A 49,948-nucleotide genomic window follows, 5' to 3' on the forward strand; every position below is an offset into this window, starting at 1 on the left:
AGGTCGACGTGAGAGCGGGCGCCACCGGGGGTATGGCTCACTGCCGGGAGGGGATTCGTGACAGCTGGCGCAAGGAAGTCGGTCCGGGCCCTGGCCCTCCTCGGGTCCGCGGCGGTGCTCGCCCTCGCCGGGTGGCTGGTCTGGCTGCTCCCCGGACCGCAGCTGGTCGCCGTCCTCGGACTGCGGCCCGTGGACGGCACCCTGACCGTGTCCGCGTGCTACGAGGCCTCCGACGCGGAAGGCTATCCGGGCGGCACCGAGTGCGAGGGCGCCTACGTCCCGCGCCGCACCGGCGAGCCGCGCCGGGAGGTCCTGCTGGAGGGCGCCGCCGCCCGGTACGGGCCGGGCAGCGCCGTACCGGTCCGGATCGCCCGGGGGAAGGCGTACGAACTGTCCGGATCCGCGGTGGGGCACGTCGGCGCCGTCACCGGGTTCCTGCTGGTCCCCCTGCTCACCCTCGCCTCCTGGCTGCTCGTCTGGGCCCGGCGCGGGAAGGCGGGCAAGGCGGAGACCCATGTGATCGCCGCGCTCGCCGCACTGGCCGCCGTGGCGGTGCTCAGCGTGGCCGCCGGGCTCCTCGTCGCCCTCGCCACCGCCGTCCTCTGACCCCGGGCGGCCGGGCCCCCGTCACACCGCGACCGCCTCGATGACCGACGGCAGCGAAGGCGTCGGCAGGATCCGGTGCAGCCGGAACCCCGCGCGCGACAGCAGCTCCTCGAACTCGGCGGCGGTCCGCTCACGCCCCTCGACGACCATCAGCATCACGATGTCCAGTTCCACCGCCGGGTGCGGCACCCCGCCCCCGGGCAGCACGGCGTCGACGACCAGCAGCCGCGTCCCGGCCGCCGCCGCGCGGCGGACCGAGCCGAGGACGCGCAGGGCGTCCTCGTCGTCCCAGTCGTGCAGGATGTGCTTGAGCAGGTAGAAGTCCCCGCCGGGCGGCACCGCCTCGAAGAAGTCCCCGCCCTCGGTACGCCACCGGCCCGTCAGCGCGGGCTCGTCGAGCACGTGTCCGGAGACGGTGCCGGGCCGGTCGAAGAGCACGCCCTCCAGCGCAGGCCCCCTCCTCAGCACGGCCCGCAGCAGCCCGCCCCGGCCTCCACCGACATCGACCACCCGCCCCCGCTCGGGGAACGGGTAGGCCCGCGCGACGAGTTCGTCCTCCGGACCGGAGAACGCCGCCATCCCCGCGTCGAAGACGGCGCGGTCCTCGGGGGACTTGTGCAGGTGCTCGAAGAAGGGGCCTCCGTAGGCCAGCTCGAAGGAGGACCGCCCGCCGCGCAGGGTCGCCGGCAGCTCGGCGGCCGACCGCACGATCATCGGGTCGGTGATCATCAGCACACCGGCGTGCTGGGAGTGCGCCACATCGGTCCGCAGCGGCTGCCCCGCGGGCTCCAGCCGGAACCTGCCCCGCTCGTCCTCGTGGAAGAGGCCCCGGGCCGCGAGCAGCCGCAGGAGGCGGCGCAGCGCGGCGGCGTCCGTGCCGCTGAGAACGGCGAGTTCCCCGGGCGTGCGGGGGCCGTCGGCGAGGTGGTCGGGGATCCGGTGCACGGCCAGCGCCCGCAGGGCCGCCGCGTGGACGTGGCCGAACATCACGTCGTGCAGCACCGGGGGAGCGGAGGTGGCCAGGGGCCGGCCGGGGGCCGGGGGGTCGGGGGATTCGCCGGGGCCGGTCACGGGCGCGCTCCTGTCGTCTCGGGGAGTTCAGGGAGTACAGGGAGTACCGGACCGCCATGGTGACCCGTACGGACCGCCGCCCGGGGGGTTTCGGGCGGGGCCGCCCGCCGTCAAGTCGACTTCAGGGCAGACCCGGACGGGGAAGCGCCCCGAACGCACCTGCGAGCCCGTCGCACCTGGTCACGGCGGGTACGACGGCCGTAGCCGCAATCGGTTCCCTGTGCCACGGTGGACCCATGGAGGGCAACCCGAACACCCACGGCACCCACGGCCACGCCACCCCCCACCCCCACGACGACCGGGCGCACGACCACCCCGGTACCCCGGCGGCCCGCCTGCGCCACCGGCTCGCGCACCTGCTCACCCCCCACCGCCACGAGGCCGCCGACCGGGTCGACGCGGCGATGGAGACCTCCCGCGAGGGCATGCGCACCCTGTGGGCCTCCCTGGCCGTCCTGGGCGCGACCGCCGCCCTCCAGGCCCTGATCGCCGTCGCCTCCGGGTCCGTCGCCCTGCTCGGCGACACCGTCCACAACGCCGCCGACGCCCTGACCGCCGTACCGCTGGGCATCGCCCTCCTCCTCGGCCGGCGGGCCGCGAACCGCCGCTACACCTACGGCTACGGGCGCGCCGAGGACCTCGCGGGCGTCCTCGTCGTGGCGGTCATCGCCGCGTCCGCGGTCCTCACCGCCGGGGCGGCCGTCGACCGGCTCCTGGCCCCCCGCGAGGTCACCCACCTGTGGGCCGTCGCCGCGGCGGCCGTGACCGGTTTCGCCGGCAACGAGTGGGTCGCCCGCCTCCGCGTCCGCACCGGCCGCAGGATCGGCTCCGCCGCCCTGGTGGCCGACGGACTGCACGCCCGCACCGACGGGTTCGCCTCCCTGGCGGTCCTGGCGGGCGCCGCCGGCTCCGCGCTCGGGTGGCGGGCCGCCGACCCCGTCGTCGGCCTGCTGATCACCCTCCCCGTCCTGCTGGTCCTCGGGAACGCCGCCCGCGAGGTCTGCCGCCGCCTGATGGACTCCGTCGACCCCGGGCTCGTCGACACCGCCGAGGGCGCGCTGCGCGGGGTGGACGGCGTCCTGGACGTCGGACAGCTGCGCATGCGCTGGATCGGCCACGCCCTGCGCGCCGAGGCCGACATCGTGGTCGGCCCGCACCTCACCGTCGTCCAGGCGCACCGCCTCGCGGTGGCGGCGGAGGCCGCCCTGATCCGGGCGGTCCCGCGGATGACCGCCGCGACGGTGCACACCGACCACCTCCGCGCCCACCCCGGACCGGCCGGGGTCAGCGGCTGACCGGGGCCCGCTCGGCGCGCCGCACCAGGGCGGTGATCCGGGAGGCGATCTCCGGCCACAGCGCCTCGGGCAGGTCGTGGCCCATGCCGTCGAAGACGACGAGTTCGGCGCCCGGGACGGCCGCCGCCGTGGCCCGCCCGCCGCTGACGTCGCACACGGGGTCCTCGGCGCCGTGGACCACCAGCGTGGGCACCCGTACCGAGGCCAGCGCGGCCGTCCGGTCGCCCGAGACGAGAGCGGCCACGGCCTGGCGGGCGACACCGAGCGGATCGTAGTCCCGGTCGAAGGCGCGGGCGGCCCGCTCCCGCAGCGCGGTCTCGTCGGGGGCGTAGCCGGGCGAGCCCATCACCCGCACCGCCCGGACCGTCCGCTCGATGACCTCCTCGCGGTCCGTGGGCGGCGGTCCCGCCAGCACCCCCAGCACGGCGGGGTCCGGCTGCCCGACGCCGGGGGCGCCCGTCGTGGACATCAGGGAGGTCAGCGACCGCACCCGGCCGGGATGCCCGATCGCCATCGTCTGGGCGATCGCCCCGCCCAGCGACAGGCCGACGACGTGCGCGCCGGCCAGCCCCAGCGCGTCCAGCAGGCCCACCGAGTCGGCCGCCATGTCCGACACGTCGTAGGACGCGGACGACGGGTCGCCGCGCCGGACCGCGGCCAGGTCGGGCACCGGCGCGTCGTGGAAGTGCGTCGACAGGCCGCAGTCACGGTTGTCGAACCGGATCACCTGCAGCCCGCGCCCGGTCAGTTCCGCGCAGAACCCGTCCGGCCAGCCGTGCATCTGGAGGGCGAGGCCCATCACCAGCAGCACGGGCGGCGCCTGCGGGTCGCCGAAGCGCTCGTAGGCGACCTCGATGCCCGACGGGCCCACGTCCACGGCCTTCTGCTCACTCACCGCTGTCATGCGTCGGTTCTACACGCCCGGGGCGCCCCCCGAGCCGCTCCGGCCGCCGCGTGTCCCGCGGCCGGGCCGGGGGCCACGGGAGGGCGAGGACCCCCGATCCTGCGCGACTCTGCGCGCAACGGTGGTGTTTCGAGCACCTCTTGACATGCGCGCGGTGTCACGCTGCACTGGTCCGCGCACCCCTGCCACCCCCCGCACCACCGCACCGCGTTCCGCTCCGCACCCCCGCCCCCGGCCGGCTGGAGCCGCCATGCGTCTGCTCAGGATCCTGATCGCCGCCGCCTGCGCGGTCCTCGCCCTCGCCCTCCCCGGCGTCGCGGCCCCTCCCGCCCGGGCGGCCGCCGCCACGGCGCCACAGACGGTCCCGGCACTGCGCCAGTGGACCCCCGGCACCGGCGCGTACGCCTTCACCACCGCCACCCGGATCGTCCTGGACGCCGCCTCCGCGGACCGGCTGGCCGAGGACGCCGCCACCTTCGCCCGGGACCTCGGCGCCCTGGCCGGCCGCGAGGTCGCCGTCACCACCGGGACCCCGGCCCCCGGCGACATCGCCCTCGCCCTCGGCGAGAGCGCCCTGCCCGCCGAGGGCTACCGGATGACCGCCGCGGACGCCCTCACCGTGCGCGCCGCCACGCCCGCCGGGGCCTTCTACGGCACGCGCACCGTCCTCCAGCTCCTGCACCGGTCCGCCACCGTGCCGGCCGGCACGGCCGTGGACTGGCCCGCCAAGGCCGAGCGCGGCCTCATGGTCGACCAGGGGCGGAAGTTCTTCACCGTCGACTGGCTCAAGCAGCACATCAAGGAGCTCGCCTACCTCAAGCTCAACTACTTCCACTTCCACCTCTCCGACACCTTCGGCTTCCGCCTGGAGAGCTCCACCCACCCCGAGATCGTCTCCGCCGAGCACTACTCCAAGCAGGACATCGCCGACCTCGTCGCCCTCGGCCGCGCCTACCACGTCACGATCGTCCCCGAGATCGACACCCCCGGCCACATGAACGCCGTCCTCGCCGCCCACCCCGAACTCCGGCTCAAGAGCAGCGGCGGCGCCGTCAGCCCCGACTTCATCGACCTCTCACTGCCGGCCTCCTACACCCTGGTCGAGGACCTGCTGAAGGAGTACCTGCCGCTCTTCCCCGCCCCGTACTGGCACATCGGCGCGGACGAGTACGTCACCGACTACGCCAAGTACCCGCAACTGCTGAGCTACGCCCGGGCCCACTACGGGGCGAACGCCACCGCCAAGGACACCTACTACGGGTTCGTCAACTGGTCGGACCGGCTGGTGCGGGCGGCCGGCAAGACCACCCGGATGTGGAACGACGGCATCAAGTCCGGCGACGGGACCCTGCGGCCGGACCCCGGCATCCTCGTCGAGTACTGGTACACCTACGGCCTCACCCCGCAGCAGCTCGCCGCCGCCGGGCACACGGTCGCCAACGCCTCCTGGACGCCCACCTACTACGTGCTCGGCGGCGCCAAGCCCGACACCCGGTGGATGTACGAGACCTGGACCCCGGACCGCTTCGAGGGCGGAGCCACCCTCTCCGACCCGTCGAAGAACCCCGGTTCGCTGCTCCACGTCTGGTGCGACAACCCCACCGCCGAGACCGAGGCGCAGATCGCGGCCGGCATCACGTACCCGCTGCGGGCCCTGGCCCAGCAGACCTGGGGTTCCCCGAAGCCGGCCGCCTCCTACGCCGACTTCGTCCCCCTCGCGGCGGGCGTCGGCCACAACCCCGCCTGGCCGGCCACGGGGCAGGAGGGCAACCTGGCGCAGGGCCGCCCGACCACCGCCTCCAGCACCGAGACCGCCGCCTTCCCGGCGGCCGCGGCCACCGACGGCGACCCCGGCACCCGCTGGTCCAGCGCCTACCGGGACCCGCAGTGGCTCCAGGTCGACCTCGGCGCCGTCCGCGACGTCGGCCGCGTGGTGCTGCGCTGGGAGGCGGCGTACGGGAAGTCCTTCCAGGTCCAGCTCTCCGACGACGGCGCCGGCTGGCGCACCGCCTACGCCACCACCACCGGCGGCGGTGGCGTCCAGGACCTCACCGGCCTCACCGGATCCGGCCGCTACGTCCGCGTGTACGCCACTCAGCGCGGGACCGGATACGGCTACTCCCTCTACGAGTTCGAGGTCTACGGTCCCCGGCCCGACGCCCCCCGCACCCTCACCGCGGCGGGCCGGGCCCTGGACGACCCGGCGAGCTCCACCACCCCCGGCACCGGACTGATCACCTGGACCCCGCACGGCGGCCCCAACCAGCTGTGGCGGCTCACCCCGGCCGCCGACGGCAGCCTCGCCCTGGTCAACGGCGCCTCGGGGCTGTGCGCGGCCGTCGCCGGCGGGTCCACGGCGGCCGGCGCGGCCGTCGTCCAGGAGGTCTGCGACGGGGGCGACGGCCAGCGCTGGCGCCCCACCGTCCTCGGCGACGGCGGGCGGACCCTGGCCAACGGGCACAGCGGCCTGCTGCTGACCACCGCCTCCGCCGCCGACGGAGCCCCCGTCACCCAGCAGCCGGCCGACGGCTCCCCGTACCAGGAGTGGCGGACCGGCTGAGCGCGGCCCCCTCCCGGAGCCGCGCCGGCCGGGGGCTGCCAGACTGCCCCTGGAACGACAGGGACTCGAAGGGCGGGCGGGAACATGCGGGTGGGGGCGGGGCGCCGGGCCCTGGCGGTGCTGGCGGTGGCGACGGCGACGGCCTGCGGGGGCCCCTTCCAGGACCTGGGCCCGCTGCCGGAGCGGTACGCGGGTCCGCCGCTTCCCGCCGACCGGGTGGTGGCCGACCTGACGGAGGCCATGGCCGAGGCGGGGGTGACCGTACGCCGGTCGCCCCCGGAGCTGAGCCCGATCGACTGCCACGAGGTCCTGACGGCCGAACCGCCCCCGGCGGGCGCGGACGCGGCGCTGCGGGCCGGGTTCGCCCGGGCCCGCGGCGGCCACGGCTGGCAGGACGCGCCCCGGCCGCCGGAGGGGACGCTCAGCCTCCGCAAGGCCGACTGGACCGCGACCACCCGGCTCGGCGGATCCGCCGCGGCGGGGCAGCCCACCGCGCCGGTCGTGATCACCCTGCTCTGCGACGGCGCCCACTCGAAGTCCGGGCCCCCGGGGTCCCCCTCGGCCGCCCCCTGAGCCCCCGTCCCCCCGTCGCTCAGCCGGAGCCGCGCGGGCGCAGGCCGTCGAAGGCCAGGTCGAGGAAGCGGCGCCAGTCGCCGCTGCCGGTCCGGATGATCCCGGACAGGCCGCCGACGAGCATGTAGACGTCCGCGACGCCGAGGTCCTCGCGGAGGGTGCCGGCGGCCCGCCCCTGTGCGATCAGCGCCGCGACGGCCTTCTCCAGACGCCCCAGCGTCTCCCCGCCCGGCGCGGTCGAGCCGGTGGCGGACAGGGCGGCGGCGGTCAGTCCCGGGCTCCCGGCGAGGGCCGCGCCGACGTGGTCCAGGTAGCGGGCCAGCCCCCGGCCGGCCTCGGGTTCGCGCAGGCAGTCCGTCAGGGCGTGCCGCAGGATCTCCGCGAACCGCTGTTCCGCCGCCGCCTCCACGAGGGCCTGCTTGGACGGGAAGTGCCGGTACAGGGTGCCGATGCCGACGCCCGCCGCCCGGGCCACCTCGGGCATCTGCACCTCCTCGCCGCGTTCCTCGAACAGGGCGCGGGCCGCGGCCAGGACGAGGGCGCGGTTGCGCTCCGCGTCGGCGCGCGGCCGGCGTCCGCCGCTCGGTGCCGGGGACGTTGACAAGGCGACCACTCCTCCGCCTACATTGGGCCTGGATACGAACCGGAATCGGATTCCGGTTCCTATGATGCCATGCGATGCCGTACGAGGCGAGGAAGGGGCCGCGTCATGACCACCGAAGAGGACCGATTCATCCTGCTGGAGCCCGGGGCGGCCCGGCCGGGCCGGATCCCGCTGCCGCCGGCGTTCGCCGTCAAGGCCTCCACGGCCGACACCGGGGGGCGGCTGTCCCTGCTGGAGGTCACCGTCGCGCAGGACGTCCCCCGCCACACCCACCACCTGGCCGACGAGTGCGTCTACGTCCTCGACGGGGTCCTCGGCATCGAGTTCGACGACCGGACCCACCGCGCCACGGCCGGAACCTTCGCACTGCTGCCCCGGGGCGTCCCACACGCCCTGCGCCGCGCCTCCGACCCGCCCCCGCGGGTCCTGCAGATCTCGGCGCCCGGAGGCTGGGAGTGCTACGTCGAGGACCTGATCGAAGCCGGGCCCGCCGTCCTCACCGACGGCGAACTGGACCCGGCGAAGATCAACCCCATCGCCGCCCGGCACCACGTCCGCTACGAGGAGGCCCACTGACAACGAGGGCGCCTAGGGGGTGTCCGCAAAGTAGCGTCGTCCGCCCGCAGGGCGGGCCCCGCGGCGTCCGGTGCACCGAGAGTGCGTGCCGGGCGTCGTGGGGCAGGCGGGACTTTGCGGACACCCCCTAGGCATCCGCCGGGTCCGCCCCGTACCTGAGGCGTCCGAGGGCCGTCATGGGGCGGTCGTGCGCGGCCACCGGCTCCGGCAGGACGGTGGAGCCGGTCAGGTAGCGGTCCACCGCCGAGGCCGCCGACCGGCCCTCGGCGATGGCCCACACCACCAGTGACTGGCCCCGCCCCGCGTCCCCGGCCACGAACACCCCCGGCGCCCGCCCGCCCGCGGCGGCGAAGTGCGCGTCCCGGGCGAAGTTGCCGCGCGCGTCGTACTCCAGCCCCAGCTGCCCGCACAGCCCGCCGGCCCGCTCGGGGCCGGAGAAGCCCAGCGCCAGCAGCACCAGCCCGGCCGGTATCACCCGCTCCGTCCCCGTCAGGGGCCGCCGCTCCCCGGGCTCGACCTCGGTCAGCCGCAGCGCCCGCACCCGGCCGGCGGCGTCCCCCTCGAACCGCAGGGTGGCGCTGGAGAACAGCCTCGGGTCCTGCCCCGCCCGCCCCCGGGCCTCCTCGTGGGCGTGGGAGATCCGGTACACCTTCGGGTGCACCGGCCAGGGCTCGCCCTCACGGCGGTCCGGTCCCGGCTCGGGGTTGATGTCCAGTTGGACCACCGACAGCGCGCCCTGCCGCAGGGCCGTACCGAGGCAGTCCGAGCCGGTGTCGCCGCCGCCGACGACCACCACGTGCACCCCGTCGGCGCTCACGGGCGACACCGCGAGATCGCCCTCACAGACACGGTTGGCGCAGGTCAGGTACTCCATGGCCTGATGGATCCCGCTCAGCGAGCGCCCCGGCACCGGCAGCTCGCGGCGCTCCCCGGCGCCGACCGCCACCACGAGGGCGTCGTAGCGGCCGCGCAGCCCGTCCGCCGGTTCGGCCCCGCCGACGTCCGAACGCGTCACGAAGTCGGTCCCCTCGGCGCGCATCTGCTCGATCCGGCGGTCGAGCAGGTCCTTCTCCATCTTGAACCCGGGGATGCCGTAGCGCAGCAGGCCCCCGAGCCGGTCGGCCCGCTCGTGGACGACGACGCGGTGCCCGGCCCGGGTCAGCTGCTGGGCCGCCGCGAGCCCGGCCGGGCCGGAGCCGATGACGCCCACGGAACGCGTCCCGCGCCGCTCGGGCGGGCGCGGGGTCATCCAGCCGCGCCGCAGCCCCTCGTCCGCGATGGTCTGCTCGACGTTCTTGATGGTCACCGGATCGGCGTTGATCGCGAGGACACAGGCGTCCTCGCAGGGTGCGGGGCAGAGCCGGCCGGTGAACTCGGGGAAGTTGTTCGTCGCGTGCAGCCGCTCGTACGCGGCGTGCCAGTCGGAGTGCGCGGCGTAGCCGTTCCATTCGGGGATCAGGTTCCCCAACGGGCAGCCCGCGTGGCAGAACGGGACCCCGCAGTCCATGCAGCGGCTCGCCTGTTCCCGGACGAGCGGCAGCAGCGCCTGCCCCGCGTACACCTCGCGCCAGTCGCCGAGCCGCTCCTCGACGGGGCGGGCCGGGACGGCCCTGCGGGGGATCCTGAGGAAGCCGAACGGATCGGTCACGCGCCGCCTCCCTGGACCGGGTCCCAGCGGGGTAGGAGGAGCGGTACGGCGCGCCCGAAGCGCGCCGTATGCCACCTTCCGACCAGATTACGCCGTCCGGGCGATCCGGCACCCCGCCCCGCGGGGCTCAGTAGCCCCAGCGCGGCTGCGACCCGTCCTGCCGGCAGGTGATCATGCGGCCGTTCCCGGCGTGGGTGGAACGGCCCACGTCGGCCTTGCGGCAGTACTGGCCGGCGTTGTAGCAGTTGCCCGCGTTGGAGGTGATCTCGCAGTCCGCCCGGGCGGGCTGTTCCGGCGTCTTCGCCTTCGCCGTCGGCTCCGGCGCCGGATCGGCGGCGGTCCGTGTGGCGGTGGGCGCCGCGGGGGCCTTGGCGTCGGGGGTGGTGGGGGAGGGACTCGGGAGGGCCGACGGGGTGGCGGACGGCGAGGGCGTCGGGGAGACGGCCGGTGCCGACGTCGCCGAGGCCGACGGCGGGGGCGGCACGGCCGGCCCGCCGCCGTCGGCGGGCCCGCAGGCGACGGCGACCCCCGCCGCCAGCAGGCCGACCAGGGCCAGCCGTATCCGCCCCGCCCGCCGTCCGCCCGTACGGCCGTGCCCGGTTCCTCTGTTCCCGCCCGCGCTTCGCATCCGTGCCCCCACCTTGAGTCGCCGCTCTGAAGTTGATCAAAGGAGCAACATCATAGGAACGGGTGTCCGGTTCGCCGGCGGCCTCCACCCAATCGTGACCACCGGGACCGGGACCGGGACCGGCGCCGGGACCGGGGCTGCGGGCTACCGGTCCGTCAGAAGCGCCTGCGCGGAGCCGTCGCGCTGGTGGGGGACCGGGGCGGAGACGACCGGGCCGTGCTCCTCCGGGCGGAAGGAGACCGTGCGCGTGGGGGCGGGAATGGAGATGCCCTCCTCCCGGTAGCGCCGGTGCAGGCGCTTGATGAACTCGTGCTTGATCCGGTACTGGTCGCTGAACTCGCCGACGCCCAGGATCACGGTGAAGTCGATCCGGGAGTCCCCGAAGGTGTGGAAGCGGACCTTCGCCTCGTGGTCGGGGACCCCGCCCTCGATGTCGGCCATCACGCCGTCCACCACGTCGAGGGTCACCCGCTCCACGTGCTCCAGGTCGCTGTCGTAGCCGACCCCCGCCTGGACCAGCAGCGACAGCTTCGCCTCCGGCTGGGTGAAGTTGGTCATGTTCGTCCGGGCGAGCCGTCCGTTGGGGATGATGACCAGGTTGTTCGACAGGTTGCGCACCACGCTGTTGCGCCAGTTGATGTCGACGACGTAGCCCTCCTCGCCGCTGCTCAGCCGGATGTAGTCACCCGGCTGCACCGTCTTCGACGCGAGGATGTGCACCCCCGCGAAGAGGTTGGCCAGGGTGTCCTGGAGGGCCAGCGCGACCGCCAGACCGCCGACGCCCAGGGCGGTGACCAGCGGGGCGATGGAGACCCCGACGGTCTCCAGGGCGACCAGCACGCCCATCGTCAGGACGACGATCCGCGTGATGTTGACGAAGATGGTGGCGGACGCCGCGACCCCGGTCCGGGACTGTGCCACGGACTGCACGAGCCCCGCGACCACCCGGGCCGCCGTGAAGGTGGCGAAGAGGATCAGCAGGGCGGTCAGGGACTGGCTGACGATGTTCCCGATCCGCGCCGTCAGCGGCAGCGCGGTCGCCGCCGCCGCCGCGCCCGCGATGACGGCCGCCCACGGGGCGAGCGTCCGCAGCGCGTCGACGATGACGTCGTCGCCGGTCCACTTGGTCCGCTCGGCGTGCTTGGCCAGCCACTTCAGCAGGGCCCGCAGCAGCAGCCCGGCCGCTCCGCCCGAGGCCAGCGCGATGGCGGCCACCACCCAGTCGTGCAGCACGAGGTCCCGGGTCACCGCACGCCCTCCGCTCGGGCGAGGTCCGGCCGCGGTATGTGTCGTGTCGTCACCATGTCACCTGTCAGGTCGCGTTGTGCGGGGCCCGTTCGAGCGGACGTACGCATTCCGAACGGACTGTCATCCTGCCGCATGCCCCGCCGCCCCCCACAGCGGGGCGCCGGAACGTCCGCCCTCCCCGGCCCCTGCCACCACGCCGCAGTTGCTCCGGCCCGGCGAACTCCTCACCTGCCCGGCCCACAGCCCCGGCCCCGCCGGACCACCGGGCCCGGCGGGGCCCGGTGGGATGTGCAGTCATGAACCTCCACGCGCACAAGGGGACCCGCCGCTCCCGGGCACGCACCCGGGTCCTGCTCGCCTCCCTCGCCGCCGCGGCGGCCCTGACCGGCCAGCTGGTCGCGACGGCACCGGCCGCGTCCGCGGCCGGCCCCAAGCCCTCGGACCCCGCCCCCGCCGCCCCCGGCAAGCAGCGGACCCCCGCCAAGCCCCCGTCACCGGCCCGGCAGCAGCCCCCGGCCGGGGGCCAGGTCCGCGACCCGGACCGGGACCGGGACGACGACCGGGACCGCGACCGGGAGCAGGACAAGGACGAACACCGGCAGAAGCAGAGGACGGCCCCGGTCGCGCACGGCCTGCGCCAGTTCACCTCCGACAACACCTTCACCCCGCCCGCGGGCGTCACCTCCGTCTTCGTCCAGGCCTGGGGTGGGGGCGGCGGTGGCGGCGGCGGGGGCGGCTCCAACGCACAGGGAGGCGCGGGCGGCGCCGGGGGCGGCGGGGGAGCCGGCGGCTTCACCTGGTGCGCCCTCAAGGTGACCCCGCTGACCGACTACGGGGTCGACGTCGGCGCGGCGGGCAGCGGTGGCGGCGGGGGCGCGTCGGGGGTCACCGGCGTCAACGGGACGGCCGGCACCGGCGGCGCGGCCAGTACGGTCACGGCGTCCGCGACCGGCACCACGCTGCTCACGGCCGGCGGCGGCGGAGGCGGCGGAGGCGGCGGCGGAGCCACCCCCACGGCCTCGGGCCCCGCCGGCGCCCCCGGCACGGGAGGCACCGGCGCCTGCTCCACGGGCGGCGTGAACCTGCCCGGCGGCAACGGCGGCCCGGGCCTCACGGGTGCCACCGCCGTACCCGACGGCATCGTCGGCCTCCCCCCGCTGACCGCCACCGGCGGCAACGGCGGCCCCGGCGGCGGAGGCAGCGCGGGCCCGGGCCCCGGCGGCCCGGGCCACGGCGGCGGGGACGGCTACGTCGTCATCTGGTGGTAGCGGCCTGAACCGCCCGCTCCCGGTGCCCCCGGGAGCGGGCGGCGCCCCGCGCAGCGGACCCGCCGACGGCCCGTCCTCCGGGAACGCACGGTCCCGGACGGCGGGGACCCGCGGCCGCCCCGCGCCCCTGCCGGGCAGCCGGGTGACGTACGGGCCGCCCCGCGCGCGGCCCCGGCCGGAGCGCACCGCCCGCCCGTACAGTCCGCTGGGGACCCCCGCCCCGGCGCCGGGGGCGAGCACCGGCAAGGGAGACAGCGTGACCTCGAACGACCAGGCCCACTTCCCCGCGGATCCGGCCCGCCCCCACGACGGGCACCCCTCCGCCCGCGCCTCGATGCACGTGTTCGTGCTCTCCGGGTCCTCCCGTACCGGCTCCGTCAACGCACGCCTGGCGGCACTCGTCGCGGGACTGGTCGTGCGCACCGGGGCCACCGCCGAGCCCGCGCTGCTCCGGGACTTCCCGATGCCGCTCTACGACGGGGACGCGGAGGCCGACGAGGGCGTGCCGGCCGGGGCGCTCGCGCTGCGCGAGCGGATCGACGCGGCGCAGGCCCTGGTCATCGCCTCGCCCGAGTACAACGCCTCCGTCCCCGGCCCGGTCAAGAACGCCGTCGACTGGGTCTCCCGCGTCCGCCCGCAGCCCTTCAAGGACAAGCAGGTCCTGCTGGTGTCGGCCTCCCCGTCGATGGTCGGCGGCAACCGGGGCCTGTGGGCGCTGCGCGTCCCGCTGGAGCACCTGGGCGCACGGGTCTACCCCGACATGTTCAGCCTGGCGGCCGCCCACCAGGAGTTCACCGAGGACGGCGCCCTCGCCGACGCCGGCCTCGGCGAGCGGCTGGCGTCGACCGTCGGCGCCTTCCTGGACCTCGCCGAGGCCGACACCCGCTACCTGTGCCTCCAGCGCCGCTGGTACGAGTTCCTCGGCGACCGGACCGACGCGCCCGTCACCGCCCGCGCCCAGGACTGACCCACCGGCCACCGCTGCCTCCCCGCCGTCGACGCACGCCCCGCTTCCCCCCGGAAGCGGGGCGTGCGCTGCTGTACGGGGGGCGCGCGCCACGGCGGATGCGACTCTTCCGGAAGATTTCCGGACCCGGCGTGCACGATCGGGCGCCTTTTCCGATGGGGTGGTGATGGGGGGAGCTTGTCGCTCCACGGCTGCCGGACACGGGGGCAGGCGGCCCGCTACTCACAAGCCACTCGGAAGGTTCCACGTCGACGTGAACGCTGCCCGGAACGGCACCCTCGTGCTGATAGACCTCACCCCAGCCCGTCAGGACCCGGAAGAACAACGGTGGGGGGACGCATGAACGAGGGCGAGTTCGACCCAGCCGGGGACCAGACGGTCTCCAGTGAACTGGCGGGCGTGCTCCCGGTGGAGTTCACCGCGTTCCACTCCCAGCAGCACCGCGCCTACCTGCGCTACGCCCACCTCCAGCTGGGCAACGCCAAGGACGCCGAAGAAGTCGTCGACGACGTCTTCACCTTCCTGCTGAAGGTGTGGCGCCAGGCGCTGAAGGAAGCGAGCCTCCACGGCTTCGCGTGGGCGGTGCTGCGCGAACACGTGGAACGGCGCCTGGGCGCCCTCGGCCGCCAGGTCGCCATGGTGGAAACGGCCTGGTTCTCGGCACTGCGCCGCTCCTCCAGGGAGCGGCTCGAACTGCTGGAGTCGAAGCTCGGCCTCTACGCCGCGATCGCCGAACTGTCCGAGCGGCAGTACGACGTGGTGCTGCTGGCCTTCCTGCTGGGCAACGACTCCGACACGGTCGCCCGGATGATGGGGATCTCCCCCGCGACCGTCCGGTCGCACGTCCGCGGCGCACGCCGAACCCTGTCCCGCAAGCTCGGGGTGGACTGGATCCCCGGAGAGGAGAAGGAGCAGTGAGCGACATGCCCGCTGACCGTGACATGCCGCTGCGCGCACTGGACGCGGCCCTGGACGACGCGGCGGTGCTCGCCGAGGAGTACGCCGGCTACGACGAGGGGGCCGCCCGGCGCCGGGTCGCCCGACGCATCGCCGCCGACCGCGCCCGCTCGGCGATCGGCACCGACACATCCGCCGAGACGGTCCGGGGCCGGGCCGCGTCGACCGCCTGGGACGACCTGGTGCTGGACGCCGCCTGCCACGTGCGGGCCGCGCGCTGCCTGGACGACCTGACCTGGTCCCTGGCCGAGAGCCGGGACTTCGCGGAGCTCGCCCTGCACGCCCGGTCCTGGCCCCACGGCGTGGACTCGGCCCTGCTGTTCGGCTGCCTGCTGCACCTGACGGACCGGCTGGAGGCCGCCCAGTTCTGGTTCCAGTACGCCGCCGGCGCGGGATCGCGGACCGCCGCCCAGTGCCTCTACCTCCACCACCTGGCCCGCGCCGAGGTCCGCACGGCCCGCCACTGGAAGCAGCAGGCCCGCCTCCTGCCCGCCGAGGAGCACCTGCCGCCCCTGCCCCAGATCCCGGACAACCTCGAAGAGACCCTGGGCGCCTCGGTCATCTGGACCTCCCCGCCCATCAGCACCCAGGACCTCACCACCCTCACCGCCGGCCCCGGCCGGGCCGAACGGCCCCCGTACCGGCTGCCGGCGCGCCTGCGCCAGGCCGTGGCGGCACGCCCCCGCAAGGAGCACCCCGAGCTGGGCGACATCGTCACTCCCAGCCCGCCCGTCGCCGTGGCCGTCGCCCGGCACGCCCGCCTCAACCCCGCGCACCTGACGCACGAGGCGAACGCCTGGGCCCTGGAGGCCCTCAAACAACCGCAGCTGACCCACGCCGCCCGCCGGACCACCGAAGGGCCGCAGGCCCCCGCCGCGCTGGCCTCCGTCCACCAGGCGCTGCGCGTCCTGGAGGTCGTCAACCGCTACTCGGGCGGCGTCAGCCTCACCCAGATCGCCCGCGAGACGAAACTCCCGCAACTGGTCCTCGCCCGGGCCACGGAACAGCTCGTCCGGGCCGGCCTCGCCACCCCCACCGGACCGGACGCCTACGTCGCCGGCCACGCCCTGCTGCTGGCCGACGCGGCCTGCGGGGAGGGCCGCGGGCACCTGCGCGAGACCCTGGCCTGGGTACGGGACGCCGTCGGCGCCGCCGTGTACGTCGCCCGCTACGCCGACGGCGAGGTCTCCATCACCCAGTACGCCGACGGCCCCGGCGCCCCCGCCGTCGACGAATGGGTCGACTTCCGCGCGGCCGCCCACGCCTCCGCGGTCGGCAAGGCCCTGCTGACCCAGCTGGACTACGACGACCGCAAGGACCACCTCGCCCGGCACGAGATGTCCCGCTTCACCTCCCACACCGTGACCAGCCAGGAGGCCCTCTTCCACCAGCTCGACACCCGCCGGCCCAACACCCCGCTCCTCGACTTCCAGGAGTACGCCGTCGGCACGGTCTGCGCGGCCGTACCGATCACCGCGGGCCCGAACGCCGAGTGCGTGGCCCTCTCCATCCCCGTCCCCGACCCGGCCCGGCTCAGGCAGGCGGCCCGGATCCTGCAGAGTGAGGCCGCCGCCGTCTTACTCGCACTGATCGTCGCGGGCAGCACCCGTCCCGGCCCGGCCCGGCCCGCGTTCGACCCCTGCGGGAGCCTGAGGTACCCGCCCGAACCGGACGCGGCGCCCGGACTGGTCGCGGCGCCCGGACGGGAGACCACGATCCTGTCCCCGACGGCCTAGGAGGCGGCCGCCCGGCCCGTACCCTCCGCACAGCCGAGCGGGCCCGGACCGGAGGTTCCGGACCGGGCCCCGCTCGTACGGCTCAGGCCCTGCGCCGGCCCAGGCCGGCCGCCACCAGCAGGGCCGCGCCGGTCACCAGGGCCGCGTCCACCGCCAGGACCGTGCGCACCCCGTCGAAGAGGGAGGCCTGCGTCGTGGCCAGGACGCCCAGCAGCGGGATCCCGATGGTGAGGCCCACCTGCTGGGTGGTGGTGACCAGGCCGGTGGCCAGGCCCTGCTCCCCGTCGGGCACCCCGCTCGTGGCGGTCAGCCCGTACGAGATGATCGCGCCCAGGTGGCACATGCTGCCCAGCGACACGGCGACGGTCGCCACCAGCGCGCCCGAGTCCGGGCCCACCAGCAGCAGCGCCGCGGTGAACAGCCCCTGCCCGGCCAGGGATCCGACCAGGGTGCGGCGGGCGCCGAAGCGGCCGACGACCCGGGGGACCAGTGAACCGGCGAGCGCCGAGGCGACGCCCTGGACGCCGAAGACCAGACCGGTCAGGAACGAGGACAGCCGCAGCGTCTCCTGGAGGTAGAGGGTCAGCACGAAGATGACCGTGGACATCATCGAGAAGGTCACCAGCCCGCCGACGTTGCCCCAGGCCACCGTGCGCCGCCCCAGCATCGGCAGCGACACCAGCGGCGCCGGGGACTTCGACTCCACCCACACGAACAGGGCCAGCAGCACCAGCCCCGCCACCAGCGTCGTCCGGACGTCCGCCCCGCCGAACCCGCGGTCGGCCGCCGTCGACAGGGCGTAGATCAGCGCGAGCAGACCCGCGGTCACCGTGACGGCGCCCGGCACGTCCAGGCGCGGCCGCTGCGGGGTGCGGGACTCGGCCAGCAGGGCCGGGGCGAGGACCAGGACCACCAGCGCGGCGAGGGCGAGCAGCCCCATCGTCGACCGCCAGCCCAGGGTGTCGGTCATGACGCCGCCGAGGACCATGCCGACCGTGAAGCCCAGCGACAGCAGCGTCCCGGAGATGCCGAGCGCCCGGTCGCGCTGCGGGCCCTCGGGGAAGGTGGTGGTCAGCAGGGACATACCGGCCGGCACGATCGCGGCCGCCCCGAGGCCCTGGAGGGCGCGCCCGGTCAGGAAGGCCGCCGGGTTCCAGGCGAGGGTGGCGAGCAGCGAGGCGGCGCCGAAGAGCGCGAGGCCGGCCAGGAAGAGCCTCTTGCGGCCGTACAGGTCGCCGATCCGGCTGAAGAGGAGCAGGAACCCGCCCGAGGGCAGGGTGAACGCGGTCACCGCCCACTGGAGGGCGGACGGAGACAGGCCCAGGTCCCTGCCCAGCGCCGGCAGGGCCACGTTGAGGACGGAGAAGTCGAGCGCCACCATGAACTGGGCGGCGCACAGCACGAAGAGGACCAGCCGGGCCCGTCCGGAGAGCCGGGCGTCCTCGGTGGCCGCCGGGTGCGGGCCGGTTGGGGCGGGGGTGCGGATGTCTGTGGTCATGCCCCCACCCTCGCGGCCCGGGAACGCCCGTGAAGAGTGGGAACTTATCCTGTTGGTGCCACCACCAGGCAGCCGAACAGGGGGATTCGTGGCCACACCGATCGACCGGAACCGCCGGAGGGAACTGCGCGAGTTCCTCATGAGCCGGCGTGCCAGGGTCTCCCCGGCGGAGGCCGGCCTGCCCGGCGGCGGAGCCCGCCGCCGCACCCCGGGACTGCGCCGCGAGGAGGTCGCCGTCCTCGCCGGAGTGGGCGTCTCCTGGTACCAGTGGCTGGAGCAGGGCCGCGACATCACGGTGTCCGGACAGGTCCTCGACGCGGTGAGCCGGGTCCTCGGACTGACCAGCGCCGAACGCCGGCACCTGTACGTGCTCGCCGGCCTGAACCCGCCCGCCCTCGAAGTAGCCCCCGGCGACCGGGACATGTGCCAGGGCCTGCAGCGCCTGATCGACGCCTGGATGCCCTTCCCCGCGCACATCATGGACGCCTACTGGAACACCGTGATGTACAACGACGCGGCCTCGCTGGTCCTCGGGATGCGCCCGGAGATCGTGCAGAACTGCCTGATCGCCTTCTTCACCGACCCCGTCTACATGGCACGCTCCCCGCACTGGGAGGAGATCGCCGTGGACGTCGTGGCCCAGTTCCGGGCCACCTGCTCCGAACACCCCGAGGACGAGGGCTTCCAGGCGGTCCTGGAGCAGGCGCGGGAACTCAGCCCCCGCTTCGCGGAGTTGTGGGAACGGCAGGAGGTCCGCCCCGGCGGCCAGCTCCGCAAACAGATGGAACACCCCGTCGTCGGCACCCTGTACGTGGAGTCCACCCAGCTGCGCGTACCGGCCCGCCCCGACCTGGCGATCGTGCTGCACACCCCGCTGCCGGGCACGGACACCGCCGAGAAGCTGGAGTGGTTGACCTCGCCGGAGGGCCGCCGCGGACTCATGTACCCCGTCGCCGGCTAGGGAGCCCGGCGTGCCGGGTCACCCGGTGCGGGTGCCGAGGGCCGCGACGGCGCCGACCATGCGGTCCCAGAACGCCTCGCGGTCCAGGGCGACGGCGACGCGCGCGTTCGCGGGCCGGCCCAGGTAGCCGTGCGGGTCCACGACCGTGGCCCCGCGCGTGTGCGTGCCCCGCAGCTCCACCGCGACGTACGCGTCCACGCACTCCACGATCGCCGGATCGATGACCCGCGCCACCGCCACGGGATCGTGCAGCGGAGGGTGGGGCATGCCCCACAGCCGCCGGTAGGCGGAGCCGAAGAAGGTCAGCAACTCGGCGCACACGCTGCCCAGTTCCGTGCCCAGTGCCTCGAAACGGGCCACCACCTCCGGGGTGGCCAGGGCCTGGTGGGTGACGTTGAGCCCGCACATGGTCACCGGTACGCCGCTGCGCAGGACGATGTCGGCGGCCTCCGGGTCGGTGTACACGTTGAACTCGGCCGCCGGCGTCCGGTTGCCCCGCTCCGTGGAGCCCCCCATCAGCACGATCTCGCGGATCCGGCCGGCGCACTCGGGGTAGCGGGTCAGCAGCAGGGCGATGTTGGTGAGCGGGGCCGTGGGCACCAGCGTGACCGGCTCCGGATGCGTCGTCAGGATCCGGTGGAGCAGCTCCACCGCGTGCCCGGGCACCACGTCGACCGAGGGGGCCGGGAACCGCGGCCCGTCCAGCCCGGACTCGCCGTGCACGTCCGCGGCGACCGCCAGCGGCTGGAGCAGCGGACGCGCGCACCCGGCGGCGATCGGCACGCCCGTGATCCCGGCGACCGTGCACACCCGGCGGGCGTTGAGGGTGGTCTTCTCCACCGTCTGGTTCCCGGCGACCGTGGTGACGGCGAGCAGGTCGACCGCGGGATCGGCGGCCGCCAGCATGAGGGCGAGGGCGTCGTCGTGTCCGGGGTCGCAGTCGAGGACGATCGGGACGGGCACGGGCAGTTCCTCCCGGTGGGGGACGCTGACCCGCCCAGTCTGCCGCCGCCCGCGCGCGCGGGCCGCCACTTGTGCGCCAAAACGCCGGAACCGCTGGCGGATACACGCGGTTTCGGGCGGGTCGTGCGGAAGATTCGCCCGGGCGGGTGGCCGCGCAGCGGACCCGCGGGGGGTGCCTGCCGCGCCTGCGCCGCCCGGCCCGGCCGGTGTGGAACGGTTCGAGCCGGTCACGCACAGCAGCGATCGGAAGGACCCCCCATGTTCAGAACGGTGTTCACCGCCGGCGCGGCCGTCGCCCTCGCCGCCGCGGCTCTCACGCCCCCGGCGGGCGCCGCCACCGGCGCGGGCCCGTCCTTCGCGCCCCCCGAGCAGATCACCATCGACGTGGTCCAGGTCAACGGTTCGGGCTGCCGCCCCGGCAGTGCCGCCGTGGCCGTCGCCCCCGACAACACGGCCTTCACCGTGACGTACAGCGAGTACCTCGCCCAGGTGGGCCCCGGCGCCAAACCGACCGACTTCCGCAAGAACTGCCAGCTGGGACTGAGCCTCAACGTCCCGCAGGGCTACACCTTCGCCATCACCCAGGCCGACTACCGCGGCTTCGCCAGCCTCCAGCAGGGCGCCGCCGCCACCCAGAAGGCCAGCTACTACTTCCAGGGCATGTCCCAGACCACCAGCCGCAGCCACACCCTGCGCGGCCCCTTGCGGGACGGCTGGCAGGTCTCCGACACCGTCCCCGTGGAAGCCCTCGTCTTCCATCCCTGCGGGGCGAAGCGGAACCTGAACATCAACACCGAACTGCTCACCGAGGCCGGCAGCTCCGACCCGGCCAGGGACACCAGCTTCCTCACCATGGACTCCACCGACGGCAGCATCAACACCAAGTACCACTTCTCCTGGAAGGCCTGCCCCCAGCGGCGCTGACCCGGGCCCCGCGGCGGACGGGTGCCGGCCGCGGGGGAGTTGTCGTACCCGCTGCCTAGCATGGCGTCCATGAGCAATTCGCAGAGCAGTTCGGTTTCCGGGATGGTGCGCGCCGCCCTGGCCTCCCCCCGCCGCGACGGCGAGGCCGTCGTCGCGGGCGCCGCCCTCCGGGTGGTGGAGTCCGCCCGGCCGGCGCGCACCGTCGCGGCGGGCGTGGCGGCCGCCGGAGGGCCGGCCGGCGAGGCCGCGGACCGGCTGCGCGGCTGGGCGGACGACCTGCTCGGCGACCGTCCCGACCGGTGGCTCGGCGTGCACGACGCGCTCGCCCGCCACCGCGGCACCCTGCCCGAACTGCTGGCCGACGTACCGCCGCCCGCGCCGCCGGCCGCCCCCGGCGAGGTCCGTCCGCCCGTTCCCCGCAGCGTCCACGCCACGCTGGTCCTGCTGCTGGAGCACGCCCGGCCCGAGCACGCCGCCGCGGCCCTGGCCGCCCTGCCGGCCCGTACCCGTGACGGACTGCTCGCGGGTGGCGCGCTCCCCGCCCCGTCGCTGCTCACCGCCGTCACCGAGTACGGGGACCGGACCGCCCGGGCCGCCCTCGCGCGGCACCCGCGGCTCGACGCCCGGGTCCTGGCCCGGCTGTCGGCCGTCGGGGACGCCGAGGTCGCCGCCGCCGTCTACCGCAACCCGCGCTGCACCCCGTCCCTGCGCCGCACCCTCGTGCGCGACCTCGCGCGGGTCCCGATGGACGGGGCGCTGCGCGCCGAACTGACCGACGCCACCCGTCCGGTCCCGAACACCTGGCTCATGCCCCTGCTCACCTCCGGGGACCCGGAGCTCACGGTCCGCGCGCTGAGGAGCCTGCGGACCCGGGGCGCCGTCCAGCGGCACGCGCTCGCGCGCATATGGGAGAGCGCCGGACCGGAGGCGGTCGAGGCCCTGCTCGACGGCCCGGACGTCCTGCGGCACCTGACCGTGCCCGTCTGCACGGCCGTCCGCGAGGCCCTGGCCGCGGAGGACGGTTCGGGCGAGGGGCTGCGCCGCCTGCGCGAGGGCGGCGAGCCGTACGAGGACCCGGCCCGGCTGCCCGCGCTGCTGGCCACCACCCGCGGCACGAGCAGCCTCGGCGCCCTGCTGTCGGAGCCGTACGCCCACGACATGGCGGCCCTCGCCGAGGCGCACGCGAAGACCCCGTTCATGCCCAGGGCCTGCGAGGAGCTCGCCCGGCACGAGGCGGCGGACGACGCGCAGCGCCTGGCGTTCCGGCTCAGCGTCCTCAACGAGCCCTGGCGGTCCGGGGGACGACGGGCCGGCAACGCGGAGCCGCCCGGGCGGCGCCTGGCCCGGGAGCGGCTCGACGGTTCGGCCGCGGACTGGGCGGAGGGCATGGCCGCGGCGGGCCTGCTGGACCCGGTCGACCTGGTCCGCACGGCACGCCCCGCGGTGCACGCGGTGGCCGCCCTGGCCCGGCTCACCGAACGGAACCTGCTCACCGGCACCGCCCTGGCCGAACTGCGCGCCCTCACCGACACCCACCTGGCCGGCCGCCCCGAGGCCTGGGCCGCCGTGGACACCGCACTGCCCACCCACGAGGGCACCCTGGCCGACCTCCTGACCCACCCGGCCCCCACCCCACCACCCCACCCCGAAGCGGCCCCCCACCCCGACACGGCCGCATCCCCCGCCCCGGCCCCCCAGCCCGCCACGCCGACCGGTTCCGGCACACCGACCGGTTCCGGCACACCGACCGGTTCCGGCACACCGACCGGTTCCGGCACACCGACCGGTTCCGGCACATCGGCCGGTCCTGGCACGTCGGCCGGGGGCGGGGTGTCCGCGGAGGCCGGGACGGGGCCGGAGACTCCGCGCACGGCCCACGAGCGGGCGGCGCTCGCCGCGTTGGACCTCCTGTACTCCCTCGCGCCCGCCGGCGCCCCGCTGCCCGCCGACCCCGGCACCCTGCGCTTCCTGGCCGGCCACCGCCAGGAGGACGCCCCCGGCCTCGCCACCCCCCGGTGGCTCGCCCGGGCCTGTGCGGACGCCGGTGTCGAACCGCCCGGCGGCGGCCCCTGGTACACCGCCCCCGCCCCCGACGAGGTCCGCGCCGAGCGCCCCCGGTCCTGGGGCAGCAGCGTCCGGCTCACCGAACAGGCCTACACCCAGGGCGTCCTCCCCGCCGAGGAGCTGCCCGCCCTGCTCCCGGCACACCACCTCCTGGTGCGGCCCCACGACTGGCGCCGCCTCGCCTTCGCGGGCGCGTGGCGGGCCGCCGTGGCCCGCCTGCTGCGCGCCGAACTGGGCACCGACCCTGACGCATGGCTCAGGCTGGCCGGGACGGCCTCGGCCGCCGCCCTTCCGGACAACCGGGCCGACGGGGACGGGCCCACCTGGACGGAGCTCCTGCGGCTGTCCCGCACCCCCGACGCCCCCGGGCCGCCCGCCGGCCACCCGCTGCCGGAGCACCGCCCGTGGGGCTCGGTGAGCAGCCCCCCGACGACCCCGGACGAGGCGCTCCGGCTCCTGGAGCGGGGCAACCGCCAGTGGATCTGGCCGGTGGGCACCCTGCTGTCCCTGGCCGACGCCGAAGCCGTCGACGCGGTCCTGCCCCGCCTCGGCCCCGACGGGCCCTGGCTGCTCGCCGCGTACCTGCTGCGCCACGACCGGACCCCGCGCGTCCTCGTCGACCGCCTGCTGGAGGGGCGCGACCCGCGGGCCCTGCGGCTGCTCGCCGCCGCGTCGCGCCGGCTCCCCGACGTCGCGAAGGAACGGCTGGCCGACCTCGACGACCCCGAGGTCGACCTCACCCTGCTGCGCTGCGGCACCACCGCCCGCCTGGCCCGCCGTATCGTCACCCGCCCCCACTCCCGCACCGCCGCGCGGGTCCTGGCGGAGCTGCGGGCCGACCCGTCCGCGCCCCTGCCCGGCGGCTCGCGCTGGCTGCACTCGCGCGAACCCGCCCTGATCGAGGAGGTGTTCGCCCGCCAGGGCGCCGACCTGGGCTTCGCCGAGCAGGCGGTCGGCTGCCTCGGCCTGGTGGAGCACGGCGGGCCGGCCCGGCTGGCCGCGCTCGCCGAGAAGGAGGTGCTCGGCCAGGCCGCCGCCAAGCTGTGCGCCAAGGCACTGGCGTCGCCCGACCCGGCCGCCGTGATCGGGGCCCGGGTGGCCCGGGAACTGGACCCCGCCCGACTCGTCGGCCGGCTGCGGCGCGCCCCGCTGCACTGGCGGACGACCGGCACCGTGCTGTCCGTCCCCGGCGAGGTCGACTGGGAGGCCCTGGCCGCCGCCCACGAGGAGGAGCCGCTGCCCAACTGGGAGTTCCTCGTCAACCTCCCGGGCGCGCCGGCCGCGATACGGCTCCGGTACGCCGCCCTGCTGCACGAGCCCGGCCCGGACGGCCTGCCCGACGGCCCCGCAGCCACCCGGGCCCGGGCCCGCCACGGGCTGGCCGGCCTCTACCACAGCCCGCCCGTCATCCAGTTCGACGGCCTGCTGGCCTCGGGCCACCTGACGGCGGACGACCTGCTGCACGCGGCGGCCCCGGCGGCACAGATCCTGGCGTACCTGGGCACGGCGGCCCGCCGCGCGGACGCCCCGCCGCAGGCGCGGGCCGCCCTGACCGGACTCGCCGCCCTCGTCGAAGGCCGTCTCGCGGCAGACGCCGGCGCCTGGGGCCGGGTCACCGCCCGGCTCACGGGCCGCGACCCCCACTGGGACCCCGTCTCCCCGGTGGCCGGCCTCCTGGCCTGAGAACCGATGTGTACGTCATGTGAAGAAATGTCATTGGGGGCGTTCGGGTGGGAGTCGCAACCATCCGCAACCGAGCGCACAGAGTAATAACTCATTACAGCCAGTAACTACATTCGGGAGGTTCGATGGACACCGCACCGACGTACGCACTGTCGTCCCGCATGCCCCGCTGGGCACTCGACCCCTACCGGTTCCCCGGCCTGGAGGACCTGGAGGAAGCCGAATCCCACGGGGAGCCCGGTGGCTCGCCCGTCCCGGCGCAGGCCGGAAAGCCCCACCGGCCCTCGCGCTGACGCGGCCGCCGGGGACGCGGCCGCCGGACGCCGCCGCCGCGTCCCCGGACCCGCCGCATCGCGAATCTTCCGCCGCCGCGCACCGCCGGGGCTTACGATCACGATCGGACGGTCCCGTCCCGCGACCGCCGCCCGCCCTGCACCCGTGGAGGTCAACCGTGTTCCGCACGGCCGAAGGACACCGCAGTCAGCGCACCAGCAGCAGCCCGGGCCACCGCGGCCGCGCCCGCCTGCGGGGAGCGGCCTGCGCCGCCGCCGCGGCGGGCGTGTTCCTCACCGCGGGCTGCTCCTCCTCCGGCGAGAGCGGACCGGGGGAGGCGGCCGGCGGAGTGCCCGTGGTCGAGAAGGGCAAGCTCACCACCTGCACCCATCTGCCCTACCCGCCCTTCCAGTTCGAGCAGAACGGCAAGGTCGTCGGGTTCGACGTGGCCCTGATCGACCTGGTCGCCCAGAACCTCAAGGTCGAACAGAAGATCCTCGACACTCCGTTCGAGAACTTCAAGACCGGCGCCTTCCTCAACTCGGGCCAGTGCGACCTCGCCGCGGCCGGCATGACCATCACCGACGAGCGCAGGAAGAACGTCGACTTCTCCGTCCCCTACTTCGACGCCACCCAGGCGCTCCTGGCGACCAAGAAGAGCGGGATCACCTCCCTCGCCGACGTCAAGGCCAAGTCCGCCAAGCTCGGCGCCCAGGCCGAGACCACCGGCGAGAGCTACGCCAAGAGCCAGGGCTTCAACCCCGTCGCCTTCGAGAGCTCGGACGCCGTCCTCAACGGCCTGCGCACCGGCCAGGTCGACGCGGTCGTCATCGACTACCCGGTCGTCCAGGGCTGGCTCAAGGACAAGGCCAACGCCGCCGAGTTCGTCCTCGGCCAGAACATCGAGACCGGGGAGAAGTACGGCTTCTCCGTGAAGAAGGGCAACTCCGCCCTCCTCGCCGCCATCGACAAGGCCATCACCACCGCCAAGGCCGACGGCACCTACAAGAAGCTCTACGAACAGTGGATCGGCCCGCTGCCCCAGGCAGCGTCGTGACCTCTCGGCTGACCCGGCGCCAGCGGCGCCGCGTCTGGCAGGGCGTCCAGTACGCGGTCTTCGTGGCGGTGCTGGTCCTGGTCGGCGTCCTGGCCGACTGGGACCGGCTGCAGAACCAGTTCGCGCAGAAGGACCTGGTCGCGCGGCTCTTCCCGCAGATCATCACCACCGCCCTGCGCAACACGGTGGTGTACACCTTCTCCGGGTTCGCCTTCGGCCTGGTGCTCGGGCTGGTCATCGCCATGATGCGGCTGTCGTCGGTGGCCCCCTACCGTTGGGTCGCGAGCGTCTACATCGAGCTCTTCCGCGGCCTGCCCGCCCTGCTGATCTTCATCTTCGTCGGGGTCGCGGTGCCCCTGGCCTTCCCCGGCACCGCGATCCCCGGAGGAACGTACGGGAAGGTCGCGCTCGGCCTCGGTCTGGTCGCGGCCGCCTACATGGCGGAAACGATTCGGGCGGGCATCCAGGCCGTGCCCAAGGGCCAGATGGAGGCGGCCCGCTCGCTCGGGTTCTCCCACGGCCGCGCCATGGTGTCGGTGATCATCCCGCAGGCGTTCCGCATCGTCATCCCCCCGCTCACCAACGAACTCGTCCTGCTGTTCAAGGACTCCTCGCTCGTGCTGTTCCTGGGCGTCACCCTGGAGGAGCGGGAACTGACCAAGTTCGGCCGGGACCTCGCCAGCGAGACCGCCAACTCCACCCCGATCCTGGTCGCGGGCCTGTGCTACCTCCTGGTGACCGTACCGCTGAGCTTCGTGGTGCGCCGCCTGGAGGCCCGCGCGGACAAGGCCACGTGAGGAGGAGGACACGATGTCAGGGACCACGGGAACGGCGGGGGACACCATGGGCGCGGACCGCGCGGAGATCGAGATCCGGGGACTGCACAAGTCCTTCGGCGACAACCACGTCCTGCGCGGCATCGACCTCGACGTCGCCCGCGGCGAGGTCGTGTGCGTCATCGGGCCCTCGGGCTCCGGCAAGTCCACCCTGCTGCGGTGCGTGAACCTGCTGGAGGAGCCGAGCGAGGGGCGGGTCTTCGTCGGCGGCACGGAGCTCACCGACCCCGACGTCGACATCGACGCCGCCCGCCGCCGCATCGGCATGGTCTTCCAGCAGTTCAACCTCTTCCCGCACGTGAGCGTCACCGGCAACCTCACCCTCCCGCAGCGGCGGGTGCTGGGCCGCGACAAGGCCGAGGCCCTCGCCGTCGCCCGGGAGAACCTGGAGCGCGTCGGCCTCGCCGGGAAGGCGGACGCCTATCCGGCCCAGCTGTCCGGCGGGCAGCAGCAGCGCGTGGCCATCGCCCGGGCGCTGTCGATGGGGCCGGAGGTGATGCTCTTCGACGAGCCCACCTCGGCGCTCGACCCCGAACTCGTCGGCGAGGTGCTGTCGGTGATGCGGGTGCTCGCCGGGGAGGGGATGACGATGATGGTCGTCACGCACGAGATGAGCTTCGCCCGCGAGGTCGCCGACCGGGTCGTGTTCATGGACGGCGGTGTCATCGTCGAGCAGGGACCGGCGGAGCAGGTGGTGACCCGGCCGGCCCGGGAACGGACCCGTGACTTCCTCAACCGTGTCCTGGACCCGGCGGCCGTGCGGGCACCGGGAGCAGAGGAGGAGGACGACGGCGGCCGCGGCCGGGAGGGCGGGCGGCCCGACGCCCCGGCGGGCGGCTGACCGGGCACCGCCCCGCCGCTCAGCCCGTCCGCACCGGCCTGCGCAGCAGGTAGGCGCCCGCGGCCGACACGAGGACGGCCATGCACGCGATGAACACGAGCCCCGCGCCCTCCAGCCCGACCGGACCCACCAGCAGCCCCACACCGATCACCGGCACCGAGATACCGAAGTACGCCACCACGAACAGCGTCGAGATCACCGCGGCGCGGTGCTCGTCCGGCGAGGCCCCGGCCACCGCGGACAGCGCCCCGCGGAACGCCAGCCCCTGACCGCAGCCGCCGACCACCGCGCTCAGCACCACCAGCACCAGCAGGTCCCACCGCAGCGCGCCCGCGAGCAGTGCCAGCCCGCCCAGCAGCCCGGCGCAGCCCAGCGGCAGCGAACGCGCCACCCCCAGCCGGCCGACGGCCAGCTGGCCGGCGGTGGAGCAGAAGAAGGCCAGCGCGACGACCAGCCCGCTCACGGCGTGGTCGCGGACCCCGAGCGACTCCGACAGGAACGCCGGGCTCACCGAGGTGAACACCCCGAACAGCGCGAACCCCACGAACGCGGCGATCGCCGCCGGCGCGAACACCGGGCGCACCGGGGGCGGCAGGCCGGGCCGCTGCGGCCGCACGGCGCTCAGGGGACCCCGTTCCCGGACGGTCTCCGGCAGCCTCCACAGCACGGCGGCCGAACCGGCCACCAGGGCGAGGTGCACGGCGAACGGCAGGTACAGCGGCCAGGGCGCGAACTGCGCGAGCACCCCGGCGAGCAGCGGACCGCAGCCCAGGCCGCCCATGTTCGCGGCCGTCGCGACGAACGTGGCCCGGGCCGTCGCGCCCTCCGGGGCCAGTTCGAGGACGTAGGCCGTGGCGGCGCCGGTGAACAGTCCGGCGGACAGCCCCGACAGCAGCCGGCCCGCGTACAGCCAGGGCAGACCGGTGGCCGCCAGGAAGCAGACGGCGCTCCCCGCCGCACACCCCAGACCGGCCAGCAGGACCGGCCGCCGCCCGAGCGAGTCCGAGGCGTTGCCGGCCAGCAGCAGCACACCGATGACCGCGAAGGCGTACACCGCGTAGACGACCGTCACCGTCAGCTCGGAGAAGGAGAACTTCTCCTGGTACAGGCCGTAGAGCGGAGTCGGCAGCGTGGTGCCGGTCATGCACACGGCGAAGACCGCCCCGCTGAGCAAACACTGGCGCCACCCTCGGCGATCACCGTCCATGCCGCCGACGGTAACCCCACCCGCCGCCCCGACCCGGACAGGCGCGCGACGCCGCCGCCGACCGGTACGCGCCGACCGGGACGCGCGCATCCACCGGCGGGGGGGTGTCGGCCTACAGGTCGTAGTCGAGCACGTAGGAGTGCCCGCCGTCCTCGGACCCGAGTATCCAGAAGGTGCCCGAGAGCCCCTTGAGCTCACCCGAGCCCGTCCCCTCGACCACCCGGATCGCGAGCCGCTCGCCCTGGCTGCCCGGCGCGCTGTGCTGGAGGACGAAGGAGCCGGCGCGGCCCTCCAGTTCCCCCTCGAACAGCTCGACGGCGACATAGGCCGCCGGCCCGCCCGCCGTGTCGGAAACCGACAGCATGTGCACCGTGCTGCTCCCGGCCAGGCCGCCCTGGAAGGTCTTGGCCAGGCGCACCCGGCCCAGCCCGGCGCCCGGACCGCCCTGCTCCACCACCTCGGGCTCGAACGACGTGACCTCGAACGTCCCGCGCGCGCTGCTGCTCATCCCACTGCCCCCCGTATTCGGTCCCTGCTTCTCCTCGAAGCCTCGCACACGCCACTGACAACGCCCCGGCCCCGCACGCCCGCCGGCCTGGCCCGGTTCTGCAGTGGTCCTCCGGCGGGGCGCGAGTCACGGTCGAGTCCGGCTGCGGTCGGCGCTGGCACCGTATCGACGGAGACACGGGGCGGATGGCGTCCGCACTCCATCGCCGCTCCGACGCGGGTGCGGCGCTCCTGCCGGGGCCACCCCTCCCGCGCGTGCACGAAGCCTGCCGACAGGGAGGCCGAGAAACAAAGGAGTTCCCCTGGTGAAGATCGTTCTGATGTCGGGCAGTACCCGACGGGACTCGCTGAACACGACCGTCCTGGAGACCGTGCGCCACGTCCTGGCGGGCCTTCCCGGCGCGCACGAGACGGTGGGCCTCCCCGTCGCGCACCTGCCGTACTACGAGGCGGAGCTGGAGCTCGCCGACGGCTCGGCGGCGGTGCGCGCGGCCAAGGAACTGGTCGCCGGCGCCGACCTGCTGTTCATCAGCACCCCCTCCTACAACGGTGCGATGCCCGGCGCGCTGAAGAACGCGCTCGACTGGCTGTCCCGGGCGGACGGCGCGCGCCCCAGCCCGCTGGCCGGCACGGTGACGGCCGTGGCCAGTGCCTCCCCGGGGGCGCGCGGCGGCCTCGACGCGCAGGCCGGGCTGGTCACCCTGCTCGGCCGCTGCGGGGCGCACGTGGTCGAGCACGAGCCCGTCGGCGTCGCCCGCGCCGCCACGCTGGCCGTCGAGGACGGCCGCTACACGGACCCGGAGCTCGTGGCCCGGCTGGAGAGCCTGATCCGCACGGCGCTCGCCGCCGTCGAGGCACGCACGGAGGTGCTGGTCTGATGGCGCGCGACAAGGAGCCCGGCCTGCTGGCGATCATGAAGGAGGACCTGGACGTCGTCGTCGCCCAGGACCCCTCCATGCGCAATCGCCGCGAGGCCCTGCTGCACGCGGCCCTGCCCGCCCTGTGGGCGCACCGCGTCGCCCACCGGCTGCACCGGCGAGGCATGCGCATGACTGCCGGCCTGATCGCCTGGCAGGCCCGCCGCAAGACCTCCGTGGAGATCCACCCCGGCGCGGTCCTCGGCCGGCGGGTGTTCATCGACCACGGCGCGGCCGTCGTGATCGGCGAGACGGCGGTCGTCGGCGACGACGTCACCATCTACCACCAGGTGACCCTGGGGGCCGTGGGCTGGTGGAGCGACAACAAGCGGCCGGCCGGCGAACGCCGTCACCCCGTGGTCGGCCACCACGTGGTCCTCGGCACGAACGCGACGGTCCTCGGCCCCGTCACCATCGGCTCGCACGCCGTCATCGGCGCCCAGGCCCTCGTCAACAAGGACGTCCCCCCGGGAGCCCGCGTCCTCGCCGCCACCGCCGTGATCAAAGCGGTCGGCGAGCAGCCGCAGCCGATGGAGGACCTCTACGCGGTGACGGCCTCGGCCGGCTCCTGGTAGGAGGGAACACCCGCCCTCCCCGCCTCGCACCAGCCCCCCACGAAGACTGCGCCGGCGTACGGGCGACCGTACGGACACCCCCGACTCGCAGCCGCACCACCCGACTTGTGAGGAACCACACGTGGAAAGCCGTAAGACGCGCCCCATCGCCGACAGCATCGAGGACCTGATCGGTGCGACCCCGCTGATCCGCCTGCACTTCGAGGACACCGCCCCGGGCACGCGGGTGCTGGCCAAGCTGGAAACCGCCAACCCGATGTCCACCAGCAAGGACCGCGCCGCCCTCTACATGCTGCGGGCCGCCGAGCAGCGCGGCGAACTCACCCCCGGCAGCGGCACGGTGATCGAGGCGACCTCCGGGAACACCGGGATCTCCCTGGCCGCCCTCTGCGCGTCCCGCGGCTACCGCTGCGTCATCGTGCTCCCCGACAGCGCCACCCGCGAGCGGATCGCCCTGCTCAGGGCGCTCGGCGCGGAGGTCGTGCGGACCCCGCGCGAGCAGGGCTACTCCGGCGCGATCGCCAAGGCGGAGGAGCTGCACGCGGCGACGCCGGGCTCCTGGTTCCCCCGCCAGCACGAGAACGCCGACAACGTCCGGGCCCACTACGAGACCACCGGCCCGGAGATCTGGGCCGACACGGAGGGCCGCGTCGACGTCCTGGTCTGCGGCGTGGGCACCGGCGGCACCCTGAGCGGCATCGCCGCGTACCTCAAGGAGCAGAACCCGGAGATACGCGTCGTCGCGGTCGAGCCGGAGAACTCCCCGGTCCTCTCCCAGGGCGTCGGTGGCCTGCACCGCATCCCCGGCCTCAACGGCGGCTTCGTGGCGCCCACCACCGACGTCTCCCTCATCGACAACGTGGTGACCGTCACCGACGAGGAGGCGCTGGCCGCCGCCCGGCAACTCGCCCGCTCCCAGGGCATCTTCGCCGGGGTCTCCTCCGGCGCCGTCGCCCACGCCGCCGCGCGGCTGGCCGCCCACCCGGACTACGTCGGCGCGTCGATCGTCACCCTGCTGCCCGACACGGGCGAGCGCTACCTGAGCCTGTGGGACGAGGAGGAGCCAGCGGCCGCCGGGCAGTCGACGGCCCGGCAGCCCGCCCCCGCACGGCGCGCCGCTCCTTCACGGACCGCCCCGCAGCCGGCGGCCCAGCAGACCACGTCCCCGCAGCCCACGGCCCCGGAGGCCGCGGCCCCACAGTCCCTGGCGCTGACCACCAAGTCCTGACCCCGGGGCCCGGCCGGTCCGACCCCGCCACCCCGGCGCGCGGTCGGACCGGCCGGCGCCATTTTCGGCATCGGCCCTGTGGCCGGCAGCACCCCTGCGCAGGCCCCGGACGCGGCGCAACCGCCCGGGGCCCGTCCGGCGTCCGAAGGGCGGGGGTGGTCGACGTGGTGGGGGAGGAGACGCAGGGGAGGCGGCTCGGCGCCGTGGTGCTGCCCGCCCTCGCCGCAGCGCTCGTGTACGCCGGGGCCCGCTGGTGCTTCGCCGGGTCGGCGCCCCCGTCACCCGCCGTCGCGGTGGTGGGCGGGGCGGTCCTCGTCCTCGGCGCGTCGGTGGCGTACTTCCTGCTCGCCCGCGGCGCCGGCGGCCTCTTCGGCGCGCTCTTCCTCGCGCTGGGACTGCTCTCGACGGTGGTGGCCACCGAGCAGAGCGCGGCGCGCGGCGCGGTCGCCACCTGCGTCGCCCGCGAGGCCCGGGCCGAGGTGGAGCCCTCGTTCGGCGAGGGCGGTGCGGAGAGGACGGTGTACCGCCTCGCACTGGACTGCCCCGGCGGCTACCCCGCCGAGCTCAAGGACGCTCCGTCCGCCGTCCCCCGGGGCGCCGAGGTCCGCGTGGCCTACGACCCCCGGCGCCGGGTGTCCCCGGCCCGGGCGGGCGAGGCCTCTCCCTGGAAGGCGGCCTTGACCGCCGTCCTCCTCCTCGGCCTCGGCACCGTCCTGGCGGCAGCCCGGCACCGTCCGGAGCCGTGAAGTCACGCCGCCCGAAAGACAGTTGCGGAAAGACGCCCTGCGCAACGGAATCCGAAGCGAAGAAGCCGCTTCGCCATTGATTCGCAAGTTACCTGCGGGTTTCGCTAACAAAAACATGGCCAACGACTTGCGTAACCCCCTGGCCTCCGACAGTATCGGCCCCGTTCCGCCTCACCGCGCCCGGACGAGCACCGGCAACCCCGTGCCGTCCCACGCCCCGCGAGCCGCCCGATCCGAGCGGTCGCCCGTACGCGCCCACCTCCGAGGCACATCCCCCTTTTTCGCGGCGTCCCGCCGCTCCCCTCCCCCTCTCATTACCTACCCTCGAAGGCAAGGCAGAGATGGCACCACTGGCCTCGCGCCGACGTACCCAGGCAGCCGACCGGCACCCCGTGGACGCGGTCCCCCCGTTCTCCCAGCTGTCGCTGTACGGCTTCCAGCACGTCCTGGCGTTCTACGCCGGCGCGGTCCTCGTACCGATCATCCTGGGCAACAGCCTGGGACTCTCCCCCCACGAACTCGTCTACCTGATCAACGCCGACCTGGTCACGGCCGGCATCGCCACCATCATCCAGGCCTGGGGCTTCTGGCGGATCGGCGCCCGCCTCCCGCTCGTCCAGGGCGCGACGTTCACCGCCGTCTCCCCGATGATCGCCATAGGCCAAGGCGCGGGCGGCGGGACGGCCGGCCTCCTCGTGGTCTACGGAGCCGTCATCACCGGCGGCATCGCGACGTTCCTGCTCGCGCCGTTCGTCGGACGGCTCGCCAAGTACTTCCCCCCGATCGTCACCGGCACCCTCCTGACGGTCATCGGCATCGTGCTCATCCCCGTGGCCCTCCAGGACGTGGGCGGCGGCTCGGACCTGATCGGCAAGCCCGGCTACGGCGCCCCGGAGCACCTGGCCTACGCCGGCGGCACGCTCCTGCTCATCCTGCTCCTCTCCCGCTTCGGCGGACCGTTCCTGCGCAGCGTGGCGATCCTGCTCGGCCTCGTCGGCGGCACCGTCGCCGCCTGGCTGCTCGGCGACGCCGACCTCACCGCCGTGGAGCAGGCCGACTGGGTCGGCGTGAGCGCCCCGTTCCACTACGGCGTACCGCAGTTCCACCTCTTCCCGATGCTCGCGATGGTCGTCGTCATGGTGATCACCATGGTCGAGACCACCGGAGACGTGTACGCCATGGGCGAGATCACCGGCCGGGAGGTGGACGGCGAGACGGTCGGCCGTGCGCTGCGCGCCGACGGCCTGGCGACCGTCCTCGGCGGCGTGTTCAACTCCTTCCCCTACGTGGCCTTCGCCGAGAACATCGGCCTGGTCCGGATCTCCCGCGTCACCAGCCGGTTCGTCGTGGTCGCCGCCGGGTTCTTCATGATCCTCCTGGGTCTGGTGCCCAAGGCGGGCGCGGTCGTCGCCTCCGTCCCCCACCCGGTCCTCGGCGGCGCCGCCGTCGCGATGTTCGGCATGGTCGCCACCGTCGGGATCCAGATCCTGGCCAAGGTCGACCTGCGGGAGGAGCGCAACGCCCTGATCCTGGCGCTCAGCCTGGGCGCGGCCATGCTGCCGGCCGTCGTCGGCCCGTTCTTCGACCGCATGCCCACGGAGATGCGGGCCGTGCTCGGCAGCGGCATCACCCTCGGCAGCCTCACCGCCGTCGCGCTGAACCTGTTCTTCCACAGCCCGGCCGCCCGCACCGTACGGGAGGAGATCGACTGGGACGCCTTCGCCGACACCAGGCCGGCGAGGTGACCGGGCCGTGTCCACACCCCCGTTCTCCCCCGTCGAGGCCCGGGCCGCGCGGCAGCGCCTCGGCATGACGCCCGATCAGGTCGTGGCCGCCATGTCCCAGTTGGGTGTCCACCGGCCACCCGAAGCCGTCCACGCCTGGGAAGCCGGGACGGTCCCCCCGTCCGAACCCGAGCTCCTCGCCCTCGCCGACGCCCTGTGGTGCCCGGTCGCCGTCCTCATGGCCGTACGGCCCGCCGCCCTGCGGGAGCACCGCCTGGCGCGGGGGTTCACCGCCGAACGCCTCGCCCTGCGCATCGGCATGGACCCTTACGCCTACGCCAGGGCCGAGGCCGAACACCGCTGGCCCGGCACCGACCGCCAGACCCTGCTGCTGGCGGACGCCCTCGGCCTGCCCACGGAGGAACTGCTCGACGTACTCGACCGGGACGGTGAACTCGTCGGCCTGCTGCGCCAGGCCGTCGAGGGGCGCTGGAAGGCCCACGTCGCACAGCTGGCCCACCTCGCACAGGCCGACGAGCGGCGGGTGGCGCGCGCACTGCGGGCACTGCACCGGGAGTACACCCGGTTCGACGAGCGCTACATGGGCCATCTCGTCGCCCGCAACGACGACGCCCGGCTGAGGGAGATCGCCGCCGACCGCGCGGCCTGGCTCCGAGCCCTGCCGGAGCGCTTCCGCTCCCTCACCGGAGCGGGCCCGGACCCGGCCGCCCCCTCCTGACCGGACGGCCCCCCTGGCCCCCGCTCAGGCGGCGGTCCGGGGAGGCCCCCAGCCGGTCGCAGCCGGTCGCGGCCGGCCCCCAGCCGGCCCCGGCCGGCCTCCCGCGCTACCCGCGCGGCCCATACATGATCACCCCCACGCCGGCGAGGCAGATCAACGCCCCGACGACGTCCGCCCGGTCGGGACGGTACCCGTCGAGGACCATGGCCCAGGCGAGGGAACCGGCCACGAACACCCCGCCGTAGGCGGCCAGGATCCTGCCGAAGTTCGCGTCCTCCTGCAGGGTCGCGACGAAGCCGTAGACGCCGAGGGCGATCACCCCCGCACCGATCCACGCCCACCCGCGGTGCTCCCGCACCCCCTGCCAGACCAGCCAGGCCCCGCCGATCTCGAACAGGGCGGCGACGGCGAACAGGGCGACGGAGCGAACGATGAGCACGTCAACTACTTTCAGGGTCGGAGACAAACCGAAACCACAACGGCCGGCGGACGCGCGCACGACGCGCGTTCCGGCGAGGAGAAGTATGGAAGACCGGCCGTCGCCGGGCACGCGGTGGTGGGGAGCGGCGGCGCTCGTGGCGGCCTGCGCCGCCACCGCCGTCGCGGCGCTGTACGCCGTCCTGTGCGGGAAATCGATCCTCGTCGACATGACGGAGACCGTCTGCGCCGCCGGCGGCTGCCCGCGCGGGCTCGGGTGGCTGCTGCTGTGGGCGTCCGGCGCCGGGGCCGGCGCAGGGCTGCTGTGGTGGGCGGTGCTGCGGGGCCGCTCCCGCCGGTCGGCCGCCGGCTGGGTGGCCGGCTCCCTGGTGGCCGTCGCCGCGCTGCCGCCCGCCTGGCAGGGGTTCGAGTGGCTGCGGGGCCCGCACCTGGCCCTCTTCGGCCACCAGCTCCCGGAGGGCCCGGCCGCGGGCGCGCCGCTGGGCGCCTGGACGACGGAACCGGGCGCCGCCGCCGTGATCCGGGTCCGTACGGACGGGGTGACCGCGTACGACGGCGAGGGCCGCCACGGCTGGCGCCTCGGCGCGTCCCCGGACGGGTCGGAGATCTGCGGCATGAGCGCGGGCACCCCTTCCGGCACCGGCCTCCTGCTGTACGCGTGGGACGGCGCGTGCGGCGCCCGCGTCAGGGCGGTGGACCTGTCCAGCGGCCGGGAGCTGTGGCTGAGGACCCTCGCTGAGCCGTCGCCCGCGGTGTCCGCGGGCGGCTCGCTCGCCGTCACGGCGACGGGCGGCGCCGTCGTGGCCCGCGACCTCCGCACGGGCGCCGACCGCTGGAGCTCCCCGCTCCCGGCGGGGGCCGCCGTCACCGACCTGCTGGCCGGACCGGACCGCGTCCTGGCCGTCACCCGCTCCGCGTCAGGCGGCGGACTCCTCACCCTGGACGCCGGCACCGGCGCCCGGATCCGGCAGACCCCCCTGCCCGCCGGGATCGAACCGCCGCGCCTCGTCGCGGCCGCCCCGGCGGCCGCCGTCATCGCGGGCGACCGCCTCCTCGTCCTCGACGCGGAGGGCCGGCCGCACCAGGACGCGGATTCCCCCTACGTCCCGTCGGCGCCCGGCCGCCGGATCCGTATCGGCGACGTCCTCGTCGTGGCGGTCCCGGAGCGCGAGGAGCGGGAGGTCCTGGCCGCCTACGCGCTGACGGACGGGCACCTCCTGTGGTCCCGGCCCCTCGGCGACGACTGCTGGGTCCGCACCCTGGGCGTCACCTCCGACGGCGGCCTCGCGGTGGTCTCCCGGGGCGCCTACGACCACCTGTGGGCCCTGGACCCGCGCACCGGCAGGGCCGGGGGAGAGCCGGCGGTGCTGCGGGGCCTCCCGGTGGGCGAGCGGACGGCCCTGTCCGGGCGGACGTTCGTCAACCTCGACCCCGGAGGGACCCTCCCCCCGGTCTTCGACGTGGCCCCGTTGATCGGCTGGTGACGGCGGCACCGTCGCCTATCCTGCCTGCTCATGACCGTCCTTCAAGGTGCCTCCGTCGTCCTCCGCCCCACCCTCACCGAGGACATCCCCGCCCTGGCCGCCATCCGCGCCACCCCCGAGGTCCGCGCGCGGTGGCGCGGCGAGGACGACCTCGAAGCGGAGATCGCCGGCGATCTGGAGGACTCCGGCACGATCTGCCTCACCATCAGCCACGAGGAGCGGATCGTCGGCATGATCCAGTGGTACGCGGAGGAGGAGCCGGACTACCGGCACGCCGGCATCGACCTCTTCCTCGACCCCGCCGTCCACGGCATCGGGCTGGGCACCGACGCCGTACGCACCCTGGCCCGCCACCTCGTCGACGACCGCGGCTACCACCGCCTCGTCATCGACCCGGCGGCCGACAACGCCGCGGCGATCCGCTGCTACGAAAAGGTCGGCTTCCGGCCGGTCGGCACCATGCGCCAGTACGAGCGCGGATCCGACGGCACCTGGCACGACGGCCTCCTGATGGACCTCCTGGCTCCCGAACTCAGGCGCTGAGCGCCGCCGGTGGTGCGGGGCGCGGTGGTGCGGCGCGGTGCGGTGTTGTGCGGTGGAGTGGTCGGCACCCGCCGGCGCCCGCACCCGGCTCCGGAACCGGTCGCGGGCACCGGACGGGTTGCCGCCTGGGCCCACCCCGATCCTGCCGCTCCGCCGGGAGCCCAGTCAATCCTGGGGTTTCCTTGCCCGGACCCAAGCCCTAGCTTGGGTGCCATGACCTTGGACGACCTACGGGTGTTCGTCGCCGTCTGCCGGGCCGGAAGCCTGAGCGGCGTGGCGCGGGAGCTGGGCCGCACGCAGTCCGCGGTGAGCCAGCACGTGAAGCGGCTCGAACGGGAGACGGGCGTCGGCCTCCTGGAGCGCCGGCCGCGCGGCGTCGTGCCCACCGCGGCCGGACGCATCCTCCACGAGGCCGCCGCCGAGGGGATCGGCGCGCTGGACCGGGCGCTGCGCCGGATCGGCGAACTGGCCGACGGGGAGGGCGGCTCCGTCCGCGTCGGCACCGGCGGGGCCACCGTCCGCCACTTCATGGCCGAGGCCATCGCCGGCTTCCGGCGGCGCCACGCCCGCGTCAGCCTGGAGTTCCGCACCGAGACCTCCAGCCGCCGCTGCTTCGACGCCCTGCTGGCCGGCACCCTCGACCTCGCCTGGGTCACCATCGGCCCGCCGGTACCCGGCATCGAGCAGCGCCCCGTGGTCGACCTCCCCTGGGTCCTCGCCGTCCGCGCCGGGCACCCGCTCGCGGCCCGTCCGGTCATCGACCCCGCCGACCTCACCGGCCTGCGCCTCGTCCGCCTCCCGCCCAACTCCCTCTCCGGCGCCCGCCTGGACGCGGCCTTCACCGAACTCGGCGTCCGCGTCGGCTCCGACACCAGCGTCGCCGACTGGGACACCGCGCTGCTGCTCGCCGAACTCGGCCTCGGCCACACCGTCGTACCGGCCGTCCCCGGGCTGCGGGCACCGGCCGACGGCACGCTGCGCCTCGTTCCCGTACCGGCCCTGCCCCCGCTCGCGGTCGGCTGGGCGGTCCGCCGCTGGGACGCCCTCACCCCCCTCGCCCGTGCCTTCGCCGACACGGTCGCCGACGGCTGCAGGCCCGCCTAGTCCTGCGGAGCAGACCGGATTTGACCCTCCCCCCACGTCAGGCTTCAGGCTGAACGCCGACGAAAGGGCAGGTGGATGAGTTACTCCGTGGGACAGGTCGCGGCTTTCGCCGGGGTGACGGTGCGTACGCTGCACCACTACGACAGGGCCGGGCTGCTCTCGCCCGGCAGCCGCAGCGCCGCCGGATACCGGCTCTACGACGACGCGGACCTGGCCCGCCTCCAGCAGATCCTCTTCTACCGCGAGCTCGGCTTCAGCCTCGACGAGACGGCCGCGATCCTCCAGGACCCGCAGGCGAACGTCCTGGAGCAGCTGGAGGCCCGGCAGCGGCAGCTCGGCGAGGAGATCGCCCGGCTGCAGCGGCTCGCGGAGGTGGCCTCCCGGGCCATCGAGGTCCAGCGGACCGGGGTCGAACTCACCCCGCGGGAACGCTTCGAGGTGTTCGGGGAGATCGCCTTCGACCTGAGCTACGCCACGGAGGCGGAGCGCAAGTGGACCGCCTCGGAGGGCGGCCGCGAGGCGATGGCCCGCGCCGCCGCCCACACCAAGGACGACTGGCGCCGGCTCATGCGCGAGGCCACCGCCTGGCGCGCCGAACTGCTCGGCGCCTTCGACGAGGGGGAGCCGGCCGACGGCGCGCGCGCCATGGACCTCGCCGAGGAGCACCGGCTGCACGTCTCGCGGTGGTTCACCTCCTGCACGCCCGGCATGCACCGGCGCATCGCGGACGACTTCCTCGCCGATCCCCGCGCCTTCGCCCTCGTCGTACCGCACGCACAGCAGCGCCCGGGCCTCGCCGCCTACCTGTGCAAGGCCGTACACGCCAACGCGGCCCGCCGCACGGACGGCCGCACCGACACCGAAGAGGAACGATGAGGATACTGATCGCCGCCGCCGGATCGCGCGGGGACGTCGACCCCTACACGGGCCTGGGCGCCGCCCTGCGCGCCGCGGGCCATGAGGTCGCCCTGGCCACCACCGAGCCCTTCGCCCCCCTCGTGCGCGCCGCGGGCCTGGAGTTCCGGTGCCTCCCCGCCGACAGCCGGCCGCACGGCGACGTCGGCGACCGGCGCGCGCTGATGCGCACCGCCTCCGCGTTCCTCGCCGGGCTGGGCCAGGGCTTCGCGGACGCCGTGGACGAGGGCACGGACCTGCTCCTGCTGTCCACCACCACCGCCCCGCTCGGCTGGCACCTCACCGAGGCCACCGGAACGCCCGGCCTCGGCGTCTACCTCCAGCCCACCGCCCCCACCGGGGACTTCCCGCCCGTCGTCACCGGCGCACGCTCACTGGGCCGCCTCGGCAACCGCGCGGCGGGACGGTTCGCGCTGCGCATGGCCGACCGGATCAGCGAGGAGGGCGTCGCCCGGCTGCGCGACCGCCTCGGGCTGGCGCCGCTCACGGCGTCCGCCATGCGCCGGCGGCAGGAGCGGGCGCGGTGGCCCGTCCTGCACGGCTGCAGCACGGCGCTCGTACCGGCCCCGTCCGACTGGCGGCCGGGCCTGGACGTCGTGGGCAACTGGTGGCCGCACGTCGACCCGGCCGAAACGCTTCCCCCCGAGCTGGAGGACTTCCTCGGCGCCGGGCCCCCGCCCGTCCTCATCGGCTTCGGCAGCATGGCCGCCGGGGAGGGCGAGCGGCTCGGTGAACTCGCCGTACGGGCCCTGCGCCGCGCGGGGCTGCGCGGCATCCTTCAGGGCGGGAGTGCCGGGCTGAGGGCGGACGCCGGCCCGGACGTCCTGACCGTCGGAGACGTTCCGCACGCCCTCCTCTTCCCCCGGCTCGCCGCCGTCGTCCACCACGCCGGGGCCGGTACCTCGGCGGCCGCGCTGCGCGCCGGGATCCCGGCGGTGACCGTCCCCGTGGCGGCGGACCAGCCGTTCTGGGCGCGCCGCCTCGCCGCGCTCGGCGCCGCCACCGCCCCCGTCCGCTTCGGCGTCCTCACCGCGGAAGCGCTCGCCGACGCCCTCGGCCGGGCGGTGACGCAGGAGGGGTACGCCCGTGCCGCCCGGGAGGCCGCGCGGCACATGCGGACCGAGGACGGAGCGGCTCGGGTGCTGCGCGCCGTCGAAGGCGTCGCCCGCGGCCGGTGACGGCCCGCCGGGAGCCGCGCGCGGCGGATCGGCCCCGTGAAACGTGTCGCCGCGCCCGTCACCGGCCACCTCGTGGAACCGTTTTCCCATGACTGAAGGATCGACTCCCCACATCTCCCCGGCGCGCATCACCGTTCTCGGCGTCCAGCCGGGCGATCCGCCGTTCCGGATCGTCGAGCTCGACGGAGAGGTCGTCGGACGGGCGACGTCGATGACGGACGTCCTGCTGATCGCCGCCCAGGCCGGGGCCACCATCCACGACCTTGACGACCTGGACGAGGTCCGGTGGGTCAGCGGCGGCAAGTTCCACTGGACCCTGCGCTGAGGCAGGGCCCCCCGGAGCCCGCCGCGACCGTCCGCGATTGACATTCTTGCACTGTCAGTGCAGCTTTACTGCTGCACTGACAGTGCAATGAAGGTGGATCGACTCCGGGGCGCGCGCCGTCGCCGGACGGAAGGGGAGTGCCCGGATGTTCCTCGCCCTGGGGCGCTGGTGCGCCCACCGGCCGAAACGCGTGGTCGCGGCATGGCTCCTGCTGCTCCTGGCGCTCGGCGGAGCCGTCCTGGCCTACGGCCGGGTCACCAGCGAGGCCGTGAAGATACCCGGCAGCGACAGCCAGGCCGCCCTCGACACCGCCGCCACGGCCTTCCCCGGCCCCGCCTCCGGCAACCAGCCGCTCGTCCTGCACACCCCCGCCGACGGAGAGGTCCTGACGGGGGAGGCCGCCCGGGACGCCGTGGAACGCGCCGCCCAAGCCATCGCCCGGGTGCCGCACGTCGTCGCCGTCACCTCCCCCTACGACCGCGCGGGCGGGCCGGCGGTCGGCGCCGGCGGCCACACCGCCTACCTCACCCTCGGCCTCGACGTCACCGGCCGCGACATCACCCCCGCCCTCACCCACCGGATCACCGACGCCGCCGCCCCGGCCCGCGCCGCCGGCATCGAGGTCACCCCGGGCGGGGACCTGGCCGCCGCCGTGGACCGGCCCGACACCGGCCACAGCGAGCTGATCGGCCTGGCCGCCGCCGCGGTGGTCCTCCTCCTCGGCTTCCGCAAGGCCGCCGCGGCGGGGCTCCCGCTCGCCCTCGGCATCGCCGGGCTCGCCGTGTCCCTGGCCGCGGTCGGCCTGGCCGGGCACCTCATGGACATGCCGTCCTCCGGCACCACCATCGCCGCCATGATCGGCCTGGGCGTCGGCATCGACTACACCCTGTTCAGCCTCACCCGCTTCCGCGCACTGCGCGGCCTCGGCGCCGCCGCCGAGGAGGCGGCCGCCCTCGCCACGGCCACCGCCGGCAAGGCCGCCGCCTTCGCCGGCTGCGCCGTGATCGCCGCCCTGGCCGGGCTCGCCCTCGGCGGGCTGCCGCTGCTGCACGCCCTCGCGCTGGCCCCCGCGCTGGCGGTCCTGGTCGCCGTCGCGGCCACCCTCACCCTGCTGCCCGCGCTGCTGAGCCTGTTGTCCCGCTTCCTCGGCGCCACCGCCCCGGCCGACACTCCCACGGCCGCTCCCGACGGCGCTCCCGAAGGTGTCCGCACCCCCGGCGCACCGGCCGCGGGCGGCTGGCAGCGGCTGGCCGAACGCGTCGCCGCCCGGCCCTGGCGCCACCTCCTCGCCGGCCTCGCCCTGCTTTTCCTGCTCGCCGCCCCCGCCGCCGGCCTCACGTTCGGCCAGCTCGACGCCGGCGACAAACCGGCCGGCTCCGCCAGCCGCACCGCGTACGAGCGGCTGTCGGCCGCCTTCGGACCGGGCGTGACCGGCCCCCTCCAGGTGACGGACACCCTCCCCACCGCCCCCGGCGGCCCGCAGGACCCCCGGATCGCCGAGGTCTCCGCGGCCCTGGCCCACACCCCGGGCGTGGCGGCCGTGAGCCCGCCGCAGACCGCGCCGGGCACCCGCACCGTGCGCTGGCAGGTCACCCCCACGACCGCCCCCGGGGACCCGGCCACCGCACGGCTCGTCGACACCCTGCGCCGGGACGTGCTGCCAGCCGCCACCGCCGACGGCGCGGGCACCGCGCACGTGGGCGGCGCCCCGGCCGCCGTGGCCGACCTCAACGGCCGCCTCGCGGACCGGCTGCCCGCCGTCATCGGCGTCGTCGTCGCCGTGGCCGCGCTGCTGCTCCTCGCGGCCTTCCGCTCACCCCTGCTCGCCCTCAAGGCCGCCGTGCTCAACCTCCTGTCGGTGGCCGCCGCGTACGGGGTCCTCACCGCGGTGTTCCAGTGGGGCTGGGGCGCGCGGGCCATCGGGCTGGAGGGGCCGGTGCCGGTGCCCGGGTACGTCCCGCTGCTGATGTTCGCCGTCCTGTTCGGCCTCTCCATGGACTACGAGGTCTTCCTGCTCACCGCGGTCCGCGAGCGCTTCCTCGAAGGCCGTGACGCCCGCCGGGCGGTGGTCCTCGGACTCGCCTCGACCGGCGGGATCATCACCTCCGCCGCGCTGATCATGGTGAGCGTCTTCCTCGCCTACCTGCTCTCGGACGACCCCGTGGTGAAGATGTTCGGGACGGGGCTGGCCGCGGCCGTGGCCCTGGACGTCACCGTGGTCCGCGCACTGCTCGTCCCCACCACGATGACCCTGCTGGGGGACCGCGGCTGGTGGATCCCGCGGTGGCTCGACCGGATCCTCCCCGACCTGGACATCGAGGGCGCCGCCCACACCCTCCCCGCGACCGCCGGCGCCGACGGACGGCCCGCCCCCGGGGGAGCCGCCCCGGACGGCCCGCCCGCGCCCGGCCCCGCGCCCCATCCGGCAGCCCCCGCCCCGCCCGCCCTTCCCACCCGGTGAAGCCCCCGACGAGGTCCCCGATGAGGTTCCGCACGCCCACCCCGCGCCCCCTCGGCCCGCGCCCCCTCGGCCCGCGCCCCCTCGGCCCGCGCCCCCTCGGCCCGCGCCGCCGTACGGTGCTCGCCGCGGCCGCCGCCGCGCTGCTGCTCGCGCTGCCCGTCGCCGACGCCACCGCCCGGGGCCTGACGGAGAGCCGGCTCGCCGACCGGATCGCCCGGCGCCAACCGGGCCTGACCGCACGGCCGGAGGTCTCCATCGAGGGCCGGCCCTTCCTCCTCGGCGCGGCCCGCGACCGCTACCCCGAGGTCCGCGTGCGCGCCGACGGCACGACCGGCCGGGGCCGTCCCGTCACGGCGGAGGTCACGGTCGACGATGTCACCCGCGCGGCCGGGGGATACCGGGCGGCCTCGGCGTCGGCCCGGTTCACCGCCCCATACGCCTCGCTCGGCGACGGGAGCGACGGGACCGACGGGACCGATGGGACCACCACGCTCTCCGACGCGGGCGGCGGCCGGCTGCTCATCCGGCGCAGCGTCCTCGGCGCGACCCTGACGCTGACGGCGGACGTCCGGCTCGACCACGGGGTCCTGTCCCTCCACGCGGCCTCCGCCACACTGGCCGGCCGGCCCCTGGACCCCGACAGCCCGCTGATCACCCGGGCGCTCGCCGGCCGGACCCGCACCCTGCCCGCACTGCCGCTCGGCCTGCGGCCCACGGGCGTCTCGGCCGGCGAGGCCGGGGTGACCGTGACCGCCCGGGCCCAGGACGTCGCCCTGGGCTGACCCTCGGCCGCCGCCCTCGGCCGCCGCCCTCGGCCGTCAGCCCCGCGGGTGGTCGGCCGAGACCAGCAGGTTCAGCACGGTGGCCTCCATCGCCGCCCGCGCCTGCTCCGGGCTCTTCCCGCCGGAGCGCCAGTGGTGCCAGGCCCCCCAGGTGGTGACGGCGTCCAGCCCCTCCAGCAGTTCGGCCGCCCGCTCCCCGTCGAGCCGGCCGAGCTCCTCCGCGAAGATCTCCGCGACCCGGCGCCGGGCGTCCGCGAACGCCTCGTCCGTGACCTGGCGGATGCGCGGCGACGGGTGCTCGATCCGCATCAGCGTCAGCCGGGCCGGGGTGATCCACTCCAGGATCCGGGCCCGCTGCTCGGCCAGGGCCGCCACCCGGACCCCGCGCGGCCCCGTCACGGGCAGCGGCCGGATCTGCTCGGCCAGCTGCTCCAGCCGCCGGGTGATGGCGAGGTCGACGAGCTCGGACATGTCGGCGAAGTGGTGGAACACCAGCCGGCGCGAGACCCCGGCCCGTTCGGCCACGCGCTCCGCGGGGAACTCCACGACACCCTCGTCGAGCAGTTCGAGCAGGGCGTCCGCGATCTTCTCCCGGGTCCGCCGACCCCGCTCCGTCCGGCCGTCCGCCACCGCTCGCCGCCCTCCACTGCCCGTCCATCCGCCCCGACAGCAGCATTTTCGCACCCGGCCGGACTCACCAGGTCACGTACAGGGCCTCCGGCGAGCGGTGGATGAGCGTGGGGCGCATCTGCGGAGCCGGCCGGCTCGCGTCCAGCCGCAGGCCCGGCAGGGTCTCGGCGAACAGTTCCAGGGTGAGCCGGAGCTGACCGCGCGCCAGGTGGGAACCCGGGCAGGCGTGCGGGCCGTGCCCGAACGCCAGGTGCGGCCGGCTCGCGGGCCGCCGGATGTCGAAGACGCCGGCGTCCTCGTACCGCCGCCCGTCCCGGTTGGCCGACGCGTACGCCACGAGCAGCGCGGTGCCGGCGGGCAGCTCCGTCCCGGCGAGCTCCACCGGACGGGTCGTGACCCGGCGGAAGGCCTGCACCGCCGTGTCGAACCGCAGCCCCTCCTCCACCGCCGCCGGGACGAGCCCGGGATCGGAGCGGAGCAGTTCCCACTGGCGCCGGTCGGCGAGCAGGTGCGTCAGGGTGGTGGCGATCAGCGCGCTGGTCGTCAGGAAGCCCGCGATCAGCAGGTTCTGCAGGTGCGCCACCAGCTCGTGGCGCTGTTCGACGCCGAGCGCGGCCCCGGGCGGGGCGGCGGCCGCCGCCAGGTCCGAGCACAGGTCCTCGCGGGGCCGCGCCCTGCGCTCGCGGACGTACCCGTCCAGCAGCTCCTGGAGGGCGACGACGTCCTCGGCCGCCGCCACCTGCTCCGGCGGCGACAGCGGGCGGAACAGCAGCTCCTCGGCCCGGTACCCGCCGTGCACGGCGGCCGGCACGTCCGCCGGGTCCAGCCCGATCAGCCGCCCCACCACCAGTCCGGGCAGCTTCCGCGCGTACGCCCCCACCAGCTCGGCGGAACCGGCCGCGGCGACCGCGTCCACCAGCTCCCGCGCGCACCGGCGCGCGTACGGTAGCAGCGCCGCCGACCGCGCGGTGGACAGCGCCCGGTTGAGCGGGGCACGGTGGCGCCGGTGGACGGCCCCGTCGGAGGAGACCACGGTCGGCCGCGGCCCGAACCCGCGCGCCAGCACCCCGAGGGCCGCCTCCGACACCTCGATGTCGGGCAGCAGCGCGTTGGCGGAGGAGAAGTCCTCCGCCCGCCGCAGCACCTCCCGCACGTCCTCGTCCCGCGCCACCAGCCACGCGTCGGCCTCGGGCACGTACGTCAGCCCCGCCGTCCGCCGCGCCCGCTCGTACAGCGGGTACGGATCCCGGTACCACGCGTCCCGCCGCTCCTGCTCCCGCCCTGCCCCCACACGCCCCTCCGGACCACCCGACACCGGACCCCGTCCCGCCGCGCCATCCTGCCGGACCCCCGCCCCGCCCGGAAGACGGCGCCCCGGGCCGGCGGTCCGCCGGTTTGGACCGTGCGGCAGCGGCAAGGCGCCCGGCATGGTGCAGATCGGATACACGATGATGACCGAGCAGGCCGGCCCCCGGGACCTCGTCGACCACGTCGTCGGGGCGGAGCGGGCCGGGTTCGACTTCTCCGTCGTCTCGGACCACTACCAGCCCTGGCTGGACACGCAGGGACACGCGCCCTACGCCTGGAGCGTCCTGGGCGCCGCCGCGCAGGCCACCACCCGGATCCCGCTCATGACGTACGTGACCTGCCCGACCTTCCGCTACCACCCCGCCGTCGTCGCGCAGAAGGCCGCCACGATGCAGCTCCTGTCCGGCGGCCGGTTCCGGCTGGGCCTGGGGTCCGGCGAGAACCTCAACGAGCACGTGGTCGGCGCCGGCTGGCCGTCCGCGCGCGTCCGGCTGGAGATGTTCGAGGAGGCCGCCGGCATCGTCCGCGCCCTCCTCGCCGGAGAGCGCGTCAGCCACCACGGGGCGCACTTCGACGTCGAGGACGCCCGGCTCTGGGACCTGCCCGACGCACCGCCGCCGATCGGCATCGCCGCCTCCGGGCCCCGCTCGTGCGAGATCGCCGGACGCCACGGCGACCTCCTCGTCGCCGTCGAACCGGACCGCGACCTCGTGGCCTCCTTCCACGCGAACGGCGGCGCCGGCAAGCCGTGCGTCGGCCAGCTGCCCCTGTGCTACGACACCGACCGCGACGCGGCGGTGGCCCGCGCCCACGACCAGTTCCGCTGGGCCGTCGGCGGCTGGGAGGTCAACGCGGAGCTCCCCGGCCCGGCCGGATTCGCGGCGGCCACCCGCCACACCCGTCCCGAGGACCTCACCGACACCATCCCCTGCGGGGACGACCCCGAGGCCGTCGTGGAAGCGGTACGGGCCTACGCGGACGCGGGGTTCACGGAGGTCGCCCTCGTGCAGATCGGCGGGGACCACCAGCGGCCGTTCCTGGCCTGGGCGGAGACCGACCTGCTGCCCGCCCTGCGGGAACTCTAGGCAGCTCTAGGCCCTGTCCGGCCGGGGTGTCAGGCGGTACACCGCGAAGGCCCGGCCGATGACCGGCATCGCGACGTTGCGCACCGGGATGCCGCCGGCGGTCATTCCGTGCTCCGCCCCGAGATGGGCATGCCCGTGCACCGCGAGGTCGGCGCCCGCGGCGTCCATGGCCTCCGCCAGCAGGTAGCTGCCGAGGAATGGGAAGATCTCCGCCGGCTCGCCCGCGAGGGTGTCCGGCACCGGCGCGTAATGCGTCAACGCGATGGACAGCCCGTCCCCGGACGGCGGCCGCAGCCCCCGCAGCCCCCGTCCGAGCCCGTCCGCGCAGGACCGGCTGTAGCGGATGAACGCCTTCATCTCCTCTTCCCCGAACTCGCTGCCGCTGCGTCCGGCGAAGCCCCCGCCGAAGCCCTTGGTCCCCGCCACCCCCACCTGTGTCCCGTCGAGGTCGAGCAGGACCCCCTCGCCCTCCAGGACCCGTACCCCCGCCGTACGGAGCTCCTCGGTGACGGCGTCCTCCTCGCCGCTCTCGTAGTCGTGGTTGCCGAGCACCGCGACCACCGGCACCGGCAGCCCGGCCACCTCCCGCGCCACCACCCCCGCCTCGCGGCGCGTCCCGTGCCGGGTCAGGTCGCCGGCCAGGAGCAGCAGGTCCGCGCAGTCGCCGAGGGTGTCGAAGGCGGGCCGCAGCAGCCCCGCGCTGTCGGGGCCGAGGTGGATGTCCCCCACGGCCGCCACGCGGGTCACGTCACCACCTCCTCGGCCTCCCCGGGGCCGGGCGGCCGGGCCTGGCACACGGTGAGGTCCGCGTACCAGTCGAGGCCCGCCAGTTCCTCCCCGGCGGCGCGCAGCACGGCCTCCCGCGCCTCCTCGTCGGCCACCCGGCCGCGCAGCACGGCGCGCGTGCCGTGCGCCTCGACCAGCACCCCGAGCTCGGCGGCGTCCTCGCGCGCGAGGCGGTCGCGCAGGTGCCCGATGCGGTATTCGATGATCGTGTCCGTGTTCACGGGCCGTCCTCCGTGCTGTCCGGGCCGGCGGGCCCGCCCGGGCGGTCGATGACGTGGAGGGTGCCGAGCAGGTGCAGGAAGGCGTCGGCCAGCGGCGAGTGCCGGTGGTCGCGTTCCAGGCGCACCCAGTCGATCTGCTCGCGCAGCATGCGGGCCATCGGCAGCAGGTCGCCGAAGTCGCAGTAGTGCTCGCACAGCGCGGCCATCCGGCTGTCCATGAGGTCGGTGGGGGACAGGACCGGCATCCACACCGAGTCCACGGCCTTGACGGTCGCCCGCTCCAGCAGCGCGGTGCTCACCGGGCGGCGGGCCAGCTCGAAGATCAGGTCGATCTCCTCGCCGCCCGAGCGCCCCTTGACCAGCCAGTCCTCGGGGGCGCGGCGCATGGCGATGCCGCCGCCCTCCAGGGCCTTGACGGCCTCGTCGGCGTCCTCGGGGCGGACGCAGAAATCGGTGTCGTGCTGGAAGCTGGCGGGGAGCCCGTGGGCGAACGCGGCGACGCTGCCGGCCAGGGCGAAAGGGACGGCCGGACCGTTTGAGCAGCGCCGCCACCCGTTTGGTGGTCTCCAGGATCGCCTGGGTGTGGTCCTTGGGCAGCACCTCCTCGTCCGGCGGCCCGTCCGGTCCCGCGCCCCCCGACGGCGCCGGGCCGTCGGGGAGGCTGGGGGCGGGAGTGCCGTGACCGTGCACGGGATGCCTCGCTCGGTGCCCGGTCACCAGTAGTGCCTACGGCCTCCCACCGCGTGCCCGACGGCGCCCAGCAGCCACAGAACGAGGCCGATGACGACGAGGATCACGCCGATCGTCCAGAGGATCGAGATCCCGGTGACGAAGCCGATGATCAGCAGAATGACGCCCAGGATAATCATGAGTACCTCCTGGTCCCTGTCGGACGGGGGACCCCCCGCGTCTACCACCGCCGCGCGAGTTCATGCGTCCGGAGCGGCGCCTGATGGCCCGGCGGAGCATGAGGCCCCGTATCCGGGGTAGCCGCCAGGCACTCGCTACCCCAGCCGGGAGGCCGTCATGGGCAAGATGAAGGGCAAGGCCGAGCAGCTCAAGGGCAAGACGAAGGAACAGCTCGGATCCATGGCCGACGACAAGGGCACGGAGATGAAGGGCGCGGCCGAGAAGGCCGAAGGACGCATGGAGGAGTCCAAGGAGGACGCGGCGGCGCGGATGAGGAAGATCCACGACGCGAACCGCTGACCGGCTCCGGCCCTGGGGGGGGGGGGGGGGGGGGGGGGGGGGGGGCCCCCCCCCACCCCCCTCTCCCCCAAAAAGAGAAAAGAAGAGGGAGCGGG

The 49,948-nt window shown here is 75.4% G+C and carries 47 protein-coding genes and 2 pseudogenes; 32 read left to right on the top strand and 17 right to left on the bottom strand.

What is annotated here, in order from left to right:
• Positions 1-57 precede the first annotated feature (57 nt).
• Positions 58-606 (top strand): hypothetical protein, encoded by a 549-nt coding sequence (locus ACZ5NJ_RS28735; RefSeq protein ID WP_468768478.1) that lies wholly within the window; start codon positions 58-60, stop codon positions 604-606.
• Between the two features lie 21 nt (positions 607-627).
• On the opposite strand, the gene ACZ5NJ_RS28740 is transcribed toward ACZ5NJ_RS28735, so the two are convergent.
• Positions 628-1,677, bottom strand: a complete 1,050-nt coding sequence (locus tag ACZ5NJ_RS28740; RefSeq protein WP_468768479.1) for a methyltransferase — start codon at positions 1,675-1,677, stop codon at positions 628-630.
• A 236-nt stretch (positions 1,678-1,913) separates the two neighbouring features.
• On the opposite strand from ACZ5NJ_RS28740, the gene ACZ5NJ_RS28745 reads away from it, so the two are divergent.
• Positions 1,914-2,972, top strand: a complete 1,059-nt coding sequence (locus ACZ5NJ_RS28745) for a cation diffusion facilitator family transporter (RefSeq protein WP_468768481.1) — start codon at positions 1,914-1,916, stop codon at positions 2,970-2,972.
• Here ACZ5NJ_RS28745 and ACZ5NJ_RS28750 read toward each other — a convergent pair.
• Positions 2,962-3,876: an alpha/beta fold hydrolase gene (locus tag ACZ5NJ_RS28750; RefSeq protein WP_468768483.1), complete on the bottom strand. Its 915-nt coding sequence runs from the start codon at positions 3,874-3,876 to the stop codon at positions 2,962-2,964. The genes ACZ5NJ_RS28745 and ACZ5NJ_RS28750 overlap by 11 nt on opposite strands.
• A gap of 250 nt (positions 3,877-4,126) precedes the next feature.
• Here ACZ5NJ_RS28750 and ACZ5NJ_RS28755 point away from each other — a divergent pair, with 250 nt between their 5' ends.
• The gene (locus ACZ5NJ_RS28755; RefSeq protein ID WP_468768484.1) at positions 4,127-6,436 is read left to right on the top strand and encodes a family 20 glycosylhydrolase; all 2,310 of its coding nucleotides are present in this window, start codon (positions 4,127-4,129) and stop codon (positions 6,434-6,436) included.
• A gap of 84 nt (positions 6,437-6,520) precedes the next feature.
• Positions 6,521-7,009, top strand: coding sequence for a hypothetical protein (locus ACZ5NJ_RS28760; protein ID WP_468768486.1), 489 nt, complete (start codon positions 6,521-6,523; stop codon positions 7,007-7,009).
• A gap of 19 nt (positions 7,010-7,028) precedes the next feature.
• Here the strand turns inward: ACZ5NJ_RS28760 and ACZ5NJ_RS28765 are convergent, their stop codons facing one another.
• Complete coding sequence (locus tag ACZ5NJ_RS28765; protein ID WP_468768487.1) at positions 7,029-7,622, bottom strand: TetR/AcrR family transcriptional regulator; 594 nt, start codon at positions 7,620-7,622, stop codon at positions 7,029-7,031.
• Positions 7,623-7,718: 96 nt separating this feature from the next.
• On the opposite strand from ACZ5NJ_RS28765, the gene ACZ5NJ_RS28770 reads away from it, so the two are divergent.
• Positions 7,719-8,189 (top strand): cupin domain-containing protein, encoded by a 471-nt coding sequence (locus ACZ5NJ_RS28770; RefSeq protein ID WP_468768489.1) that lies wholly within the window; start codon positions 7,719-7,721, stop codon positions 8,187-8,189.
• Between the two features lie 127 nt (positions 8,190-8,316).
• On the opposite strand, the gene ACZ5NJ_RS28775 is transcribed toward ACZ5NJ_RS28770, so the two are convergent.
• From ACZ5NJ_RS28775 to ACZ5NJ_RS28785, 3 genes are all read right to left on the bottom strand, one after another.
• Positions 8,317-9,837, bottom strand: coding sequence for a glutamate synthase subunit beta (locus tag ACZ5NJ_RS28775; RefSeq protein WP_468768490.1), 1,521 nt, complete (start codon positions 9,835-9,837; stop codon positions 8,317-8,319).
• Between the two features lie 127 nt (positions 9,838-9,964).
• Positions 9,965-10,465 (bottom strand): hypothetical protein, encoded by a 501-nt coding sequence (locus ACZ5NJ_RS28780; protein WP_468768492.1) that lies wholly within the window; start codon positions 10,463-10,465, stop codon positions 9,965-9,967.
• A gap of 144 nt (positions 10,466-10,609) precedes the next feature.
• A complete protein-coding gene (locus tag ACZ5NJ_RS28785) occupies positions 10,610-11,713 on the bottom strand; it encodes a mechanosensitive ion channel family protein (protein WP_468768494.1) in 1,104 nt (367 codons plus the stop codon).
• A gap of 296 nt (positions 11,714-12,009) precedes the next feature.
• On the opposite strand from ACZ5NJ_RS28785, the gene ACZ5NJ_RS28790 reads away from it, so the two are divergent.
• From ACZ5NJ_RS28790 to ACZ5NJ_RS28805, 4 genes and pseudogenes are all read left to right on the top strand, one after another.
• Positions 12,010-12,981 (top strand): hypothetical protein, encoded by a 972-nt coding sequence (locus tag ACZ5NJ_RS28790; RefSeq protein WP_468768495.1) that lies wholly within the window; start codon positions 12,010-12,012, stop codon positions 12,979-12,981.
• A 334-nt stretch (positions 12,982-13,315) separates the two neighbouring features.
• Positions 13,316-13,948, top strand: a complete 633-nt coding sequence (locus tag ACZ5NJ_RS28795) for an NADPH-dependent FMN reductase (protein ID WP_468768649.1) — start codon at positions 13,316-13,318, stop codon at positions 13,946-13,948.
• Between the two features lie 339 nt (positions 13,949-14,287).
• Complete coding sequence (locus ACZ5NJ_RS28800; protein WP_468768496.1) at positions 14,288-14,866, top strand: RNA polymerase sigma factor; 579 nt, start codon at positions 14,288-14,290, stop codon at positions 14,864-14,866.
• Positions 14,867-15,732: 866 nt separating this feature from the next.
• Positions 15,733-16,500: pseudogene (locus ACZ5NJ_RS28805) on the top strand (IclR family transcriptional regulator); the annotation flags it as partial.
• A 223-nt stretch (positions 16,501-16,723) separates the two neighbouring features.
• On the opposite strand, the gene ACZ5NJ_RS28810 reads toward ACZ5NJ_RS28805, so the two are convergent.
• Positions 16,724-18,139 carry an MFS transporter gene (locus ACZ5NJ_RS28810; RefSeq protein WP_468768498.1) on the bottom strand — a complete coding sequence of 472 codons (1,416 nt, stop codon included), beginning with the start codon at positions 18,137-18,139 and terminating at the stop codon, positions 16,724-16,726.
• A gap of 139 nt (positions 18,140-18,278) precedes the next feature.
• On the opposite strand from ACZ5NJ_RS28810, the gene ACZ5NJ_RS28815 reads away from it, so the two are divergent.
• The gene (locus tag ACZ5NJ_RS28815; protein WP_468768650.1) at positions 18,279-19,100 is read left to right on the top strand and encodes a helix-turn-helix transcriptional regulator; all 822 of its coding nucleotides are present in this window, start codon (positions 18,279-18,281) and stop codon (positions 19,098-19,100) included.
• 18 nt (positions 19,101-19,118) lie between these two features.
• Here ACZ5NJ_RS28815 and ACZ5NJ_RS28820 read toward each other — a convergent pair whose 3' ends face one another.
• A complete protein-coding gene (locus ACZ5NJ_RS28820) occupies positions 19,119-20,063 on the bottom strand; it encodes a nucleoside hydrolase (protein WP_468768500.1) in 945 nt (314 codons plus the stop codon).
• Positions 20,064-20,321: 258 nt separating this feature from the next.
• Here ACZ5NJ_RS28820 and ACZ5NJ_RS28825 point away from each other — a divergent pair, with 258 nt between their 5' ends.
• From ACZ5NJ_RS28825 to ACZ5NJ_RS28850, 6 genes are all read left to right on the top strand, one after another.
• Positions 20,322-20,987 carry a DUF4360 domain-containing protein gene (locus ACZ5NJ_RS28825; RefSeq protein WP_468768501.1) on the top strand — a complete coding sequence of 222 codons (666 nt, stop codon included), beginning with the start codon at positions 20,322-20,324 and terminating at the stop codon, positions 20,985-20,987.
• A 69-nt stretch (positions 20,988-21,056) separates the two neighbouring features.
• Entirely contained in the window at positions 21,057-24,734 is a 3,678-nt protein-coding gene (locus tag ACZ5NJ_RS28830; RefSeq protein ID WP_468768503.1) for a hypothetical protein, read from the top strand.
• A gap of 125 nt (positions 24,735-24,859) precedes the next feature.
• The gene (locus ACZ5NJ_RS28835; protein ID WP_468768505.1) at positions 24,860-25,027 is read left to right on the top strand and encodes a hypothetical protein; all 168 of its coding nucleotides are present in this window, start codon (positions 24,860-24,862) and stop codon (positions 25,025-25,027) included.
• 230 nt (positions 25,028-25,257) lie between these two features.
• Positions 25,258-26,064: an ABC transporter substrate-binding protein gene (locus ACZ5NJ_RS28840; protein ID WP_468768654.1), complete on the top strand. Its 807-nt coding sequence runs from the start codon at positions 25,258-25,260 to the stop codon at positions 26,062-26,064.
• Positions 26,061-26,861, top strand: a complete 801-nt coding sequence (locus tag ACZ5NJ_RS28845) for an amino acid ABC transporter permease (protein ID WP_389614045.1) — start codon at positions 26,061-26,063, stop codon at positions 26,859-26,861. The genes ACZ5NJ_RS28840 and ACZ5NJ_RS28845 overlap by 4 nt, the downstream gene beginning before the upstream one ends.
• A gap of 13 nt (positions 26,862-26,874) precedes the next feature.
• Positions 26,875-27,741, top strand: coding sequence for an amino acid ABC transporter ATP-binding protein (locus ACZ5NJ_RS28850; protein WP_468768507.1), 867 nt, complete (start codon positions 26,875-26,877; stop codon positions 27,739-27,741).
• A 19-nt stretch (positions 27,742-27,760) separates the two neighbouring features.
• On the opposite strand, the gene ACZ5NJ_RS28855 is transcribed toward ACZ5NJ_RS28850, so the two are convergent.
• Entirely contained in the window at positions 27,761-28,948 is a 1,188-nt protein-coding gene (locus ACZ5NJ_RS28855) for an MFS transporter (protein WP_468768509.1), read from the bottom strand.
• 112 nt (positions 28,949-29,060) lie between these two features.
• A complete protein-coding gene (locus tag ACZ5NJ_RS28860; RefSeq protein ID WP_468768511.1) occupies positions 29,061-29,456 on the bottom strand; it encodes a DUF3224 domain-containing protein in 396 nt (131 codons plus the stop codon).
• A 304-nt stretch (positions 29,457-29,760) separates the two neighbouring features.
• Here ACZ5NJ_RS28860 and ACZ5NJ_RS28865 point away from each other — a divergent pair, with 304 nt between their 5' ends.
• The 6 genes and pseudogenes from ACZ5NJ_RS28865 (at position 29,761) to ACZ5NJ_RS28890 (ending at position 35,384) form a co-directional block, all read left to right on the top strand.
• A complete protein-coding gene (locus ACZ5NJ_RS28865) occupies positions 29,761-30,333 on the top strand; it encodes an NADPH-dependent FMN reductase (RefSeq protein WP_468768513.1) in 573 nt (190 codons plus the stop codon).
• Positions 30,333-30,947: a serine O-acetyltransferase EpsC gene (gene epsC, locus ACZ5NJ_RS28870; RefSeq protein WP_468768515.1), complete on the top strand. Its 615-nt coding sequence runs from the start codon at positions 30,333-30,335 to the stop codon at positions 30,945-30,947. The genes ACZ5NJ_RS28865 and epsC overlap by 1 nt, the downstream gene beginning before the upstream one ends.
• A 121-nt stretch (positions 30,948-31,068) precedes the next feature.
• A pseudogene (gene cysK, locus ACZ5NJ_RS28875) lies at positions 31,069-32,004 on the top strand (cysteine synthase A); the annotation flags it as partial.
• Between the two features lie 326 nt (positions 32,005-32,330).
• On the top strand, positions 32,331-32,921 hold the full coding sequence (locus ACZ5NJ_RS28880) for a hypothetical protein (protein WP_468768517.1): 591 nt from the start codon (positions 32,331-32,333) through the stop codon (positions 32,919-32,921).
• 341 nt (positions 32,922-33,262) lie between these two features.
• Positions 33,263-34,666, top strand: coding sequence for a nucleobase:cation symporter-2 family protein (locus tag ACZ5NJ_RS28885; RefSeq protein WP_468768519.1), 1,404 nt, complete (start codon positions 33,263-33,265; stop codon positions 34,664-34,666).
• A 7-nt stretch (positions 34,667-34,673) separates the two neighbouring features.
• Entirely contained in the window at positions 34,674-35,384 is a 711-nt protein-coding gene (locus ACZ5NJ_RS28890; RefSeq protein ID WP_468768520.1) for a helix-turn-helix transcriptional regulator, read from the top strand.
• 106 nt (positions 35,385-35,490) lie between these two features.
• Here ACZ5NJ_RS28890 and ACZ5NJ_RS28895 read toward each other — a convergent pair whose 3' ends face one another.
• Positions 35,491-35,823 (bottom strand): YnfA family protein, encoded by a 333-nt coding sequence (locus tag ACZ5NJ_RS28895; RefSeq protein WP_468768522.1) that lies wholly within the window; start codon positions 35,821-35,823, stop codon positions 35,491-35,493.
• Positions 35,824-35,908: 85 nt separating this feature from the next.
• Here ACZ5NJ_RS28895 and ACZ5NJ_RS28900 point away from each other — a divergent pair, with 85 nt between their 5' ends.
• The 8 genes from ACZ5NJ_RS28900 to ACZ5NJ_RS28935 all read left to right on the top strand — a co-directional run bounded on the left by ACZ5NJ_RS28900 (position 35,909) and on the right by ACZ5NJ_RS28935 (position 44,614).
• A complete protein-coding gene (locus ACZ5NJ_RS28900; RefSeq protein ID WP_468768524.1) occupies positions 35,909-37,306 on the top strand; it encodes an outer membrane protein assembly factor BamB family protein in 1,398 nt (465 codons plus the stop codon).
• Positions 37,307-37,336: 30 nt separating this feature from the next.
• The gene (locus ACZ5NJ_RS28905; protein ID WP_468768525.1) at positions 37,337-37,849 is read left to right on the top strand and encodes a GNAT family N-acetyltransferase; all 513 of its coding nucleotides are present in this window, start codon (positions 37,337-37,339) and stop codon (positions 37,847-37,849) included.
• A gap of 213 nt (positions 37,850-38,062) precedes the next feature.
• Entirely contained in the window at positions 38,063-38,953 is an 891-nt protein-coding gene (locus ACZ5NJ_RS28910; protein ID WP_468768526.1) for a LysR family transcriptional regulator, read from the top strand.
• Between the two features lie 75 nt (positions 38,954-39,028).
• Positions 39,029-39,829, top strand: a complete 801-nt coding sequence (locus ACZ5NJ_RS28915; protein WP_468768528.1) for a MerR family transcriptional regulator — start codon at positions 39,029-39,031, stop codon at positions 39,827-39,829.
• On the top strand, positions 39,826-41,046 hold the full coding sequence (locus ACZ5NJ_RS28920; protein ID WP_468768530.1) for a glycosyltransferase: 1,221 nt from the start codon (positions 39,826-39,828) through the stop codon (positions 41,044-41,046). The genes ACZ5NJ_RS28915 and ACZ5NJ_RS28920 overlap by 4 nt, the downstream gene beginning before the upstream one ends.
• 88 nt (positions 41,047-41,134) lie before the next feature.
• Positions 41,135-41,371: a hypothetical protein gene (locus ACZ5NJ_RS28925; protein WP_468768531.1), complete on the top strand. Its 237-nt coding sequence runs from the start codon at positions 41,135-41,137 to the stop codon at positions 41,369-41,371.
• Between the two features lie 145 nt (positions 41,372-41,516).
• Positions 41,517-43,832: an MMPL family transporter gene (locus tag ACZ5NJ_RS28930; protein WP_468768532.1), complete on the top strand. Its 2,316-nt coding sequence runs from the start codon at positions 41,517-41,519 to the stop codon at positions 43,830-43,832.
• 20 nt (positions 43,833-43,852) lie between these two features.
• The gene (locus ACZ5NJ_RS28935; RefSeq protein ID WP_468768534.1) at positions 43,853-44,614 is read left to right on the top strand and encodes an LmeA family phospholipid-binding protein; all 762 of its coding nucleotides are present in this window, start codon (positions 43,853-43,855) and stop codon (positions 44,612-44,614) included.
• Between the two features lie 36 nt (positions 44,615-44,650).
• Here ACZ5NJ_RS28935 and ACZ5NJ_RS28940 read toward each other — a convergent pair whose 3' ends face one another.
• Both ACZ5NJ_RS28940 and ACZ5NJ_RS28945 read right to left on the bottom strand, forming a co-directional pair.
• Entirely contained in the window at positions 44,651-45,244 is a 594-nt protein-coding gene (locus ACZ5NJ_RS28940; RefSeq protein WP_468768536.1) for a TetR/AcrR family transcriptional regulator, read from the bottom strand.
• A 64-nt stretch (positions 45,245-45,308) separates the two neighbouring features.
• Positions 45,309-46,535: a cytochrome P450 gene (locus ACZ5NJ_RS28945; RefSeq protein WP_468768537.1), complete on the bottom strand. Its 1,227-nt coding sequence runs from the start codon at positions 46,533-46,535 to the stop codon at positions 45,309-45,311.
• A 136-nt stretch (positions 46,536-46,671) separates the two neighbouring features.
• Between ACZ5NJ_RS28945 and ACZ5NJ_RS28950 the strand changes: the two genes are divergently transcribed.
• Complete coding sequence (locus tag ACZ5NJ_RS28950) at positions 46,672-47,637, top strand: LLM class F420-dependent oxidoreductase (protein WP_468768538.1); 966 nt, start codon at positions 46,672-46,674, stop codon at positions 47,635-47,637.
• 6 nt (positions 47,638-47,643) lie between these two features.
• Here the strand turns inward: ACZ5NJ_RS28950 and ACZ5NJ_RS28955 are convergent, their stop codons facing one another.
• The 4 genes from ACZ5NJ_RS28955 to ACZ5NJ_RS28970 form a co-directional block, all read right to left on the bottom strand.
• Positions 47,644-48,384, bottom strand: a complete 741-nt coding sequence (locus tag ACZ5NJ_RS28955; RefSeq protein WP_468768540.1) for a metallophosphoesterase family protein — start codon at positions 48,382-48,384, stop codon at positions 47,644-47,646.
• Positions 48,381-48,644, bottom strand: coding sequence for a hypothetical protein (locus ACZ5NJ_RS28960; RefSeq protein ID WP_468768541.1), 264 nt, complete (start codon positions 48,642-48,644; stop codon positions 48,381-48,383). The genes ACZ5NJ_RS28955 and ACZ5NJ_RS28960 overlap by 4 nt, the downstream gene beginning before the upstream one ends.
• A complete protein-coding gene (locus ACZ5NJ_RS28965; protein WP_468768542.1) occupies positions 48,641-49,030 on the bottom strand; it encodes a hypothetical protein in 390 nt (129 codons plus the stop codon). The genes ACZ5NJ_RS28960 and ACZ5NJ_RS28965 overlap by 4 nt, the downstream gene beginning before the upstream one ends.
• A 327-nt stretch (positions 49,031-49,357) precedes the next feature.
• The gene (locus ACZ5NJ_RS28970; protein ID WP_468768543.1) at positions 49,358-49,513 is read right to left on the bottom strand and encodes a DUF6131 family protein; all 156 of its coding nucleotides are present in this window, start codon (positions 49,511-49,513) and stop codon (positions 49,358-49,360) included.
• Between the two features lie 157 nt (positions 49,514-49,670).
• Between ACZ5NJ_RS28970 and ACZ5NJ_RS28975 the strand changes: the two genes are divergently transcribed.
• On the top strand, positions 49,671-49,853 hold the full coding sequence (locus ACZ5NJ_RS28975) for a CsbD family protein (RefSeq protein WP_468768544.1): 183 nt from the start codon (positions 49,671-49,673) through the stop codon (positions 49,851-49,853).
• Positions 49,854-49,948: the final 95 nt, after the last annotated feature.

It is taken from the genome of Streptomyces sp. NPDC032091 (assembly GCF_055580265.1).

Excerpts from the sequence above, each read along its gene's own strand:
- ACZ5NJ_RS28755 (WP_468768484.1), top strand. The coding sequence starts at position 4,127 with ATGCGTCTGCTCAGGATCCTGATCGCCGCCGCCTGCGCGGTCCTCGCC.
- ACZ5NJ_RS28965 (WP_468768542.1), bottom strand. The coding sequence starts at position 49,030 with ATGCGCCGCGCCCCCGAGGACTGGCTGGTCAAGGGGCGCTCGGGCGGC.
- ACZ5NJ_RS28915 (WP_468768528.1), top strand. The coding sequence starts at position 39,029 with ATGAGTTACTCCGTGGGACAGGTCGCGGCTTTCGCCGGGGTGACGGTG.
- ACZ5NJ_RS28800 (WP_468768496.1), top strand. The coding sequence starts at position 14,288 with ATGAACGAGGGCGAGTTCGACCCAGCCGGGGACCAGACGGTCTCCAGT.
- ACZ5NJ_RS28975 (WP_468768544.1), top strand. The coding sequence starts at position 49,671 with ATGGGCAAGATGAAGGGCAAGGCCGAGCAGCTCAAGGGCAAGACGAAG.
- ACZ5NJ_RS28835 (WP_468768505.1), top strand. The coding sequence starts at position 24,860 with ATGGACACCGCACCGACGTACGCACTGTCGTCCCGCATGCCCCGCTGG.
- ACZ5NJ_RS28780 (WP_468768492.1), bottom strand. The coding sequence starts at position 10,465 with ATGCGAAGCGCGGGCGGGAACAGAGGAACCGGGCACGGCCGTACGGGC.
- ACZ5NJ_RS28795 (WP_468768649.1), top strand. The coding sequence starts at position 13,316 with ATGCACGTGTTCGTGCTCTCCGGGTCCTCCCGTACCGGCTCCGTCAAC.
- ACZ5NJ_RS28855 (WP_468768509.1), bottom strand. The coding sequence starts at position 28,948 with ATGGACGGTGATCGCCGAGGGTGGCGCCAGTGTTTGCTCAGCGGGGCG.
- ACZ5NJ_RS28905 (WP_468768525.1), top strand. The coding sequence starts at position 37,337 with ATGACCGTCCTTCAAGGTGCCTCCGTCGTCCTCCGCCCCACCCTCACC.
- ACZ5NJ_RS28745 (WP_468768481.1), top strand. The coding sequence starts at position 1,914 with ATGGAGGGCAACCCGAACACCCACGGCACCCACGGCCACGCCACCCCC.
- ACZ5NJ_RS28920 (WP_468768530.1), top strand. The coding sequence starts at position 39,826 with ATGAGGATACTGATCGCCGCCGCCGGATCGCGCGGGGACGTCGACCCC.
- ACZ5NJ_RS28930 (WP_468768532.1), top strand. The coding sequence starts at position 41,517 with ATGTTCCTCGCCCTGGGGCGCTGGTGCGCCCACCGGCCGAAACGCGTG.
- ACZ5NJ_RS28950 (WP_468768538.1), top strand. The coding sequence starts at position 46,672 with ATGGTGCAGATCGGATACACGATGATGACCGAGCAGGCCGGCCCCCGG.
- ACZ5NJ_RS28810 (WP_468768498.1), bottom strand. The coding sequence starts at position 18,139 with ATGACCACAGACATCCGCACCCCCGCCCCAACCGGCCCGCACCCGGCG.
- ACZ5NJ_RS28935 (WP_468768534.1), top strand. The coding sequence starts at position 43,853 with ATGAGGTTCCGCACGCCCACCCCGCGCCCCCTCGGCCCGCGCCCCCTC.
- ACZ5NJ_RS28970 (WP_468768543.1), bottom strand. The coding sequence starts at position 49,513 with ATGATTATCCTGGGCGTCATTCTGCTGATCATCGGCTTCGTCACCGGG.
- ACZ5NJ_RS28750 (WP_468768483.1), bottom strand. The coding sequence starts at position 3,876 with ATGACAGCGGTGAGTGAGCAGAAGGCCGTGGACGTGGGCCCGTCGGGC.
- ACZ5NJ_RS28850 (WP_468768507.1), top strand. The coding sequence starts at position 26,875 with ATGTCAGGGACCACGGGAACGGCGGGGGACACCATGGGCGCGGACCGC.
- ACZ5NJ_RS28860 (WP_468768511.1), bottom strand. The coding sequence starts at position 29,456 with ATGAGCAGCAGCGCGCGCGGGACGTTCGAGGTCACGTCGTTCGAGCCC.
- ACZ5NJ_RS28790 (WP_468768495.1), top strand. The coding sequence starts at position 12,010 with ATGAACCTCCACGCGCACAAGGGGACCCGCCGCTCCCGGGCACGCACC.
- ACZ5NJ_RS28815 (WP_468768650.1), top strand. The coding sequence starts at position 18,279 with ATGAGCCGGCGTGCCAGGGTCTCCCCGGCGGAGGCCGGCCTGCCCGGC.
- ACZ5NJ_RS28760 (WP_468768486.1), top strand. The coding sequence starts at position 6,521 with ATGCGGGTGGGGGCGGGGCGCCGGGCCCTGGCGGTGCTGGCGGTGGCG.
- ACZ5NJ_RS28830 (WP_468768503.1), top strand. The coding sequence starts at position 21,057 with ATGAGCAATTCGCAGAGCAGTTCGGTTTCCGGGATGGTGCGCGCCGCC.
- ACZ5NJ_RS28770 (WP_468768489.1), top strand. The coding sequence starts at position 7,719 with ATGACCACCGAAGAGGACCGATTCATCCTGCTGGAGCCCGGGGCGGCC.
- ACZ5NJ_RS28910 (WP_468768526.1), top strand. The coding sequence starts at position 38,063 with ATGACCTTGGACGACCTACGGGTGTTCGTCGCCGTCTGCCGGGCCGGA.
- ACZ5NJ_RS28900 (WP_468768524.1), top strand. The coding sequence starts at position 35,909 with ATGGAAGACCGGCCGTCGCCGGGCACGCGGTGGTGGGGAGCGGCGGCG.
- ACZ5NJ_RS28925 (WP_468768531.1), top strand. The coding sequence starts at position 41,135 with ATGACTGAAGGATCGACTCCCCACATCTCCCCGGCGCGCATCACCGTT.
- ACZ5NJ_RS28885 (WP_468768519.1), top strand. The coding sequence starts at position 33,263 with ATGGCACCACTGGCCTCGCGCCGACGTACCCAGGCAGCCGACCGGCAC.
- epsC (WP_468768515.1), top strand. The coding sequence starts at position 30,333 with ATGGCGCGCGACAAGGAGCCCGGCCTGCTGGCGATCATGAAGGAGGAC.
- ACZ5NJ_RS28825 (WP_468768501.1), top strand. The coding sequence starts at position 20,322 with ATGTTCAGAACGGTGTTCACCGCCGGCGCGGCCGTCGCCCTCGCCGCC.